The following is a 56,601-nucleotide window of genomic DNA, read 5'->3' as shown; positions in this document are numbered from 1 at the left end:
GCGCTCCAGCTGGGATGTCACCTGAACAGAAACATGCGGCGGAAACCCTGGAAGCGAGCGCGACGTCGCTGGAGGCAAGCCGCGCGGCGGCCAGCAAGGCCGTCGATGCGAATGTCCGGCGATTTGCCCAGTTCGAGGCAGCCGAGCAAGAGGTGGTGGCATCCGTGGTCAAGGCTGCCACGGGCATGTCGGAGACCGCTCCTCCACCTTTGACTGCCGAGGCGAAAGCCATGGTCGAGATTCTGAAGGCGATGCCGACCGGTCCGGAATTCGACAAGGCCTATGTGAAAGGGCAGGTCGAGGGACACCAGCGGCTTCTGCAAATTCAGGAGGTCTATCTGACCAATGGCAAGAATCAGACCCACCGCTCGATCGCGATGTTGATTCGCGGCCATATCAAGGAGCACCTGGCTCAGCTGGAACTCATGAACAAGCTGCCGGCCTAGTTTGCGCCGCGCGCGCCGAAGGTTGATTGTTAGAAGAGGATTTCGAGGCCTCATTTCGAGGCCATTGACGCCGCGCTCTTGAACGCGGCCGGCTAGAGCAATTGAACGCGTTTTTTTTCACGCGAACCGATGTTCACTTCGCTTGAAAACGCTCTAATGCTTCGCATCAGCCCGGCTGAGGTTACGCTCGTAATCTTGAATCTCGCCGCGAAGCTTTTCCAGTTCGTCGCGCTCGGCCGTATTCTCGGCAGACCCGGCGAGCTCCTGAATCCGCGTCATCGCCGTATTATAGGACATCTCAGCTTGTCCCTCAGGCGCCAGTTTAACATTCGGTTTCGAATCGGCCATCGATGCCTCCAGCGGCTGTTCATGCCATGCTGGTAACGCCGCGCTCGGCTTCACAGTTCCGCGCTGATGAGGCGGACATTCCTGGAAGATCCGCTCCGTCTCGCGACAATGACGCAACGGCGTGGCCCGTGAGCCGTTCGCGATGGCGTGAAATGCCTGGGTTGATCGAAGCTTGCGCCGCACGCGCCGCTTCGGCTTCCTATCGACCCGTCATCTGAAATCGGCAGCCAAGACCGCCCATGGCCTCGCGCGACGGCGCGAGCCTTATAGATGCCGCACCCACTCCGCCGCGGCCTCCGCCGGCGGCCGCTCGCTGTTGAAGGCGCCGATGAAGTTGCCGTCCTTGCCCATCAGATAGACCAGCGCGGTATGGTCCATGGTGTAGTCGCCATCCTTGAGCGGGACCTTCTTGGCATAGGCGCGATAGGCCTTGACCGTGGCGTCGATCGCCGCTTGGTCGCCGGTCAACCCGACGATGCGCGGATCGAAGCTGCCGAGGTAGCTCTTCAGGGTCTCCGGCGTGTCGCGCGCGGGATCGACGCTAATGAAGAGCGCGCGCAGCTTCTCGCCCTTGGCGCCGGCGGCGCGCAGCATCTCCGAGATCTCGAACAGCTTGGTCGGGCAGATGTCGGGGCAATGGGTGAAGCCGAAGAACACCAGGAAGGGCGCGCCGCGCAGCTCCTTGTCGGTCAGCGTCTTGCCGTCCGGGGTCGTCAGCGCGAACGGCCCACCGACGCTCGCCGTTCCCGTCTGATTCTGCCGCGTCGGCGAAAAGGTGATGATCGCGGCCGCGGCGAGCGCGAGCGCCCCCAGAAGAAAGACGATCAGGGGCAGGATGAGGCGGCGTTGCACGGCGGGCGATCCGGTTTCAGGGCGTTTGGATGGGGCTCAGAAGCAGGCGACGAGGGCAGCGATGAGGCCGTCGGTGAAAAGCCGGTCGCCTTCGCGCCACCACAGCAAGAGCCCGGTCAAAAGCAGGCCGAGCGCGCCGCCGGCGAGCAGCAGGATGCCCGCTCGCGACGGCGGGGCCGTATCCTGCTGTGGATCGTCCTGCGCTTGCGTCATGCGCTAACTCATACCCCCGCGCGGCCGCCGCCGGAAGCAGCCTCCGTGACGCAGGTCATCAGCGTTCGGGGAGGATTTGAGCGACGAAGCGGAGCGAAGTCGAACCCGCGCGATGGGTTGGTGGGCGGCATCGCGCAAAGAAAAATGGAGCGGGCGATCGGGATCGAACCGACGACATTCAGCTTGGGAAGCGGCACTAAGACGTTGAACGTCCTCGCCCGCGTTCATCGACGGATAGGCCTACAGGATCGCCGGGTCGCGATAAGACTCGAGATCGCAGTCTCATCTGTTGATGGACGGTCGCCGATCATCTACCCGAAGCTTAAGCGTAGCGCGATGCCATCCGAGACGCTGCGCAATGGCCCGTCAGGGCTGTTCTCGGGCTAGAGCGTTTTCGAGCGAAGTGGACACCGGTTCGCGTGAAGAAAACGCGTTCAAACAAAGGGCAGGAGCAATTGAGCGATCCAACTGGATCGGACATTGCTCTAGCAGCATTCGATGTCGATTGAGCGTTTCGACACTGTCGTCCTGGGCGCCGGTGCTGCTGGAATGATGTGCGCGATCCATGCCGCATCGCGCGGCGGGCGTGTTCTCATCGTCGATCATGCCAAAGCGCCCGGCGAAAAAATCCGCATTTCCGGCGGGGGCCGCTGCAACTTCACCAATATCGGCACGAGCGCGCGCAATTTTTTATCGAATAATCCGCATTTCGCCAAATCCGCGTTGGGCCGCTACACGCAGCATGATTTCGTGGCGTTGGTCGAAAAGCACGGCATTGCCTACCACGAGAAGACGCTCGGGCAGCTCTTCTGCGATGAGTCCGCCAAGGACATCATCGCAATGTTGATGGACGAGATGGCGCGCGCGGCCTGCGAGCTGCGCCTCAAAACCACGCTGCAAAGCCTCGAGCGGGTTGAGGGCGGCTTTGCGGTCACGCTTGGCGGCGATGGCGCTGCAAAGATTCGGTGCCGGCAGTTCGTTGTTGCGTCCGGAGGAAAATCGATCCCGAAAATGGGGGCATCCGGTCTTGGCTACCAGATCGCCGGCCAGTTTGGTTTGACGGTGACGGAGACACGCCCGGCTTTGGTGCCGCTGACATTCGGTGAAGACGTGCTTGCCGGGTTTCGCGACATGGCCGGCGTTGCCGCGGCTGCGCGCGTCTCGTGCGGCAAGGCGACATTCGACGAGGCGCTGCTGTTCACGCATCGCGGACTGTCCGGCCCCGCGATCCTGCAGATTTCGTCCTACTGGCGCGAGAAAGCACCGATCAGGATCGCGTTCCTGCCCACGCAGGACGTGTTCGCCGCGTTGCGCGCTTCCAGACAGGATAACGGCCGCAGAAGCATCGCCAATACGCTTGGTGATATCCTGCCGAAGCGATTGGCGGCTTATCTCGCCGATGCCCATGGCTGGGCGGGCCCCAGCGGCGACGCAAGCGACAAGAAGCTCGCCGCGATCGCGTCCACCATTCAGGGCTGGGACGTCATGCCCATCGGATCGGAAGGATACCGGACAGCGGAGGTGACGCTCGGTGGCGTCGATACGTCCGGTCTGAACTCACGGACGATGGAAGCAAGCACAGTCGACGGCCTGTACTTCATCGGTGAAGTGGTCGACGTCACCGGCTGGCTTGGCGGCTACAACTTCCAATGGGCGTGGTCATCAGGCTGGGCGGCAGGGACCGCCATCGCCGAACGCACCGGCTGAGATGCCCGCGCGGCGCCAGGGCAAATTCCTGAACGATTGAAAATGCAAGACGGCGTTCCCAGCCAGACCATGCCGGAGAGCACGGAACCCGCGACCGCTTCTCGCGAAGCGGCGTTCTAACATATTGCTGTCAAAAGCTTTTTTTGGAGCGGGCGATCGGGATCGAACCGACGACATTCAGCTTGGGAAGCTGACGTTCTACCACTGAACTACGCCCGCATGCCGGTTCGCGGGCATGCGCCTGCCGCCGACATCGCCCTCCATAGCGGGATCGCCGGCGCGAGTCATCTCCCAATAAGGGCCAATGCACGATCTCGATTCACGCGGCCATTGCCTGGCAAAGCGGCATCGCCGGTTCGCCAGGGAGATGACGCGGCGGCGCTTCTTTTCCGAAACCCTCGATTTTCGCCAATAGCATCAGACGCCTTCACATCACGCTGGCCGGCACGCTCGAAATGGCTGGCAGGGCATGGCGCACAGATTTCCTCATCACGATCCCGACAAGCTGAGGCTGGCTACGAAGCTTCCGGGCATCGGCTCCGGCTGCGCCCTGTCCGGAGGAGTGCAGGAGCGCCTGACATCGGCCAGGGCGCGGGCGGCATGAGCTATCCGATGATCAGCGATGCGATGACTCCCGCCGGCTTGCTCCACCGCCTCGTCGCCTTCGACACGACCTCCCGCAACTCCAATCTGGAGCTCGTGGGCTGGGCGGCGGCCTTGCTCGAAACCGCCGGTGCCAGGATCCGGCTCACGCATGACGGCGGCGGCGCCAAGGCCAATCTGCTCGCCAGCTTCGGGCCGGATGTGCCGGGTGGGATCGTGCTCTCCGCCCATACCGACACGGTGCCTGTCGACGGCCAGAGCTGGAGCAGCAACCCTTTCGAATTGACGCAGCGCGACGGCCGCTTCTACGGGCGCGGCGCGACCGACATGAAGGGCTTTGTCGCCTGCTGCCTGGCGTTCGCGCCGCAATGGGGCCAGGCGCGATTGAAACGCCCGGTCCACCTGGCCTTGAGCTATGACGAGGAGGTCGGCTGCTTCGGCGTCCCTAGGCTCGTCGCCGATCTCGTTGCGAACCTGTCCAGGCCGGCCCTCGTCGTGGTCGGCGAACCCACCGGCATGCGTATCGGCGACCGCCATCGCGGCTATCTCGGGTTCCGGACGGTTTTCCACGGCCATGCCGTGCATTCCGGCAATCCCGGCAAGGGGGTCAGCGCCATCGCAGCCGCAGCGCGGTTCGTCGGCCTCCTCGACGGGCACGGGGCGCAAGACGCCGCGGGCGTCGACCGGACGACGTTCAATGTCGGCCAGATCTCCGGCGGGACCGGCATCAACATCGTGCCGGGACGCTGCGAGGTCCTCTGGGAGATAAGGCCGGCCGCGAGCGCCGACATCGCCGCGTTGAGGACCATGACCCAGGCGTTCATCGCGCGCGCCGCGCCACCGGGCCTGCCGCCTGAAACCGAGGAAACCGTGACGATCCCGCCGCTGCGGCCGGAGCCGGGCAATCCGGCGCTCGCGATTGTGCAGGGGCTCGGCGCGAGTTTGCCGCTGATGGAGCTGCCTTTCGGAACCGAGGCCGGCTTCTTCCAGGCGGCGGGCATCCCGACCGTGGTCTGTGGCCCGGGCTCGATCGAGCAGGCGCATCAGGCGGATGAATGGATCGCGGCGGAACAGCTGGAGGAAGCGAGCCGCTTCCTCGCTCGCGCGACGCAATGGGCCGAGGCCTGAGGCAACACAAAAACAGCTTAAGGCAGCACAAAAACACAAAGGGGATCTTCATGCCGGCAGAACAGATGCAAGCAGGCCTCGGGCAGTCCGGGCCGGTATCGGCGCCCATGCGCGCCAAATCCCGTCGCGCCATCATCGCGGCGACGATCGGCAATATGCTCGAAACCTATGATTTCGCGGTCTATGGCTTCTTCGCGATCATCATCTCGCGGCTTTTCTTTCCCGCCGGCGACGAGACGGTGTCGCTGCTTCTCACGGTCGCGACCTTCGGTGTCGGCTTCTTCATGCGGCCCGTCGGCGCCATCGTGCTCGGCAGCATGGCCGATAGCAGGGGGCGCAAATTCGCGCTGTCGGTGACGATCCTGCTGATGGCGCTGGGCACCGCCATGATCGGTTTCGCGCCGACCTATGCCAGCATCGGCGCCTGGGCTCCGGCCATCATCGTACTGGCGCGTCTCATCCAGGGCTTCTCGGCCGGGGGTGAGATCGGCGCCGCGACGGCTTTCCTCGTCGAGCACGCGCCGCCCGGCCGCCGGGGCTTCTTCGCGAGCTGGCAGCAGGCCAGCCAGGCCTGCGCCCTGCTGCTCGGCTCGCTTCTCGGTGCCGCCATCACCGGCCTGCTCTCCCAGGAGGCGCTGGAGAGCTGGGGCTGGCGCATCCCCTTCCTGCTCGGCCTGCTGATCGGCCCCGTCGGCTTCTATATCCGCGCGCAGACCGAGGAAGCCGAGGAGTTCACCCAGGCTGCCGCCAAGCTGCCCGGTTCGCCGCTGCGCGAGGCGCTGCGCTTTCATAAGCGCAGCATCGCCACGGGTTTCGGCATCACGATCACCTGGACCGTCTGCACCTATTTCTTCCTGATCTACATGCCGACCTATGCGGTGCGCCAGCTTCACCTGCCGCAGAGCGTGGCCTTCCTGGCCAATGCGATCAGCCTGGGCGTGTTGCTCGTGCTGGCGCCGGTCTTCGGAGCCTTGTCGGACCGCATCGGCCGCCGCCCGCTTCTGGTCGGTCCTGCCCTGGCCATCATGGTGCTGACCTATCCCTTGCTCGCGCTTCTCAGCGCGTCACCGAGCATATGGTCGCTGCTCGCCTTCCAGATCGTTTTCGCGACCCTGATCGCGGCCTTCACCGGAACCGCGCCGGCCGCGATCGCGGAAATATGCCCGGCGGAGATCCGTTCGACAGGGACCTCGATCGCCTACAATCTCGCCGTCACGATATTCGGCGGCTTTGCGCCGTTCATCGCCACCTGGCTCATCGCCAGGACCGGTAACGGCCTGTCGCCGGCCTGGTATGTGACCGCGGCGGTAGCGTTCAGCGCCGTGATCATCCTGGCGCTGCATGGCCGCCCGCGCGGAGCATCCGAAAGCCGCGGGACGCCAGATCCGATCCTGGCTCCGGCCTCGGCCGGTCGCGAAGGCTGATTGATCAAAGGCCGGGGGGCCATCGCTCCCCGGCCCGTTCAGCTGCGGGCGGCGGTGGCGAATTGCAGCGGGGTCATGCCGTAGCAGCGCTTGAAGTGCCGGGTCAGGGCGCTCTGATCGTAGAAACCGCAATCGACGGCGACATCGGCGATGCCTGCGCCTTGGGCGAGGCGGCGGCAAGCCACGTCCAGACGAAGCTGCGTGTGGGGCGTTGACCGACAAACAACAGAATACGATTCATCGTGAGGCCAAAATTCCACGCTTTGAAATGTATAGTTTAGAAATATACCAATGAGATAGTCTTGCCGAGCAGTTTTCAACTTGCGCGCGACGACTTATGAGACAGGCCTGACGATCCAAGGGCAGGTACGCCCTTGCCGCGGGCAGGCTTGGAACGATCGATGACGCAGCAGATGTTTCACGAAGTAGCGGTCGCGCGGCGCCAGCTCCTGACGCCGGGCATGGTGCGGCTGACATTCGCAGGAGATGGCCTCGCCGCGTTTGCGTCCACCGGGATCGGGGACGAATATGTCCGCCTGTTCTTTCCCGATGAGGCGACAGGCGAAACGGTGCTCCCCATCATCGATGGCGAGGGGCGCTGGACCTATCCGGAAGGCAAGCCGCCGGTCCGCTACTCCACCTACACCGTACGCCGGTTCGATGCGGCTGCGCGCGAGCTCGACATCGATTTCGTCGTGCATGAGGGCGGTCTGGCCAGCGAATGGGCGCAAGCCGCTCCGCCCGGGCAACGCATCGTCATCAACAATCCGCGCGGCCTGTATCAGCCGCCACCGGATTTTCGCTGGCAGGTGCTGCTGGCCGACGCGACCGGTTTGCCGGCCCTGGCGCGGCTGCTCGAGGACACGCCCAACGATATCGCCAGCCGCGTCGTCATCGAGGTTGCCGACGCGGCTCACGAACAGACTCTGCCGCCGCATCCCCGGGCCCTGGTGACCTGGCTGCATGGCTCCGGCAACGGGCTGCGCGCCAGCAGGCTGGCGGAGGTTTTCCAGCGGATTCCCCTGCCGGAGGGCTGCGGCTATCTCTGGGGATCGGGCGAGCAGATCGCCATCCGCGCGATCCGCCAGCGAGCGCGCAAGATGCCCGTATTCCAGGACGGCCGCAGCAAGCTGATCGCCTACTGGATCGAGGAGGGGGCGGAGGGCCGCGGCCGTCCCGAAGCGCTCGCATCAGAGGTCAGCGCCCAGATCGGGGCTGATTGGTCCGGGCTTGTGGCGAAGGCGCCGGATCTGGTGACCATGAGCTGAGGCGACGCCGAAGCTCGCCTGCGTCGGGCTGGCAGCGCTGCTACGGCGCTGGTATGAGCGCGCGCTGAAGCGGGAGAATTGAAAACCCTGTCGTCATTGCGAGCGCAGCGAAGCAATCCAGGGCCGTCGAGCGAGACCTCCTAGATTGCTTCGTCGCTTTGCTCCTCGCAATGACGAAGCTGCGGCGCCTCGATCAGCAGGTCGATCCCGACTTCGATCGCCGTCAGGCATCGCTCGAAGAGGGCGATGCTCTCGATCCACCAACCAACACAATCATCACCTCGGTCGATCCCGGTGCGGGCCCGCGCCGGGATCGACCCTGGGCGCAGGCCTGCGGTTTGACAGCCCAGGTGCCCAGGCGCTATGGCTCATTCATAAAATAAAACGCGTTCAAAATACTGAACGATAAGGTGAGGCGACGGATGAGTGGGCGAGGCGCTGAGCGCATCCTCGAATTCATCGAATGGCTGGCGCGCCGCTACGCGCCGGCGACGCTTGCCGAGATCACGCAGGCCATGGCGGTGCCCAAGAGCAGCGCGCTGTTGCTGCTGCGCTCGCTGGTTTCGGCCGGCTATGTCCTGCGGCAGCCTGACGGGCTTTATGTGCTCATCCGCTTGCCGGGCGAGCCTTCCGCCGGGCAGCAGGGCTGGGGCACGATCCTGCGGGTCGTCGAGCCCGTCTTGCGCGAGGCCGTCAATGCGGCCCGCGAGTCGGGCTTCATCGCCATCCTGACCGAAGGCAAGGTCCGTTACCTCAACAAGCTCCTGCCCCAGCGCGAGATCCGCTACGACCGGGATATCTCGCATGCGCGCACCCTGCACGAAGTCGCCAGCGGCATCGTCCTTTTGACCGGAATGAGCCCGGGCGAGCGCGAGGCCTATCTCGCCGGGCTCGATGACGCGACGGCGGCAACCGTGAGGGCGCATGTCGAAGCCGCCAGGCGCGACGGCGCCTTCGTCAATCTCAAGGGCGTCGTCGAAGGAGCCGCCGGAATCGCGGCGCCGATCCTGTCGCAGGACGGCAGGGTCGTCGCCGCCCTCAACATCTCGGGACCGCGTGAGCGGATCGCGCAAGACCAAGAGCGCCTGAAGGCGCTGACCATCGCCGCCGCCGCGCAGGCAAGCCACGAGCTTGCGAAGCGCACGGCGTTCTTTGCGAAAAACACAGGGAGAAACGACCGTGATCAAGGGCCTTCTGACTAGTCTGTTCACCGCTGCCGCGCTGGTGGCCTCGCCGGGCATCGGCTCGGCGCAAGCGCCTGCCACGCCGAACTACTATCCCGCCGATTACGGCGCGACGATCGAGGCGTCGCGCAAGGAGAACGGGCTCGTCATCTATTCCAACATGGCGAACAACAACTGGAAGCCGGTGCTCGACGGCTTCCGCCAGAGCTATCCCTGGATCAAGGTCGAAACGCTCGATCTCGGCTCCGGCACGGTGCATTCGCGCTGGGAAGCCGAGGCCGGCAGCGGCGCGCGCACGGCCGATCTCTTGATCTCCGGCGCCAATGACCGCTGGGCCGCCTATGGCCTGGACGGGCGCATGCTCGACTACAGGAGCCCCGAGGCCGAGAAGGTGCCCGCCTTCGGCAAGCCCTATCCCGGCGTGTTCGTGGCCTCGTCCGACCCGCTGGTGCTGACCTACAACACGGCGCTTCTGAAGGAGGGCCAGCGGCCGACCGGCCTCGCCTCGCTCGCCAAGATGGCCGCAGCCGATCCCGGAACCTATAAGGGCCGGATCACCACCTATGACGCGGCGCGCAACTCCTTCGGCCTCGCGGCCTGGTGGCAGACCTTGCACGAGAAGGGCGATGCCGGCTGGACGGCCTTGCGCGCGATCGGGCCGATGATCCGCGGCGAGGTCTCGGGCGGGCCGATGAACGAGAAGATCGCGGCCGGCGAATATGTCGTCGGCATCGCGGTCTCCGGCATCACCATCTTCCCGCGCCTCGACGAGCCGGGCGGCAAGATCCTCGGCTTCGCCTTCCCCGATGACGGCACGCCGGTGATGCTGCGTGGCATGGGCATTCCCAAGCAGGCGGCCAACATCAATTCCGCCAAGCTCTTTCTCGATTTCCTGCTCAGCAACAAGGGCCAGACCCTGCTCGGCAAGGGCGGTCTCGTGCCCTATCGCGAGGACGTCGCGGAAAGCGAGGTCCGCTACACCTATCAGGGCATCGCCCAGAAGGTCGGCGAGAAAAACATGATCGTCGTCGGCTTCGACAAGGCGCTGATCGAGCAGGCCAAGCCCTTCGTCGAGAAATGGAACGCCGCCATGCAGGGCCGCTGAGGCCGTCCGCACGCCGCAGCCGCAGCCGCCCCGGCGGCTGCGGCCATTCTCCGATCACAAGGTTGCCGACCACAAGGTTGCCGATCACAAGGTTCGCCCCATCATGGATGCCGCCCTCGAGCGAACGGGCTTCGACCGTTCGCGCCTGATCTTCTGGAGCGTCGCCGCGCTGACGACGCTGCTCGTCATCGGGCCAATCGCGCCGATCGCGATGCAGGCCTTCCTGAACAAGCCGCTCTACGATCCCACGGCTGCGCTGACCGCGGCCAATTTCGGCCGCCTCGTCACTGAAGCCGGCATCGGCGAGATCGCGCTCAACACGGTGATCTTCGCGGTTCTTTCGACCATCTTCGCCCAGGTCTTCGGGGCGCTCGCCGCGGTCGTGATCGGGCGCACCAACCTGCCCGGCCGCGGCTGGCTCGGCGAGGTCCTGGTCTGGCCGCTCTTCGTCAGCCATCTCGTCATCGCCTTCGGCTGGCTCACCATGTACGGCCCTTCGGGCTACGTCACGCTGGCGGTGCGGAGTTGGACCGGCGTGACGCCGTGGGATCTCTATTCCCTCTCCGGCATGGGTGTCGTCGCCGGGCTGTCGCAGGCGCCGCTCGCCTATCTCATGTGCCTGGGCGCCGTCAGCAAGGCCGATGCGCAACTGGAGGCGGCGGCGCGTTCGGTCGGAGCCGGTCCGTTCCGGGCGCTGTGGAGCGTGACCGTGCCGATGATGCGCCCGGCCCTGATCTATTCGACCGTGCTCAACTTCGTCGTCGCGATCGAGATGCTCTCGATCCCGCTCTTGTTCGGTGCCCCCAACAAGATCGAGACCATCACCAGCTTCCTCTATGACAAGGGCATCAACGCCGCCGTCCAGCCCGATTACGGCATCGTCGGCGCCGCTGCGCTCATCCTGCTGGCGATCGTCGCCCTCCTGGTCTGGCTCCAGGGCCGCCTGATGGTCGGCAGCAACCGCTTCGTCACCGTGCGCGGCAAGGCGAGCCGGCCTGCTCTGCTCGATCTCGGCCGCTGGCGCTGGATCGTCTTCGCGGCGGTGTTCGCCTATGTCTTCTTCACCATCGTCCTCGTCTTCGCGGGCACGCTGATGCGCGCGAGCGTCAGCTTCCTGACCCCGCTCGTGCCGTTCTGGACGCTGCTGACGACGAAGAATTTCGACCTGATCTTCGAGACGCCGAACTATATGCGCTCGATCGGCAATTCGGTGCTGATCTCGCTGATCGGCGGCGTGATCGGCACCGTTCTGGTCGCGATCATCACCCTGGTCTCGCGCCGTTCCGAGTTCAAGGGCGCGCGCCCACTGGAATACATCGCGCTGTTCCCGCGCTCGCTGCCCGGCATCATCGCCGGCCTTGGATTCTTCTATGCGGTGATCTGGGTGCCGGGGCTCGATGCGATCCGCGGCACGATCTGGATCCTGATCCTCGCCTTCATGGTGCGCTACATCCCGGTGGGCTTCGGCACGATCGCGCCGGCGCTGGCCCAGATCGGCGACGAGCTCGATCGCGGCGCGCGCATCTCCGGCGCCGACTGGTGGACGACCGTGACGCGGATCATCGCGCCACTGCTCAAGCCGGCGCTGTTCTCGACCTTCGCGCTGCTCTTCATCCATTTCTTCAAGGAGTATGTGACGGCCGTCTTCCTGTTCCAGCCCGGCTCCGAGATCATCGGCACGACGATGCTGCAGCTCTGGGCCCAGGGCGATAACGGCCCCGTCTCGGCTCTCGCGACCATCCAGGTCGTCATCACCGCCCTCTTCGTGCTCGTCGCACGCCGCGTCCTGGGAGCCAAAATCTATGGCTGATCTCGTTCTCGATCGTCTCACCATCGCCTATGGCGACGTCAACGCCGTCGACGACATCTCGCTCACGGTTCCCTCGGGCGAGTTCCTGACGCTGCTCGGCCCCTCCGGCTGCGGCAAATCGACGACATTGTTTGCGATCTCGGGTCTGAATGAAGCAACCTCCGGCACGATCCGCATCGGCGACAAGGTCTTCTTCGACGGCGCCAAGGGCATCGCCGTGCCGCCGGAGAAGCGCAATATCGGCCTCGTCTTCCAGAGCTACGCGCTCTGGCCGCACAAGACGGTGGCGCAGAACCTGTCCTTCCCGCTGGAGCTGCGCAAGGTCGGGCGCGCCGAGCGCGACAGCCGCATCAAGGAGGCGCTCGATCTCGTCGAGATGGGAAAATATGCCGAGCGCTATCCTTTCGAGCTCTCCGGCGGCCAGCAGCAGCGCGTGGCGCTGGCGCGCGCTTTGGTCTACCGGCCGCGGCTGCTGTTGCTGGACGAGCCCTTGTCCAATCTCGACGCCAAATTGCGCGAGCGGGCCCGAATCTGGCTGCGTGAATTGCAGGAGCGCCTCAACGTCACGACGATCTACGTCACGCACGACCAGTCAGAGGCGCTCGCAGTGTCCGACCGCATTGCGGTGATGAGCATGGGCAAGATCCAGCAACTGGGCACGCCGACCGATATCTATGAGCGCCCGGCCAATGCCTTCGTCGCCGATTTCATCGGCTCGGCCAATTTCATCGAGGCGGAGCTTGTCGGCCGCTCCGCCGGGCAGGCGCAATTGCGCCTCGGCGACGGCACGCAGCTCGTCGCCAGCTCCTGCCCCGACGCGATCAATGGCAAGCTCGTCCTGGCCGTCCGGCCCGAGCGCATCGAACTGACCGATGCCCCCGGCGCCAATGTGCTCGGCGCGCGGATCACGCACAGCTCCTATCTCGGCTCGGTCCATGAGCACGAAATGGCCGGGCAAGGCTTCAGGCTGCGTGTCCAGACCAGCCGGGCGGTGAGCTCGCCCGAGGTGCTGGTCCGGATCCCGCCGGAGGCGATCATGATCTTCCAGAACGGCCCCGAAGCGCTTTGAACAAGGGACCCGCTTTGAACAAGGGATCATCGCCATGCTGATGCGCAGCAAGCTCTTCGTCCCCGGCTCGCGGCCGGAGCTCTTCGCCAAGGCGGCCGGCTCGGTTGCGGATTCGCTGTCCTTCGATCTGGAGGACGCCGTCGCCGAGGAGCGCAAGGACGAAGCCCGAGCCCAGCTCGCGGCGTTCCTGCGCTCTGCCGAAGCCGCGCGCGGCAAGACCGTCGTCGTGCGCGTCAATGCGCTGGGCACCCGGCATTTCCAGGCGGATATGGCGGCGGTGGTCATGCCGGGCGTGCACCTCATCAACCTGCCGATGGTCGAGGACGCCGAGACGGTGCGGGAGGCTGCCCTGCTGCTCGACACGCTCGATGCCGCATTTGGTCGTGCCCAGCCGACCGGGCTGCTGGTCAATATCGAGACGCCGAAGGCCTTGCGCCGGGCGGCCGAGCTCGCAACCGCCCATCCCCGCGTCGCCGGGCTCCAGATCGGTTATGCCGATCTGCTCGAACCGACCGGCATCGACCGGCGCGACGAGGCGGCGCTGGCACATATCCGTATCGCCGTCCGCCTCGCTGCCGCCGAAGCCGGCGTCGCGGCCTATGACGGCGCCTTCGGCGGGGTCAATGACCCCGACGGATATCGCGCCGAGTGCGCGGCGGCCCGGCGCCATGGCTTCGCCGGCAAGAGCTGCATCCATCCGAGCCAGATCGCGATCGCCAACGAGGCCTTCATGCCTACGGCCGCCGAGATCGCCCGCGCCCGGACGATCCTGGCCGCAGCCGAGGACGCGCAAGCCAGGGGTGTCGGCGCCTATCTGGTCGACGGCCAGATGATCGATGCGCCCTTTCTGACACGCGCCCGCGCCATCGTCGCCTTGGCCGATGCGGCCGAGCGCGCGCAAACCAATCCGGACATCTGAGATATGAGCGAACTCCACCGCCGCGATTACGAGCCTGCCGCGAAAGGCAGCCTCGACGGCATCCGTATCCTCGATCTGTCGCGTCTCTTCGCCGGCAATGTGCTGACTCAGGTGCTTGGCGATTTCGGCGCCGAGGTGATCAAGGTCGAGCCGCCCGAGGGCGACACGCTGCGCGCCTGGAAGACCGAAGGCATCGAGACGCATTGGAAGGTCTATGCGCGCAACAAGAAGAGCCTGTGCCTCAATCTGCGCGACCCGCGCGCCTGCGCGCTGGTCCGCGACCTCGTCCCGAGCGCCCAGATCCTGATCGAGAGCTTCCGGCCCGGCGTGCTGGAGAAGATGGGGCTCTCGCCGCAAGCGCTGCTCGCGATCAACCCCCGCCTCGTCATCATCCGCATTTCGGGCTGGGGCCAGGACGGGCCTTATGCGCAGCGCCCCGGCTTCGGCACGGTCATCGAGGGCGCCTCGGGCTTCGCCGCGATCAACGGCTTCGGCGATCGGGAGCCCGTGCTGCCGCCGATGTATCTCGCTGACGGCATCGCCGGGCTCTATGGCGTCTCGGCGGCGATGATCGCGTTGCGCGAGGTCGAGATCAATGGCGGCAAGGGCCAGGTCGTCGACCTGCCGCTGCTGGACCCGCTCTTTGCGATCCTGAGCCCGCAAGCCGCGAATTACCGCCTGACCGGCAAGGTCAAGCCGCGCACCGGCAGCCGCTCGACCAACTCCGCCCCGCGCAATGCCTATCGCTGCAGCGACGGCGCCTATGTCAGCCTGTCCGGCTCGATCCAGAAGATGACCGAACGGCTCTTCCGCGCGATCGGCCGGCCGGACTTGATCGAGGACCCGCGCTTCCGTAGCAACGCCGACAGATTGCGCCATGTCGAGGAGCTGGACGCCATCATCGGCGCCTTCATCGCGCAGCGAAGCCAGGCCGAGAACGTCGCCTTCTTCGAGAAGGCCGAGGTCACGATCGGCCCGATCTACGACACGCCGCAGATCATGGCCGATCCGCATGTGATCGCGCGCGAGCTGATTGCCGACTACCCCGACCCGGATATGGGCAGCCTGCCGATGCACCATGTCGTGCCGCGCCTGACCGACACGCCGGGCTCGATCCGCACTCCGGCGCCACGCCTGGGCGAGCACAACCGCGAGATCATGGCCGGACTCGGCCTGACCGAGGACGCGATAGTGGAGCTGGCTCAGGCCGGCGTGCTCTGCGGCAGTTGATCCCCAGCCCATCGATAGTCCCAGACCATGCAGATCCAGGAAGAACATCCTAAAATGAGCCAGACGCTGCTCCGTATCGCCGCTGTACTCCTTGCGCTGTCGCCAGTGCCGGTGCTTGCACAATACCCGGACAGGCCGATCAAGATGGTCGTGCCCTATGCGGCCGGCGGCGGCGCGGACAGCACCGCCCGCATCGTCGGCCAGCAGATGAGCCAGACGCTCGGCCAGCAGATCGTGATCGAGAACCGTCCGGGCGCCGGCGGCGTGATCGGCGCCGATTTCGTCGCCAAGGCCCCGGCCGACGGCTACACCCTGCTCTTCGATGCCTCGGCCTTCGCCGCCAATCCGACCCTGCGCAAATTGCCTTTCGACCCCAAGGCGGATTTCATCCCGGTCTCGCTCGTCGTGATCGCGCCCAACATCCTCGTCGCCAGCCCCAAGGCGCCCTACAAGACGGTCGCGGAGCTGCTCGACTACGCGCGCAAGAACCCGGAGAAGGCGAGCTACGCCTCGGCCGGCGCGGGATCGGCCTCTCATCTGGCCGGCGAGGCGCTGAACCGTGCCGCGGATCTCAACATCGTGCATGTGCCCTATCGCGGCGGAGCGCCGGCGCTCAACGATGTCATCGGCGACCGCGTCTCGCTTTATTTCGGCAATACGGCTTCCACGCTCGGCCAGGTCACCTCGGGTTCCGTGCAGGCGCTCGCCATCGGCTCCCCGAAGCGCTCGCCATTGCTGCCCGAGGTTCCCACGCTGATCGAAAGCGGCCTCAAGGATTTCGAGACGCAGGAATGGAACGGGCTCTTCGCGCCGAAGGGCACGCCGCCGGCCATCGTCGAGCGCCTCTCGCGCGAAATCGTTGCCGCGGTCGCCAATCCGGAGATCAAGGCGAAGCTCGAAAAGCTCGGGCTCGAGCCGGTCGGCAACAAACCTGACGCTTTCGCGCGCTTCCTGGACGACGAGATCGGCCGCATGGCCGCCACCGTCAAATCCCGCAACATCAAGGTCGACTGAAGCGCGTCGCATCTCGGTCACGCGAAGGAGCCGCCAATGGCGGATGATGGTCCGGTCCCCAACTCCGCAGGCATGGCGGCGCCTCGCTCCGCCGTGCCGGCCGGTGCTTGCGACGCGCATTGCCATATCCTGGATCCGCGCTTTCCGAGCCCGGATGCGGTGAAGCCGTCCGGCATGACGTTCCAGGACTACCGGCTGCTGCAGGGGCGGCTCGGCACGCAGCGGGCGGTGGTGGTGCAGTCCAAATTCCATCGCAAGGACCATGCCTGCCTGCTCGACGCATTGCGCCGCTTCGGTGAGGCCGGTCGCGGCATCGGCGTGCTCGATCCCGGCATCAGTGACGCCGAGCTGAGCGGCTCGACGCGGCCGGCGTGCGCGGTCTGCGTTTCAGCGTCTGGAATCCGGCCGACACCGTCACGACCATCGAGATGATCGAGCCCTTGGCCCGGCGCATTGCCGATCTCGGCTGGCATGCGCAGCTTCACATGATGGGCGATCAGATCGTCGCGCATGCGGCCCTGCTCAAGCGCCTGCCATGCCCGATCATCTTCGACCATATGGGCAGGCTGCCGCCGTCACTGGGACCGGAGCACGCAGCCTTCGCGGTGATCGGCGATCTGGTTGCGGCGGGCCGGGCCTGGGTCAAGCTCGCCGGCGCCTATCTCAATACGCGGGTCGGCGCGCCGGATTATCCCGACGCCGGCCGGATCGCGCGCGCCTTCGTCGGCCTCGCGCCCGAGCGGCTCGTCTGGGGCAGCGACTGGCCGCATGTCACGGAGCCCGCCGGGCACAAGCCGGACGACGCCACCCTGCTCGATCTCCTCGACGGCTGGTCCGGCGCCGAGGCGGTGCGGACGCGCATCCTCGTCGACAATCCCGCAGAGCTTTATGGTTTCGGCTGAGATTCCAGCCGTTTCGCTTCACAACCCGTTGAGACTGGGCACCCCGCTATGAGCAATGTCGGCTTCCGGATTTTCCGAAGGATCAAACGCCCCGATCCGGGCCTGGTTCGGGCGCTGGCCGTGATTCCGGTCGCCAACATCGCCGATGAGATGAACCGGCTGTTCTGTCTGGATGCCGCAATCCGGCCGTGGAACCGGGCGCTGATGGCGGGCTGTGCCTTCACGGTGCGAGCCCGGCCCGGCTGCAACCTCCTGGTCCACAAGGCGCTGGACATGGCCGCGCCCGGGGATGTCGTGATCGTCGAGGATGGCGGCGATCTGACGACGGCGCTCGCGGGCGAGAACATGGTGCTCTGGGCGCGCAAGCGCGGCCTCGCCGGCCTCGTGATCGATGGCGCGATGCGCGATGTCGACGCCATCCGCGATCTGGATTTTCCCGTCTATGCGCGCGGCGCCACCCCTCGCGGCCCGCATCGCAACGGGCCGGGCGAGATCAATGTGCCGATCTCCTGCGGTGGTGTCGTCGTCAATCCCGGCGATATCGTGCTCGGCGATGGCGACGGCGTCCTGATCGTTCCGCCGCGCGAGGCGCAAGCCATCCTCGAGCGCGCCAAGGGCAAGCTCGCCAAGGAACTCAAGACGCGCGAAAGCATCGCGGAGGGCACATGGGACCGCTCGGCCTATGCGGATGAGGCCCTGGCGCGGATGGGCTGCGACATCATCGACGCGGCGTTCGACCACGGCCGCTGATCACATGCAGATCGGGCCCTGTCTCGCGACAGGGCCCGGCGTTGCGCAGGGCTTGGAATATAGTGGGTTAGGGTGGCAACGGTGCCGGTACGCTCTCTGTCCGCGGTCCTACCCTCCGCGTCATCCCGGACAAGAGGCGCGGCCGCCCTTAGATGAGAGACGTATTCAGATTTCAGATGGGATCACTGCGTGATCTCATCTGAAATCATCCGGCTCTAGAAAAACTGCTTCGCGAGCTTCAACCCCTGGCCCTGGTAGTTCGACTTTATCGACTGTCCATAGAGCTTGTCGGGGCGCTCGATCATGTTCTCGAAGACGATCGTGCCGACCCTCTGGCCGTGGTCGAGCATGAACGGTACGTCGTGGCTCCGGATCTCGAGAACGATCTTGCTCTTGCCGGAGGAATCGGTGACCCGGCCGAAAAACGGGTCCAGGAAGCCGGCATAATGCACCCGCACTTCTCCGACCGCGGTGTCATAGGCGACCATCTCGGCCGCCTCATTCTCGTTGATGACGATGTCTTCGAGCGAGGCCATGATGTAGAATTCGTCCGGGACCAGGACGAGTTCGCGCCGGCCCGGGCGGCATCTGATCGGCTCCCAGAAATCGTTCCTGTCGTATTCTCCGACCTTTTGCAGATCGATCAGGCCGGTGGTCTTGCGGGCCCGGTAGGCGATGACCCCGTCGGCTGCGGCGCCCTCCAAGTCGATGGAGACGGAGATCGACCGGTTCGCCGGCTGCGCTGCGTCGGAGGCATGGTGGCGGAAGCGCAGCTGGCTCAGCGTGTCGCCGGCGCGCGCGATGATCGGAAACGAGCGCGGCACGACCTCCGCATAGAGCGGCCCGTCATAGCCCACCGGGATTTCGTCGAAGGACATCCCGCCATCGGCGATCAACCGGACGAAGATGTCGAGGCGGCCCGACGAGCTCTTGGGATTGGCGCGGGCGCTGGTATCCGCTCCCAGCGAGACGCGCTCCTGCAGCGGGATGATGTGGACGCAGTTGCGCTCGAGCACCTGAGGCTTGGACAGGTCGACCTCATGCGTCGCGAGATCCTTGAGCCTCTCCGAAACCGCTTTGCCCTTGCCCGGCAGGAAGCTGGTCGGAACCCTGAACGCCGTGGCGCCGAGCCGCAGATCGAGGCTCGCAGGCTGGATCAGATCCTCATGGATCGGCGAACTCGCGCGTATGGTCCCGTCCGCGATCGCCGAGCGAATTGTCTGCGAAGGCCAAATTCCGTAATTCATACTCAGATGTCCGATGAAGGGCGTGTCGCAAGCTTACAGTGAAAGCAAAGCGCATTCCGCGCCTCCGGCACAGCCATCCACAGTGCTGTTGGGCGTCTCGACGCGGCGAATCGGCGCTTGAACGCACCAGCTGGGTCCTGGATCGGCATCGCCCGGCCTGACTGCCGGTGCTGTGAACCGCTCCTCGGGCGTTCATCCGGGCTTGCGCTCGCCTGTCCGGCCGCGACAGGATTGACGCCGCCGCCGCCCGGTTCATAACAGAGGCCTCGCCCGCCGGCACGACTAGGCCGCGCGGCGCCCGCGCCATCGAGGGAGCCGTCACGATGTATCAAGCGGAGACGCATGGCGTGCGCGTGACCGCCGCGCCGAAATTCATGGAGGGGGAATCCTCGCATGAGCAGCGCCGCTATTTCTGGGCCTATTCCATCGAGATCGTGAATTTGTCGCTTCAGACCGTGCAATTGATGACCCGGCACTGGTTCATCACCGATGGCCGCGGCGAGGTTCATGAAGTGCGCGGCGACGGCGTCATCGGCCAGCAGCCGGTGCTGCGCCCGGGCGAGAGCTTCAGCTATACCTCCGGTTGCCCGTTGATGACGCCGGACGGCTCGATGAGCGGCTTTTACGCCATGCTCGGCGAGGACGGCGCGATCTTCAATGTCGTCGTGCCGCTCTTTCCGCTCGATTCGCCCTATGTGAAGAAGGTTCTGCATTGACTGCTTCCTCCCAGCCGACCGGACAGCTTTACGCGCCGCTCGATATGCTCGCCCGCCTCGTCGCCTTCGACACGGTCAGCCATAAGGCCAATCTCGATCTGATCGCCTTCGTCGAGGACTACCTCGCCGGCTGGGGCGTCACTTCCATGCGCATCCCTAATGCGACCGGGGACAAGGCGGCGCTCTTCGCCACCATCGGTCCGCAGGATCGCGGCGGCGTCCTGCTGTCGGGCCATACCGACGTCGTGCCAGTGGAGGGCCAGGCCTGGAGCCGCGATCCGTTCACGCTGCATGTCGAGGGCGGCCGGGCCTATGGCCGCGGCGCCGTCGACATGAAGGGCTTCATCGCGCTGGCGCTGGCGCTGGTGCCGGATTTCCTCGCCGCCGATCTCAAGACGCCGATCCACCTGTTCTTCTCCTATGACGAGGAGGTCACTTGCCTGGGCGTAGTCGACGGCATCGCGCGGATGGGTAAGGATCTGCCGCGGCCGCGCGCCGTCATCGTCGGCGAGCCGACCTCGCTCGACCTCGCCGATGCGCATAAGGGCATCCGCACCTTCTTCACCACGATCACCGGCGTTGCGGCGCATTCATCGAAACCGCATCTCGGCGCCAGCGCCGTCCATGCCGGCACGCGATTGGCAGCCGGGCTGGTGGCGATGGCCGATGAGCGGGAAGGCAAGCTCGACCCGAGCGGCCGCTTCGACCCGCCCTACGACACCGTCCATGTCGGAAAATTCCATGGCGGCATCGCCCGCAACATCCTGGCCGATCGCTGCGACCTGTCCTGGGAGGTGCGCACCTTGCCGGGCTCGGATCCGGAGGAGGCTCCGGCGCGCTTCAAGGCCCTCTCGGACGAGGTTCTCGTCCGGATGCGCAAGACCGCGCCCTCGGCGGCGATCGAGACGGTGATGAGCTCGGACGTGCCCGGCCTCGCGCCCGATCCGGGATCGGAAGCCGAGACGCTGGTGATGCGGCTCGCCGGCCGCAACAGCACCATCGCGGTCGCCTACGCCACCGAGGCCGGCCATTTCCAGCGCGCCGGCTTAGCCACCATCGTCTGCGGCCCGGGCTCGATCGACCAGGCCCACCAGCCCGACGAGTTCATCACGCTGGAGCAATTCGCCGCCGGCGAGGCCTTCATGCGCAGGCTGCTGGCGGAATGCCGGATCTGATGAAGGCTGCGTTTTGAACGAAGAGGCGCGGGGAACCCTTCCCGGAGGGAGCCGGACACGCGCGGTCCTCTACCCTTCTCCCACCCATCTCGGGCTTGCCCGAGATGGGCAGCCCAAAGTGTCAAAGTCGGCAACAGCCGACTTTGATGCGGGAGAAGGTGGCGCGCAGCGCCGGATGAGGGGGCGCCGTGCCCTGTCCGGTTGGCGTCGTGTTCGGCTGAGGCGGAAAGCTCACAGCGCCCCCTCATCCGTCATGGCTTCGCCATGCCACCTTCCCCCGCGAGGGGGGGAAGGATTTCCCGTCGCGGTTCCAGCGCCTTACTCCACCGCCGGCGGCCCTGCCTCGACTTCCGACGCCTCAAAAGTATAGCGCCGCGAGCAGAATTCGCAGGTCACGCCGAGCGTGCCGTCATCGGCGACCATCGCCTTGCGGTCCTCGGCTGAAAAGCCGCGCAGCATGCCGAGCACGCGCTCGCGTGAACAGCGGCAGGCCTCCTGCACCGCAACCGGCTCGAAGACGCGCGCACCGCGCTCATGGAACAGCCGGTAGAGCAGGCGCTCGCTTTCCAGCATCGGGTCGAGCAGTTCATGGTCCTCGACCGTCTCGACCAGCGAGCGCGCCTCGGCCCAGGAATCGTCGCTGATGCCGTCCGGGTCGGTGTTGCTCAGGATCTCATGGCCCTCGGGCGCATCGCCGGGATGCAGGTCGGCCGCGCGCAGCCGGTCGGGCGAATGCGGCATGAACTGCACGAGCAATCCGCCGGCGCGCCATTCCCGGCCCGCGCCGGTGACGACGCTGCCGACGCCGAGCCGGATGCGGCTGGGAATCTGCTCCGACTGGCGGAAATACTGATGCGCCGCCTCTTCCAGACTCTGCCGGTTCAGCGTGACGACGCCCTGATAGCGCGTGGTCTGCGAGCCCTGGTCGACCGTCATGGCGAGATGGCCTTCGCCGAGCAGGTCGCCGGTACTCAGATTGCCCGAAGCCACGGCCTGCTCCAGCTTGGCCTCGTCGATATGCGCGACGGCGCGATAGGTGTCGGGCGCGTTGAAATCGACGACCATCATCGAGATCGGCCCGTCGCTCTTGGTCTGGAGCTGGAAGCGGCCCTCGAATTTCAGCGCCGTTCCCAGCAATACGGTCAGCGCCGCCGCTTCGCCGAGCACGCGCGAGACCGGCTCGGGATAATCGTGCCGGCCGAGAATGGTGTCGATCGAGGGGCCGAGCCGCACGACGCGACCGCGCACGTCGAGATCGGGCACGGTGAACGGCACCACCCGGTCGTCGAGCACGGCGACGCCGGCCCCCAGATCCTCAGTCGCCATCAGGCGGAGACTCCGCCGAAGCACCAGGCCAGGATGCCCTTCTGCGCGTGCAGGCGGTTCTCGGCCTCGTCAAACACGGCCGATTGCGGCCCGTCCATCACGGAATCAGTGACCTCCTCGCCACGGCTCGCCGGCAGGCAATGCATGAAGATCGCATCCTTTTCGGCGCGGTCGAGCAGGCGGTCATCGACCTGGTAGGGCCGCAGCAGGTTGTGGCGCGTGCCTTCCTCGTCGCCCATCGAGACCCAGCAATCGGTGATGACGCAATCGGCGCCCTCGACCGCCGCTTCCGGCCGCGTCGTCAACTTCACCCTGGCGCCCTGGTCGCGAGCCCAGTCGAGCAGTGCCGGTGGCGGCGCCAATTCCTCGGGCGTGGCGATGGCGAGCTCGAAATCGAGCCGGCCGGCGGCATGGACCCAGGAGGTCAGGACATTGTTGGTGTCACCGGTCCAGGCGATGCGCTTGCCCTTGATCGGGCCCTTGCGCTCCTCGAAGGTCATGACGTCGGCCATGACCTGGCAGGGATGCTGGCGCTTGGTCAGCCCGTTAATCACCGGCACGGTGGCGTATTTCGACATCTCGACCACGGCGTCATGGTCGAGCATGCGGATCATGATCGCATCGACATAGCGCGAGAGCACGCGGGCCGTATCGGCGATGGTCTCGCGCTCGCCGAGCTCGATCTCCTGGCCGGTCACCATCATCGGCGAGCCGCCGAGTTCGCGGATGCCGACATCGAAGGAGACGCGGGTGCGCAGGGAGGGCTGCTCGAAGATCATCGCGATGACCTTGCCTTCGAGCAGGCGGTCTCCGGCCGCGTCAGGGGTGCGCCGGCGCGCCTTGATCTCTTCGCCGGCGCGCAGGATGGCGCGCAATTCCTTGGTCGAGAAATCGGAGATGTCGAGGAAATGGCGCGTCACGGGCGCTTCCTTCAGGTCTTGGGTCATGGCAGGTCTTGGGTCATGGCAGGTCTTGGGTCATGGCAGGTCTTGGGTCATGAACAGAGCGGGGCTTATTCGGCGGCGGGGCGCTTCAGCGTCGCCTCAACGCCGCGCGCGGCCTGGTCGAGCCGGGAGACCGCCTCGGAGACCTCGGCATCGCCGATGATCAAGGGCGGCAGCAGGCGCACGACATTGTCGCCGGCGGCGACGACGAGCAGGCCGGCGGCCCGGGCCTCCGCGACGAAATCCGTGTTCGGCGTAATGAGCTTCAGCCCGAGCATCAGCCCCTCCCCGCGAATCTCCTCGATCACGTCGGGATGCTGGTCCTTGAGCTGGGCCAGCGACTGGCGCAGCCGCAGGCTGGTCTGCGCGACCTTTTCGATGAAGCCATCGCCGAGAATGACATCGAGCACGGCGTTGCCGACCGCCATGGCGAGCGGGTTGCCGCCAAAAGTCGTGCCATGCGTGCCCAGCGTCATGCCCGAGGCGGCCTCTTCGGTCGCCAGGCAGGCGCCCATCGGAAAGCCGCCGCCGATGCCCTTGGCGATCGACATGATGTCGGGCGCCACGCCGACATGCTCATAGGAGAAGAACTTGCCAGTGCGGCCGACGCCGGTCTGGATCTCGTCGAAGATCAGCATCAGCCCGTGCTCGTCGCAGAGCTCGCGCAACTGCCGCAGCATGCGCGGCGGCACCGAGCGCAGGCCGCCCTCGCCCTGGATCGGCTCGATCATCAAGGCTGCGGTCTCCGGGCCGATCGCGGCCTTCAGCGCGATCTCGTCGTCGAACGGCACCTGGTCGAAGCCGTCGACCTTGGGGCCGAAACCGTCGATGTATTTCTGCTGGCCGCCGGCGGCGATGGTCGCCAGCGTCCGGCCATGGAAGGCGCCCTCGAAGGTGATGATGCGATAGCGCTCGGGATGGCCCTTCGCGGCATGGTACTTCCGCGCCATCTTGATGGCGCACTCATTCGCCTCGGCGCCTGAATTGGTGAAGAAGACGCGCTCCGCGAAGGTCGCCTCGCAGAGCCGGCGCGCCAGCTTCTCGCCATCGGGCATCGTGTAGAGGTTGGAGGTGTGCCAGATCTTGCCGGCCTGCTCGGTCAGGGCCTTGACCAGATGCGGATGGGCGTGGCCGAGCGAATTGACGGCGATGCCGGCGCCGAAATCGAGATAGCGCGTGCCGTCACTGGTGATCGCCCAGGCGCCTTCGCCGCGCTCGAAGGCGACGGGAGCGCGGGCATAGGTCGGCAACAATACGGACGGGGCAGTGGAAACAGGAACGGCGGATGACACAGTAACGGCGGATGACATGGAGACGGTCCTCGCGACGGGGCGGATGAGAACGGAAGGGCGCTGAGCTTGAACGACAATCTGGGCGCGAGCCGGCATCTTGCCAGCATCATGCGACCCGACGGCGACGTTATCGTCGCAGCCAGTTCCCGATCTCTCGTCGCGCCGTCATCCGCATCGCAGGAGGACCCTGATCCGTCAAAAACATAAGCGCCGCCCAAAAGGGCGGCTCGACAAGGCTGACTATGCAAAAGCGGTCGGGCGCTGTCAATTCCATCGCAGGTGGATTCATGCCGCAACGTCAGCGTTGCCGAATGGATTCACTTGACGAGACATTCACGAATGGCCTGGGGAAAAGCCGTTTTCCGATTCGCGGACTCTTGTCGCCGAGTCCCGCCATCTTGTATGATCTCGTCAGTCAGATACGACATCTCGTGCGGCGTCCCCTGTACCGTCAGTTCCGGGTGTAACAGCTTCCGTTGAGCAACGGACGCTGCCGGTCTTGGATTCCGTCATGAGCCACCCCAGCCTGGGCCCGCGAGGGGCTGAGCGGAGACGATAGGTGAAGCCGATGAACGAAGCCGGAGCATGGACGGAAGAACGCGTCGAGCTTCTCAAGAAGCTCTGGAGCGACGGCCTGAGCGCCAGCCAGATCGCGGGCGAGCTCGGCAGCGTCACGCGCAATGCCGTGATCGGAAAAGTCCACCGTCTCGGCCTGTCCGGCCGGGCCAAGAACCCAGCCGCGGCAAGCACGCCGCGCGCCAGCACGCCGCGCAAGGCGCCGACCCGCTCGCCGAGCCATCCGATGGGCGGCGCTCATGCCGGCATGACGCGCGGCAACAATGCTCTGGCTCCGCAATACGCCGCCGAGGCGGACGCTGAAGCCCAGCAGGAGACGGTCCTCTCCGAGGATGTGGTGGTGCCGTTCTCCGAACGCGTCACCATCATGGACCTGCGCGAATATATGTGCCGCTGGCCGATGGGCGACCCGACGACCCCGGAATTCCGCTTCTGCGGCGGCCGTTCGCAGACCGGCATGCCCTATTGCAGCTACCACTCGCGCATCGCCTACCAGCCGGCGGCGGATCGCAGGCGCGACCGCAGCAAGATGGCCGGACGGGGCTGAGGGCTCAACAGCAATTCAGGCGTTCGGCTTCTTCGGCTGAGCGCCTCTAGACCATGCCCTTCTGCTTGGAAACGCGCCGTCATCCCGGACCTGCCTGCTAACGCGGCTTGCCCGGGATGACGGCGCGTTTCCGCGTTTGCGGGCTCTATGAGCGAGCCGCCCCGGCCGACAGGCGGACAGCTTCGGAAATCTGCGAAAACTGCTTGGAGAGCGGGCTCGTCTTGCGCCAGACCATGCCGATCGTGCGCGATGGCTGGGGTGGCTTGAAGCGTGTGACGGATACCGAGGCCGAGCGCGTCTCGACCGCTACCGCCATTTCCGGCAGCAAGGTGATCCCCAGACCCGCATCGACCATCTGCACCAGTGTCGACAGCGAGCTTGCATCCAGCAGATCGCGCGATTGCACCGCGCGCGGGTTCTTGTTGCAGAACGAGAGGGCCTGCTCGCGAAAGCAGTGCCCTTCTTCCAGCAGCAGCAAGCGCATTTCGCGAAGCGCTTCGGGATTGGGAGCGGGTTTGCCCTCGTCCTCACGCGGCCGGACGAGGACGAAGCTTTCCGTGAAGAGGGTGGTTTCGGTCAATGAAGGCTCCGACACCGGCAAGGCGACGATCGCCATGTCGAGCCGACCTTCATTCAGTTCCTGAATCAGCTTCGGCGTCAGCGTCTCCCGCACATGCAGGTCAAGGCCGTCATAGAGACGGTTCAGCTCGCCTATCAGGCTCGGCAGCAGATAGGGCGCGACCGTCGGTATCACGCCGATGCGCAGCCGCGTGACCAGCCCGCCGCGAGAGCTGCGCGCATAGTCTTCCAGCTCCTCGAGCGAACGCAGGATGTCCTTGCTGCGCAGGGCGATCTCTTCGCCGAAACTCGTCAATCGAAGCTGACGCCTGTCTCTCTCGAAAAGCTCGGCGCCGAGCTCTTCCTCGAAGGCCTTGATCTGCATCGACAGGGCCGGCTGGGAAATGGCGCAGCTCTCCGCCGCGCGTCCGAAATGACCGTGGCGTGTCAGCGCCTCGAAATAGCGCAGCTGCTTCAGTGTCAGGTTCGTCATAATCTTAGCTTATCGTGACAATCAGAAAATCGGAATTAATATAATGAAACTCCTTTGCTAAGACGCTCTCAGCGGCGTTCCGCGCGTCCGACCCCACTCGTCTAACAGCCACGACATCGGATCGCATGCCTGGCATCGATCTGCCTGTCGAGAGAACCGCGCAACCGGCGTAACGTGAACTGGAGAGAAGCATGAATGCGAAGACTGAAGCGGGCGCGGGAAAATGCCCGGTCGCTCACGGCACCGGCGGCACCCAGAGCCGCGACTGGTGGCCCAGCCAGCTGCGCGTCGATCTGCTGAACCAGCACTCGTCCAAATCCGACCCGCTGGATCAGGCCTTCGACTACCGCCAGGAATTCGGCAAGCTCGACTATGAGGAGCTGAAGACCGACCTGCGCAAGCTGATGACCGACTCGCAGGATTGGTGGCCAGCAGATTTCGGCCATTACGGTCCGCTTTTCATCCGTATGGCCTGGCATAGCGCCGGCACCTATCGCCTGAGCGACGGCCGGGGCGGCGGCGGCCGCGGCCAGCAACGCTTCGCTCCGCTCAACAGCTGGCCGGACAATGTCAGCCTCGACAAGGCGCGCCGCCTGCTCTGGCCGATCAAGCAGAAATTCGGCCAGAAGGTCTCCTGGGCCGACCTGATGATCCTTGCCGGCAACGTCGCGCTTGAGACAATGGGTTTCCGCACCTTCGGCTTCGCTGCCGGCCGCGCCGACAGCTGGGAGCCCGACCAGGATGTCTACTGGGGCCGCGAGACGACCTGGCTCGGCGGCGATGTGCGTTATGCCCACGGTTCGGAGGGCGTGGAAAAGCCTGCCGACGAAAGCGTGCTGGTGTCCGACGACGATGCCGACGGCAAGGTGCATTCGCGCAACCTCGAAAACCCTCTCGCCGCAACGCAGATGGGTCTGATCTACGTCAATCCGGAAGGTCCGGACGGCAATCCCGACCCATTGCTGGCCGCCAGGGACATTCGCGACACCTTCGCTCGCATGGCGATGGACGACGAGGAGACCGTGGCGCTGATCGCGGGCGGCCACACCTTCGGCAAGACCCACGGCGCCGCCCCGTCCGACAATGTCGGCTCGGATCCGGAAGCCACGGATCTGGAAGCGCAGGGCTTGGGCTGGCACAACCGCTTTGGCTCCGGCAGAGGCGGCGACACCATCACCAGCGGCCTCGAGGTCACCTGGACGCAGACGCCAGCGCAGTGGAGCAACCACTTCTTCGAGAACCTGTTCAAGTTCGAATGGGTGCAGACGCGCAGCCCCGCCGGCGCGATCCAGTGGGAAGCCAAGGACGCCGAGGCCGTCATCCCCGACGCCCATGATCCGTCGAAGAAGCACAAGCCGACGATGCTGACGACCGATCTGTCGCTGCGCTTCGACCCGGCCTATGAGAAAATTTCGCGCCGCTTCCTGAACAATCCGCAGGCCTTCGCCGAGGCCTTCGCCCGCGCCTGGTTCAAGCTGACCCATCGCGATCTCGGCCCGCGCTCGCGCTATCTCGGGCCGGAAGTGCCGCGAGAAGAGCTGGTCTGGCAGGATCCGGTGCCTGCCGTCGATCACCCGCTGATCGACGCTGCGGATGTCGCAGGTCTCAAGGCCCAGGTCGCGGCCTCGGGCCTGACCGTGTCGGAACTCGTCGGCACGGCCTGGGCCTCGGCTTCGACCTTCCGTGGCGGCGACAAGCGTGGCGGCGCCAACGGCGCGCGCCTGCGCCTGGCTCCGCAGAAGGACTGGGAGGTCAACCAGCCCCAGCAGCTCGCCAAGGTGCTCAGGACGCTCGAGGATATCCAGATCGCCTTCAACAGGGCAGCGAGCGGCGGCAAGAGGATCTCGCTCGCCGACCTGATCGTGCTTGCCGGCAATGCCGGCGTCGAGCAGGCGGCGAAGGCCGCGGGCCACGACGTGACCGTGCCGTTTGCGCCCGGCCGCACCGACGCTTCGCAGGCGCAGACCGACATCCATTCCTTCGAGGTCATGGAGCCGCCCGCTGATGGCTTCCGCAACTACCAGAAGGCGGCACTCAGGCTGCCGGCCGAGGCGGCACTCAGGCTGCCGGCCGAGGCGGCGCTGATCGACAAGGCGCAGTTGCTGACGCTGACCGCGCCCGAACTGACCGTGCTGATCGGCGGCCTGCGCGCGATCAACATCAATGCTGACGGGACCACTCACGGCATCCTGACCGACCGGCCGGGCGCGCTGACCAACGACTTCTTCGTCAACCTGCTCGACATGGGGACGCAGTGGAAGGCGGTCTCCGAGGCCAAGGACGTGTTCGAGGGCACCGATCGCAAGAGCGGCACTGTCAAATGGACCGGGACCCGCGTCGATCTCGTCTTCGGTTCGAATTCGGTGCTGCGTGCCTTGGCCGAGGTCTATGCCAGCTCGGACGCGCAGGAGAAGTTCGTGAAGGATTTCGTCGCGGCCTGGACCAAGGTGACGAATCTCGATCGCTTCGACCTGGTCTGATCCAGGCGGAAAAAACCTTCAGCGGCCGTCCCTGGAGCATCGGCCCGAAAAGTGGGAACCGGTTTTCGGGACAAGCCGATGCAAGAGCAAAGCCCTACCGCATCAGACCGAATACGATATTCGGTCTGATGCGGTAGGGGCCGCTGAAGCCCGGTTTCCCGCGTGGACGCCAGCAAGGGCGGCCATGTGGATTATCAGCGCTGCCTCTGGCGGCCGCTGCGTTCCAGCGCCCGGCTCCAGCGCGACAGGCCGTAGCAGATCAGCCAGTAGATCCCGCCGGAGAAGAAATAGGCCTCCATGTTCATGCCGACCCAGTTCGGGTCGGCAAGCGAGGCCTGGGCGATGCCGAGCAGGTCGAGGATCGAGACCACCAGCACCAGCGTGGTGTTCTTCACCAGCGCGATGAACTCGTTCGTCATCGCCGGCAGCGAGATGCGCAGCGCCTGGGGCAGGATGATCAGCCCGGTCGCCTTCCAATAGGTCAGGCCGAGCGCGGTCGCCGCCTCGCGCTGGCCCGAGGGCAGCGCCTGCAGGCCACCGCGCACGGCTTCCGCCATATAGGCCGCGATGACGAGGCCGAGCCCGATCACGGCGCGCGCCAGCCTGTCGATGCCGACGCCGCTGGGCAGGATCAGTGGCAGCAAGAGCGAGGCGAGGAAGATCACCGCGATGATCGGCACGCCGCGCCAGAATTCGATGAACAGAATGCTGACGAGGCGGATGACCTTGAGCTCGGATTGCCGCCCGAGCGCGAACAGAATGCCGAGCGGGATCGCGATCAGGCTGGAATAGACCGAGATGAACAGGGTGAGCATCAGCCCGCCCCATTCGCGCGTCTCGACCGGCCTGAGGCCAAAACCTCCGGCCAGGAGCCAGATGCCGAGCGGCGGCAGAATGACGAGAGAGAACAGGCCCAGCCGCAATTGCAGGCGCTTCGGCGCGAAGACGATCGCCACGACGCAGAGCAGGAACAGGATGCCGGTCAAATCGACACGCCAGCGCTGGTCGGCCGGGTAGAGCCCGTACATGAACTGGCCGAAGCGGGCGCGGATGAAGACCCAGCAGGCGCCGCCGGCCGTGCAGTCGTTGCGCGACGTGCCCGACCAATTCGCATCGATCAAGGCCCAGCGCAGGAACGGCACCGCGATCCAGGCGATGCAGAACGCGATGACGAGCGTGCCGACAGCCGTCGCGGGCGTGCCGAACAGGCGCTTGCGCCAGAGCGGGAGGGTGGCTTCACTCATCGCGTCACCAGCGCGATCCGGGCGTTGTACCAGTTCATCAGGGCCGAGACGGCGAGCCCGATGACGAGATAGACCGCCAGCGTCATGGCGATGATCTCGATCGCCTGACCGGTGTTGTTCAGCGCCGAGCCCATGAACAGGCTGACCACGTCGGGATAGGCGATCGCCGCTCCGAAGGAGGAGTTCTTCAGCACATTGAGATACTGGTTCGTCATCGGCGGCATCATCACCCGCAGCGCCTGGGGAATGGTGACGAAGCGCAGGATCTGCCCGCGTCGCAGACCAAGCGCCGAGGCGGCTTCGGTCTGGCCATGCGGCACGGCCTGGATGCCGCCGCGCACGATCTCGGCGATGAAGCCTGCGGTATAGGTCACCAGAGCCGCCAGCAGCGCGACGAATTCCGGGATCACGACGAAGCCGCCGCGATAGTTGAAGCCGCGCAGGATGGGGATGTCCCAGCGTGTCGCGAGGCTGGCCCAGGTTATGGCGAGGATCGGGACCAGGATGACCAGCACGAGGCCGATGGCGAGCACGGGCGCATCTCGGCCGGTGCGCTCCTTGCGCCTGCGCGCCCAGAACGCGACCAGCCACTGCGCCAGCCAGGCCAGCAGGATCGCAGCCACAGCCCAGCGGAAATTGGCGGGCGCATCGGGCAGCGGGATCGTCAGCCCGCGATTGTTGAGGAAGGCGATACCGAAGACGCTCAGGCTGTCGAGCGGCGCCGGCAAGGCCGCGATCACGCCGAAATACCAGAACAGCACGAAGAACAGCAGCGGGATGTTGCGGACGAACTCGATATAGGCCCCAGCCAGCGTCGAGAGCAGCCAATGCGAGGACAGCCTTGCGATGCCGAGCACGAAGCCAAGCAGCGTCGCCAGCACGATCGCGATCACCGTGACCAGCATGGTGTTGGCGACGCCAGCCCAGAACAGGCTTAGGATGTTGTCGGCCTGGGTATAGCTCGTCAGCACGAAGGGGACGTCGATGCCCGAGGTGCGCCAGAGGAAATCGAAGCCCGAGGCGATGCCGGCCTTGACCATGTTCTGCGAGGCGTTGCGCACGAAATAGATGGTCAGGACGACAAGGCCGGCGACAAGCGCGAGCTGGTAAATCCAGTCGCGCACGCGCTTGTCGTTGATGAGGGCGAGGGCTTTGGTCAAGCGGATCGCAGTCTTTGGAGGTTGATTGACGAAACGCGGCGTCATCCCGGGCAAGCGAAGCGCAGACCCGGGATCCATCGAAGGGCGTCGAACTCTACGATGGATCCCGGATCTGCGCCGCTGACGCGGCTTGTCCGGGATGACGGAGCGGTTCCGGAGGCCAATTCAGCGTGAATGCCGCCCTGCTCTCACTGGAACGGCGGGGTGAAGAGCAGGCCGCCCTTGGTCCAGAGCTGGTTCTGGCCGCGCTCCAGCTTCAGCGTCGAGCCCATGCCGACGGTGCGCTCGAAGCTCTCGCCATAATTCCCGACCTGCTTGATGACCTTGTACATCCAGTCGTCGGGCAGCCCGAGCATCGCGCCGAAGCCGCCTTCCGCGCCGAGCAGGCGGCGGACTTCGGTGTTCTTGGAATTGGCCTTCATCTCGTCGACATTGGCGGAGGTGATGCCGAGCGCCTCGGCGGCGATGGTGCCGTTCAGCACCCAGCGCACGATCAACTGCCAGCGCTCGTCGCCCCAGCGCGTCACCGGCCCCTGCGGATCGTTCGAGATCGGCTGGGTCAGGATGATGTGCTCGTCGGGCACCTTGAGCTTGACGCGCTGGCCGGCGAGCGCGCCGACGCCGGCGGTATAGGCGTCGCAGCGGCCGGAATCATAGGCGGTGATGGCGTCGTCGTTCTTCTGGAAATTGGTGATGGTGACCTTGAGGTTGCGCTCGCGGAACCAGTCGGCCGCGTTCTTCTCCTCGGTCGAGCCAGCGGCGACGCAGACCGAGGCGCCGTCGAGATCGGCCGCCGTCTTGGCGTTGGCCTTCTTGCGGACGATGAAGGTCTGGCCTTCATAGAAATTGATGCCCTGGAAGTTGAGGCCGAGCGTCGCATTGCGCGAGAAGGTGATGGTCGAGTTGCGCGAGAGCAGGTCGACCTGGCCCGATTGCAGGATCGGCCAGCGCTGCTGCACCGAGGTCGGGGTGAACTTGACCTTGGTCGCGTCGCCGAGCACGGCGGCCGCCAGCGCCTTACAGTAATCGACATCGAGGCCGGTCCACTCGCCCTTGTCATTGGCGAAGGAGAAGCCGGGCAGGCCGAGATGCACGCCGCATTCGATGTTGCCACGCGCCTTGATCGCATCGAGCGTCGGGCTCGGCGCGAGTTGCTGCGCGCTCGCCAGCGAGGCGCTGGCGGCGAGGGCCGCCGCGGCCAAAATTGTCGTCTTCATGATTGTCCGTCTCCCCGAAGCCTGAACGGCTTTTCGCGCTGAAGGCGCGACTATGCAACAGCCGGAGCGAGAGTGGTAGCGGGGGTGGCGATGGCTGCTGCGGGTGGGTTGCGGACTGGCAGCTTTCAGATGCGGGTGGCTGAGGACCGGACGTCCTCTTATCGACTGCAAGCGCTTCGACAGGGATTGCTTCGCCTGAAACCTCCGATCACGATCTGAGCGCAATGGAGATCGGGAGCCGATGATGAAGAAGTTTGACTATCGGTTCGATGCGGGCCCACTTGGTTCTGCCGACGAGCTTGCAGGCGAATGGGACGAGGGCAACTGCCGCCGAGCGGTTCAACTGTATCTTTTCTCTATGAGAGGAGAATTTCTTGAGCCGGATCGTGTGTTGTGCCCTGAGATATTTAACCAAACAGGCATCTTCGTTATCGATGTAGACCAGCAGTTCGATTTCGAGCGTTTGAACAACGGCGACGTTATCTTTGCTGAACGTTTGAAAGACGGCCGCGGTGTGGAGATTAACTGCGGACGAGCTACCTTTAGCTCAAGTGATGACTACGTGATTTCGCTTCACACCGCGCTATACACGGGGCACAAGAGTCGAGAAATTTGGCATGCTACCGCCATTGAAGGATCCAGTTGCTACTGGAATACGCAAAGATTTCTGGAATTCTATCGCCCCGTCGCCGCTAAACGACTGCTTTCAGCGTTGTCGTGACACCAGCGGAGGGTCCGATATGGGTCGAGAGCGGACCCTTTAATCAGGCCGCGCCGGGCCCGCTCCTCAGGATGAGGGCTCACCTTTACAATCGGTCTCTCAGCTTCCGAACACCGTGTTCAGCTGGCTGCCGACCATGATGAAGGTGGTGCGCTTGGGCACCTCCTTGAGGTGGACCGCGCCGATATAGGTCATCACCGAGCGCACCCCGCCCATCAATTCCGACATCGTGGCTTCGACCGGCCCGCGATAGGGCACCTCGACGGTCTTGCCCTCGACGGTCTTGCCTTGGAGGCGCGGTATTTGGCGACGCCGCCTACCGCCGCTTCCCCCTCGGCCCCTTCACCTCCGGCGTCTTTGCCCTGTTCTCCAGGTCGAGCTTGCGCCAGCGTGCCAGACGCTCGGGGTCGATCGCGCCCTTGGCCACGGCCTCCTGAACCGCGCAGCCGGGTTCGTGCTCATGAGTGCAGTCGCGGAAGCGGCAGAGCGGGCTTAGTTCCGTGATCTCGGCGAACAGCGTTTCGAGACCAGACGCCGCATCGCTGACATGGAGCGTGCGCATGCCCGGCGTGTCGATTACCCAGCCGCCGCCGGCAATCGCATGCAGCGAGCGCGACGTCGTGGTGTGGCGCCCCTTGGCGTCGTGGGCGCGGATATCGCCGGTCTGCTGCGGTTCGCCCTCGATGAGGCCGGCAAGCGCGTTCACAAGCGTCGATTTGCCGACGCCGGACGAACCGACCAGCGCGAGGGTGCGGCCCTCGCCACACCAGGGCGCGAGCGCAGCCGCTGCGTCAGGGCTGCGTGGATTGACGGTTGCAACAGCCAGCCCGCGTTGCAGGGCGGCGGCCTGGTCGAGATAGGGCTGCACGTCCGGCACGAGATCGGCCTTGGTCAGCAGGATGACGGGATCGGCTCCGCTCTCATTGGCCAGCGCAAGATAGCGCTCCAGGCGCGCGACGTTGAAATCAGCATTGCAGGAGGTGACGATGAACAGCGTGTCGATATTGGCCCCGGCAAGCTGCGGCGTCATGCTGCCCTCGGTGCGCCGCGCCAATACCGTCGCGCGCTCCAGCCGGCGCCGTAGCAGATGCGTGCCGGGCTCCACCAGAACCCAGTCGCCCACCGTGAAGTCGCCCGTATTGGTATGGACCGGCAGCTTGAGCCTGATCGGCCCATCGGGTGTGATTGCGCTCATGCGGGCGCGATGCACAGTGTCGATGCGCGCTGGCTGGAGGCAGGCGTCATCCGGTTCGCATTGATCTGCAAAGAAATCCGTCCAGCCCAACGCCGCAAGTGACAATGGTGCGGAGGCAGTGTCGCCTTGCGTCACAGTATCGCCCCACCGCTCGGCGTCCTCGTCATGGGCGACGATAGAGCGGGGTTTGGGCCGGCTTGCAAGCGCCGGAAGACGGAAAGTGAGCGTAATCCGTGGCGCCGATCGAGCAGATCGCGCCCTGGCCGCACCCTCACCCCCCGAACACCGTGTTCAATTGGCTGCCTACCATGATGAAGGTGGTGCGCTTGGGCATTTCCTTCAGCCTGACCGCGCCGATATAGGTCATCGCCGAGCGCACCCCGCCCATCAATTCCGACATCGTGCCTTCGACCGGGCCGCGATAGGGCACCTCGACGGTCTTGCCTTCCGAGGCGCGATAAGTGGCGACGCCGCCGGCATAGCGCTTCATCGCCGTGTCCGAGGACATGCCGTAGAAGGTCATGCCGACGGCGACGCTCTCGCCATCGCGCTCCTCATAGCGGATCTCGCCCTCGCATTCGTCATGGCCGGCGAGCATGCCGCCCAGCATGACGAAATCGGCGCCGGCGCCATAGGCCTTGGCGAGGTCGCCCGGCACGGTGCAGCCGCCATCGCCACAGACCAGACCTTTGAGCCCATGCGCCGCATCGGCGCATTCGATGATGGCCGAAAGCTGCGGATAGCCGACGCCGGTCATCTTGCGCGTGGTGCAGACCGAGCCCGGCCCGATGCCGACCTTGACGATGTCGGCGCCGGCCAGGATCAGCGCTTCCGTCATGTCGCCGGTGACGACATTGCCGGCCATGATCGCGGCATCGGGAAAGGCGGCGCGCGTCGCCTTGACCGTATCGACGAATTTCTCGGTGTAGCCATTGGCGACATCGAGGCAGATCTTGCTGATCGGCGCCTTCGCATGGACGGCCTTGAGCTTGTCATGGTCGCTCGCGGTGGTGCCCAGCGAATAGAAGGCGTTGGCCGATTCGGGCTCCTTGAAGAAGGCGATCAGCTCGTCGGCGCCGTAATGCTTGTGCAGGGCGACCATGGCGCCATGCTTCAGCAGGGCGCGGGCCATCGCCATGGTGCCGACCACGTCCATATTCGCAGCGATCAGCGGAAAACCGCTCCATTCCGTGCCGGTATGGGCGAAACGGAAAGTTCGGTTGACGTCGACATGGGCGCGGCTGCCCAGCGTCGAGCGCTTGGGCCTGATCAGCACGTCGCGGAAGTCGAGTTTTGGATCGTTCTCGATGCGCATGGTCGGGCCTCCGATAAAAGGGCGACGGCGCACGCGGTCGTGAGGAGCGTGCCGGGATTCATAGCCGCTTGCGCGGGCACCAGGCAATGCGGCGGCCTACGCCGGAATAACCGATTGCAGATAGAGATCGGTTTGGTAGATTGCCGGCAACAAGACATGACCAGGGAGAGAAACCAGATGTCCCTCATGCTGCATTTCCACCCGCTGTCGAGCTTCTGCCAGAAGGTACTGATCGCCTTGTACGAAAGCGGGACGCCATTCACGCCGAAGCTCGTCGATCTGTCGGACGCCAACCAGCGCGCCGCCTTCCTTACGCTTTGGCCGATCGGCAAATTCCCGGTGCTGGAGGATTTGGATAAGGGCCGGGTCGTGCCGGAATCGAGCCTGATCATCGAATTTCTCGATCAGAATTATCCAGGCCGGAATTATCCCGGCGCTTCGCCCTTCATTCCGCATGAACCTGCGGCCGCATTGGAGGTGCGCCACTGGGACCGCTTCTTCGACCTCAACGTCAATGAACCCGTGCAGAAGATCGTCGGCGATCGCCTTCGGCCTGACGGCCAGCACGATCCTGCGGGCGTGGCGCATGCGCGCGGGCGCCTGAAGACGGCCTGCGGCATGCTGGAGACGGCGTTAGTGGACCGACGCTGGGCTGCCGGCGCGGCATTCTCGATGGCCGATTGTGCGGCGGCGCCTGCCCTGTTCTATGCCGACAAGGTCATGCCCTTCGGGGCGGACTACCCGGTCACATCAGCCTATGTCGAGCGCCTGCGCGCCCGGCCATCCTATGCCCGCGTGCTGGCGGAAGCGCAGCCCTATCTGGCGATGTTCCCGCAGGCCCGGGACTAAGCTTTCGAGGTCTTAGAGGATGCTCCGGGATCCATCGGAGATGCGTCATTCTCGGGCTTGCACCCCAAGAATCTCATGACCAGAGCTCTCTGCTTTACGAGATGGTCGGGCTTGACCCACTGCTGTCCGGTTGGGGGTTTGGCCCCTGAGCAGATCATGCACGACTCTCCCCTCACGGGCGAAGGTGACGCGAAGTGCCGGATGAAGGGCGCGGGGAACCCTTCTCCCGTGTGGGAGAAGGGCAGGGATGAGGGCCCGCCGCTCGTTATTGAGGCGCAACGGAGCCGCAACGCCTTCTACTGAAAGGGCACACCCTCACCCCTGCCCCTCTCCCATCCGGGAGAGGGGTTCCCCGCGCCTGTCTCATTCGTCACCGCCCGCTGGAATGCCTGCGATGAACGGAGCTTTTCGATCGGGCGCTCGCGGCGAAGCGGACAATCGGGGGTCAAGCCCGAGCATGACGTCGCGGGGGCTTATGGTTTCCGAGATCACGCCTTCGGCGTGCCCCGGAATGACGGTGTGGATGATGACTCAGGAGGTTCCCAAACCGCCTCTCAGCCTGCGGCGCGTTGCGCCTCGGTCGCCTTGCGCGCCAGGACCGCCTCATAGGCCGCCCGCAGCCGCGATCCGACGCTGATCCAGCCGGGTTGCGTGCGCGCCGGATTGATGGTGCCGAGATGGCTCTCGCGCAATTCGTCCATGAACTCCTCCCAGAGCGCCGGTCCGCCTTGCGCGAGCAATTCCGCGCGGATCGAGAGCTCCTCGCTCACCGGCAGGAATTTCAACCCCCAGCCCGACATCTGCGCCAGCACCGGCAGCAATTGGATGCCCTTTTCGGTCAGGCTGTAGGTCAGCTTCTGCTTATGCGTGACGTCGTCGGCCCGCGTCAGGATGCCTTGCTCCAGCAAGGTCTTCAATCGGTCGGCCAGGATATTGGAGGAGATGCCCTCCTCCGATTGCAGCAGCAATTCGCGGAAATGCCGGCGATTGCCGAACATCATGTCGCGCAGCACGAGCAGGCTCCAGGCGTCGCCGACCACCTCGAGCGTGAGGTTGATCGGACAGCCTGATCGCGGGGCGTCGCTCACGAGATATCTCCGGAATGAAGCGAGAGGAAACTGCTTGCAATATCGTATCGGTCACGCCGGAAGGCAACCGATAGCATTTGCAGCTGACGTTCTCGGGGGGAGGCCATGGACCAGGCGGCTCCCGCTCGCCCTCTCCGATAAGGCGACCAGGCTCACGCCACCAAGCTCACGCCACCAAGTTCTTGGCCAGCATGCAATGCACGCCCTTGGAGCCGTTGACCGTCTGGGTCACGCGCAGATCGGCGGCGAGGCTGCACAGCATATAGGCCTCCTCGCGCGCAAGTTTCGTCCGCCCGACGATCAGCGCGATCATCTCGCGCAGCGCCTTCTGGGCGCAGATGTCCAGGTCGGGATCGATGCCCATGGTGATGTGGTGGGTCGGCGTCTCCGCCCTGGGCGTCGCGAAGGACAGGTCCTCGCGCAGGATGAATTCGAAGGTGCCTTCAAGCGCGGTCTCGATCGCGGTGACGCAGACCTCGCCATCGCCCTGCGCGCCATGGCCGTCGCCGCAGGAGAACAGCCCGCCCTCGACGAAAACCGGCAGATAGAGCGTCGAGCCCGCGACCAGCTCCTTATTGTCGAGATTGCCGCCGAAGGCGCGCGGTATGAGCGAGGTCAACCGGCCCCAATGCGCTGGAGGCGCCGTGCCCATCACGCCGAAGAAGGGCGCCAGCGGCAGCTCCATGCCCCAGGGCAGATGCGCCAGATTGGTTTTCGCATCGAGCCCGATATGGATCAATTTATGCGTGTCGAACTCGTCGGGCAGCGTGCCCGCGAGCGGCTTGATCATGGTGTAGCCCCAGTCGGTACGCAGCGTCACCTCGCGGATGCGCACCTCCAGCACCTGGCCGGGCTTGGCGCCCTTCACCGCGACCGGGCCGGTCAGGATATGGCCGGGCACCGAACGGTCGGCCTTGGCATGGATTTCGTGGATCTCGGGCAGCACATGGAAGCCGGATTTCGGCTGCGCCTCGGCCGGACCGGTGACGGTGCGGATCGTGACGCTGTCGCCACTCGCAATCGTCAGCACAGGCTTGAGCGCGGCGTCGAAGAAGCCCCAATGGCAGGTCGAAAGGCCGGCCTCGAGCAGGTGATGGGTCACGGGCGGCCTTTCCAAGGGGAGGTTTCAGGTCAAGGGCCCGGGCTGGGAGCGATTACCGGCCGGGCATTCTTGCGGATGGTGTAGAGCGTTGCGCCGATGACGATGGCGGCGCCGATCCCGGTGGTCAATGCCGGGATTTCGGCGAAGAACACGAAGCCGGTGAAGCAGGACAAGATCAGCCGGGTGAAGTCGAGCGGCGCGAGCGCGGCCGCCTCGCCGACCTGATAGGCCCGCGTGAGCAGCCATTGTCCCGCAGTGCCGAACAGGCTGAGCACGACGAGCCAGAACCATTGCTCCGGGCTCGGCTGTATCCAGAACCACCAGCACGGCACAGCGAGCACCGCCATCAGCACGACGCCCTGATAGAGCAGGATGGTCTCGGTGCGCTCGGTCGCCGCCAGCATGCGCACACTGACGGTGACGCCGGCGCCGAACAGCGCGCCGGCGACAGAGGCCAAGGCATAGATGTTGAGCCCGTTCGCGGAAGGATCGAGCATGATCATCACGCCAGCGAAGCCGATGATGGTGGCGGTCCAGCGCCGCGAATCCACCTTTTCCTTCAGCACGAGCACGGCAGCGATGGTGACGAAGAAGACCTGGCTGAAGCCGATCGCGGTCGCCTGTGCCAGCGGAATATGGATGACTGCCGAGAAGCCGCACAGCATCGAGACGAGCGTGATGAGGCCGCGCGTGACCTGAAGCCCCGGGCGTGTCGTTCGCATCAGCAGCGGCAGCGCCGAGCCCGCGATCGCGACGATGACGAGGCTCATGATGATCTGGCGGATCATCAGGATCTCGATCAGCGGGATCGCGGTCCCGACATGCTTCATCGCGCCGACCATGACGGCGTAAACCAGGAGCGACGACAGCATGTAGACCGAGCCGCGCAGATTGGGGCTCGCAGTGAGCCAGCGACTGGCGACGTCATATCGCAGCCGCGCGATCCAGCCACGCGGCGCGGGCGCCGCGATTTCGGATATCGAGCTGAGGACGATGGGCGGAACGGCCTCCGGAGGCGGCGGCTCGTCGGCATGCAACGGACGGAACGAGGCGTCAACGGCGTCGTCATCGAAACCCGAACGGCCCTGCCGCCCGGTTAGTCGCTCTTCGCTCATCGCCCGAACCATCGGCCGCGCATTTTTAGCGCGCGGCTCGTTTCCATCCCCGATGCGAAACCATTGATGAAACGGGCATCTTCCGCCAGAGGCCCGGACACATGCCTGGGTTGTGTAGGGCGAGCCGACCGATGCGTGCCGGCGGCAAGGGCGGCATTCCAGCCCCGGTCTGTTGCGCCCATGCAAAGGCGTGTAGGAGGCCTCAATCTTCCGTGGGCCTGTGCCTGCATCACGCTTGCCGGAGTTCAAGTCTTGCCGGGATTCAAGTCGGACGTATGAGGGATCTGCTGTCGAGTCTGTCGGGGGGCCTTCGTGCGCTCGCGCCGGGGCGTTTCCCTTATCGGCGTTTTACGTTGGCGTTGGTCCTTGGCGGTGTCGGCGGCTGGCTCTTCGTGCAGGGGCGGTTGCCGTTGCCCTGGATGCTGGGCTCGATGGTGGTCTGCACGATCGCGGCGCTGCTGCGCCTGCCCGTCGCCGCGCCGGCGGTGATCCGCCCGCCGATGACGATGGTGATCGGCGTCATGCTCGGCGCCGGCTTCAAGCCGGAGGTGATCGGCCAGATCCCCAACTGGCTGCCGACCATCGCCGGCCTCGTCCTGTTCATGTGCGCCTGCGGTTTCGCCTGCGTCGGCTATTTCCGCAAATTCGCGGGGTTCGACCCGGTCACCGCCTTCTTCGCCGGCATGCCGGGCGGCCTGGTCGAGATGGTCACGGTCGGCGAGGAAAAGGGCGGCGATGCCCGCATCATCGCGCTGATCCATTCCGCCCGCATCCTGCTGGTGGTGATGACGCTGCCCTTCATCGTGCAGTGGATCGGCGGCGTTCCGCTCGGCGGCACGCGGGTTGCCGGGCCGTCATTCCAGCAGACGCCGCTTCTCGCCGAGGCCAGCTTGCTGGCCTGCGGGCTGGCCGGCATCGTCGTCGGGCATTGGCTGAGGCTGCCAGCGAAATTCCTGCTCGGGCCGATGCTGGTCAGCGCCGCAGTGCATCTGGCGGGGCTGAGCAACGCGGTTCCGCCTTTCGAGATCGTCAATGGCGCGCAGCTCGTGCTCGGCGTCACCATCGGCTGCCGTTTCGTCGGCACGCCGCCGCGCATCATCCTGCGCGTGCTCATGCTCTCGGTCGGCTCGACGGTGCTCCTGCTGGTGTTGACCTTGAGCTTCGCCTGGCTGGTCGCGCTGGTCTCGGTCCACGGCCATGTGCCGTTGATCCTGGCCTATTCGCCGGGCGGCCTCGCCGAGATGAGCCTGATCGCGCTGGCGCTGCACACCGAGGTCGCCTTCGTGGCGGCCCACCACATCATCCGCGTCTTCCTGGTGATGGTCTGCGCCGGCCCGCTCTTCGGCGTCATCATCGGCAAGCCAAAAACGGCTGTTGGGCGAGTGGCGAATGGCGAATAGCGAATGGAGATTAGCGAGTGGCGAATAGAGATTGGCTGCGGATACCGCGCCCGTCCCTTTACTCGCCATTCGCCACTCGCCATTCGCCATTCGCGGCGGCAAGCCCCTGCGCCAGCCCGGCGGCCAGCGCCGCGCGTTGGCCGGTCATGAAGGCGGCCCCGTCCAGGCGCTGCCGGTCGCCGGCACGGATGGTGCCAAGGCGCGCAATCAGCGCCTGCGCGAAGGCCTGAGGCGTATCGGCGATGCTGAAATTCGCCGGCATCTCCGAAAAGCCCCGGCAGGACAACGTCGTCGCCACAGCGGGCAGGCCGAGCTGCATCGCCTCGATCGTCTTCAATTGTACGCCGGTGCCGGCGCGGCTCGACAGCGCCACGATCCGGCAGGAACGCAGGAACTCGTCGGCATCGGGCACCCTACCGACAAGTGTTACCTGCGGCGGCAGGTCCGGCATCTCGCTTGACAGCCGGCCGGCGACAGCGACCGTGATGTCGGATGGCAGCAGCGGGCAGATCTCGCGCAGGAACCAGTCGAGGCCGATGAAATTCGGCGCCCAGGTCCAGGTTCCGATCAGGCCGATATCATAGGCGGGCGCGGGTTCCGCCGTCTCAGCGGCAGCGTTGCGGGCGGGGCACGAGACCAGCGGCAGCGCCGCCGACTTCGCCTGATATGCCGGGCCGAGCGCGGCGCGATCCGCCTCGGCCAGCGTCCAGACGAAGCGCGCCTCGTCCCAGAGCCGGCGCTCGATGCGCTCCAGCAGCCTTGCTTCGCGGGCGAAGAGCCGGCGCAGCAGCGGATTGGCGCTGTGCGCCGCGCTCTGCCGCGCCGAGACATGCTCGATATTATGCTCGACCAGCACGCAAGGGCCCAGGCTGAGCAATTCCGGGAAGGCGCCCGGCAGCATCACCGAATTCAGGATGAGCGCATCGAACGGTCCATGCGCCCGCACCGCTTCGATCAAGCGGCCCTCGCCGGCCAATCGCAGCTTCGCGCAAGCAACCGGCAGACCCTTCGCCAGGGCGGCCAGTATCCATTGCAGCTTGCGCCGGGCCGGTACGGCGGCGTTCTCGATATCGATGGCGTCGATCACGACCGCGCCTTCGGGAACGGCTGGAACCTCGCCCGGCCGCAGGAAGCCGATGGCCGTGACCTCGTGACCGGCAGCGCGCAGCGCGTCGAGGATCGCGGCATTGGCGATCTCGAAACCGGTGTCGGGCCGGGCGACCGGGATCAACGAGGTCAGGAAGGCGAGGCGCAAGACGGGCGGCCCTTTGGCAGTGGAGGCCGCGAGAGAGACGCAGATCCTATCGCAGGGTCAAGTCCATCCGAGCGCCAGCGTCAATGTTTTCTGGTGCTTGGCTTTCTGGCACTTGGCCCCTGTTCCGCGACGATCGCGCACACGGAACCTTAAGCGCCCTGATGCAGTCTGGCGCGCCATGGCCCCGACCGAGAATGACCCGATCTTCGATGCCGCCGCCGCAGCGCCGCTCGCGGTGACCGGCTTCGACTCGACCGAGACCTTCACGATCGTCGCACGCTCGCCGGAGGAGGCCTTGCGCGGCGTCGAAAGCGTCGTCTGCGTGCCGACCTTCAAGCGGCCCGACATGCTGGAGGCGACCTTGCGCTCGTTGGCCGCGCAGCAGGGCGGGCATGACTTCGCAATCATCATCGTCGAGAACGAAGGCGTCGAGCGTGCCGGCGCCACCCGCGCCAAGGCGCTGCTGGAAGCCGGCCTGTTCAAGGGTCTCGTCATCGTCGAGCCGCGCCAGGGCAACTGCAAGGCCTATAACGCCGCCTGGCGCTGCGCCCTGACGCGGTTTCCGGCGCTCGAGCAGCTGCTCGGCATCGATGACGACGAGCAGGCCGAGCCCGGCTGGCTCGGCGCCTTCCTGCGCGCGGCGGAGACGGCTCCGGCCGAGCTCTTCGGCGGCTCGGTCACGCCGGTTTTCGAGGATGCCTCGCGCGCCTGGCTGAAGGCGCACCCGGTGTTTCGCTCGCATTATGCCGCGACCGGCCCGATCCCGATCCTCTATTCCAGCGCCAACTACCTGATCCGGCGGCAGGTGCTGGAGCGGCTGGGTTTCCCCTTCTTCGACGAGAGCTTCGATTTCACCGGCGGCGGCGACAGCGATTTCTTCTCGCGCGCCAAGGCGGCGGGCTTCCGCTTCTGGTGGGTGCAGGAGGCGGCTCAAGTCGAGACCATGCCGGCGAGGCGCAGCGAAACCGGCTGGATCGCGGCGCGCGCTTTCCGCAATGGCGCGCTCTCGGCGCAGATCGCGCGGCGCCAGCAGCCCGGCCTGGCAGGCCGGCTCAAGGTCCTGGCGAAATCGCTGACATTGCTGGCCGTCTCGCCCTTTCGCGGGCTCGCTTTGGCCCTGCGCACGCATTCCATCCTGATCGGGCTTTATCACGCGCAGGTGGCGCTGGGCCGATTGATGTCGGAATTCGGCGTCGCCAACGAGCAGTATCGCAAGCCGGAGAAGAACTAGAGCGTTTTCGAGCGAAGTGGACACCGGTTCGCGTGAAGAAAACGCGTTAAAACAATGATCTAGAGCAATGAACGATCCAGTCGGATCGGAGATTGCTCTAGGGCGTGACCCGGTATCTCGAGGTCAATCGCAAGCCGATCACAGAGACCAGGAGCGCGAACCAGACCGGGTCGGCGCGGCGGAAGAAGAAGCTCTCCAGGCAGGCCGAATAGACGCAGAACAGCCAGATCCGGAAGAAGAGCTCGGCCAGCGCCTTGTTCTCCGGCGTGGGCAGGACGCGGTGATGGTCGCGCAGCGGCAGCAGGATCAGCACGATCAGGCCGAGCATCAGCCCGGGAACGCCGAGCCCGATGGCGAGGTCGACATAGCCACTATGGCCATGGACCATGCCCTGGGCGATGCCGGTCTCGCCTTCGCCGATATCGGCGAACATGACATAGTCGCTGCGCCAGAAGCCCTCGAAGCCATAGCCGAGGATCGGCCGGTTCCAGAGCCTGTCGAGCGCGAATTTCCAGATCTCGGTGCGGCCGGTGAAGGTCTGGCCGGGGCTGAGCGCCTGCAGGGCGGTGTCGATCGACTTGAACAGCACGGAGCCGATGGTTGCCGTGAGCAGCAAAGCGAGCGGGCCGAGCGCCAGCAGCGCGCGCAGCCACAGGCTCCTGATCCGCGCGCAGGCGAGCCCGACCAGCACGACGAAGGGCCCAAGCCCCATCGAGGTCTTGGAGCCGGTGAAGAACAGGAAGACCGTCGCGAGCCCGGCAAGCGCCCAGCCCAGGCGCGGCGATGTCGTCGTCACGAAGATGCCGATCAGCACGAAAACCACCATCATCGCGCCGGCGATGTTCTTGTGGTCGAACAGGCCGCGCCAAGCCCCGGCATGCTCGGGTTCGAGCGCATCCCCGGCCGAATGGACGGCGATATCGGGGTAGATCACGAGGCCGGCATAGCAGATCAGCACCACGATCAATGACGCCGTGCCGATGAGGCTGGCAAAATGGCGCCGGCCCTGGGGCAGCAGCATGACCGAACCGGCGATCACCAGCACCACCAGCGTAAAGCGGAAGGCGCGCATCGAGACGTCGGAATTGGCCGACTGGATGACGCCGATCGTCATCCAGGTGATCAGCAGGATCCAGCTCGGCCTGAGATAGGCCTGCGCCGCCCGGCCGCCCGACAGGGCGGCGCTGGCGATGCCGAGCACGGCGATCAGCGAGAAGCTGAGCTGGTTGATGACGTTCGCGGTGTCCTCGTTGGGAACCTCGTAGCTGCCCTTGAACGGGCCGGTCGAGATCCAGACGAGCAGGAAGGCCGCGACGAAGATGAAGCCGCGCAGATTCTGGCCAGCCTCGCTCCCGGCCGCTGCCGGCGTCGCGCGCGCCTCGATGCCGGTCGCGCTCATCAAGCCTCGTTGACGACGAAGCCGCGGATCTTGGCGGCGTTGGGGCCAAGCGCGTCATTGGCCTGCGCCAGATCGCCGGCGGCGACCTCGCCCTTGCGGATGACGAGGATGATGTCGTCGACGGCGTCCGCGAAGCCTTGCGACAGGCCGTCGCTGCCCAGCGCCGCGCCGTCGATCACGATGGGTCCGAAACGTCGCGCCGCGGCGAAGAAGCCGTCGCCGATCTGCTCCGGGGTGACGAGATCGACCCGCCCGACGCGAGGCAGGAAGAACAGGCCGGTGCCTTCGTCCTGCAAGGCCGCACGCACGAGGCCGGCCGCCCCCGTAGCGATCTCATGAAGGCCGGCTTGCGCGTCCGCCGCGAACACCTTGGTCAGGCTGTTCTCGCCGAGGCCGGCATCGACCAGCAGCGCGGGCAGACCCTCCTGCGCCGCGTCGAGCGCGAGATTGAGCGCGAGCGTCGAGGCGCCGGCATTGGAGCGCAGTCCGAGCACCAGGACGCGGCGCCTGGCGCTGGGGGCACCCTCCTTGGCCAGTGCCATCCTGGTTGTCCTGATCGCCTTGGCAAAGGCGGCGTTGGGCTTGTCGAGCACATCGACGAGATGCGCCTTGGACTGGAAGACCGAGCGCGGCTCGTCCTCGTTGCGCCGCCAGCGCCGATGCCTGACGGCAGGCAATGTGGCGAGCAAGGGAGCGGCTGCTGCCTGGACGATCTCGGGAAGGCGCTCGGCCTGCCCGCCCTGGATGGTGGTGAAGCGCCGCCAGCCCGTCTTCGCGCCAGCGGGCTGGGCGTCTGGCGCGGTCGGAGCTTTGTCCGGAACAGGAGCGGGAGCGAGATCTTCGGGCGGGCTCGCTTCGATGGCAGGCGCGTCCGGCTCTGCCTGCGCTGGCGTGCGCGTCCGGCGCCGCCAGAAGCTGAACCCGGCCGCAGGCTGCGCGGCGGGAGCCGGAAGCGGGCCGCTGGCCATCAGAGCCAGTCCGATCGCGAGCATGGCGCCCACGCCGCCACCGCCGATGCCGCCGAGCATCGCGATGGTCCGCCGCGTGATGCCGCTCTTCTCCAGCGGTGGCATGGCCTGGCTGATGATGCGGGCATTGGTGGTGTCGATGCCGGCGAGCTCGCCGGTTTCGCGCGCGCGCCGCAGAAAGGCGTCGTAGACGACGCGAGAGGATTCGACCTCGCGCTCGAGCTCGCGCAGCTCGACCGAGGCGCGGCTCGCGGCATATTGCGTCTTGGTCAGTTGGTCGACGCGCCGGGAGATCTGGCGCTCGGCTTCGACGGCGCGATCGTACTCGACCTTGGCGGCGCGGCCGATGCGGGCGAGCTCCTCTGCGATCTGCCGGCGCGCGTCGCGCACCTGCGCCTGCGCCGAGGCGAGCGCCGGGTGGCGCGCGCCCAAGGAGGCGAGCAGATCCGCCTCCTTGTTCAGCGCCGCGCCGAGCTGCGAGCGCAACGCCGTCATGGTGTTGGAGGCGACAGCCTCGGGCACCGCGCCAGCCTCGATGCTGGCGGCGCGTGTCGCCAGCGTCTGGTCGTATTTCGCCTTGGCCTCGGTCGCCCGCGTGCGCAGCGCCACAAGCTGGGCGTTGTTCAGCGCGAGCTGCTCCTCGGTCATCGATTTGCCGCCGAAGCCAACGATGTTGTTGGCTTCCTTGTATTTCTCCGCCTTGTCCTCGGCGCTGCGCAGGCGGTTGCGCAATTCCTCCAGGCGACCGGTGAGGGCGCCGGTGGCGCGCTGCGCGGCATCGGCCCTGACCGAGGCCTGGTCGTCGAGATAGGCGTTGGCCAACGCATTGGCGATGCGCGCGGCCTTCGCGGCCTCCTTGGACGTCACGGAGATGTCGATGACGAAGGTGCGCTCACCGCGCCGGACGGCAACGCTCTTGTCGAGCGCCGCCAGCGCGTAGAGCATGCCTTCATGCGCCGGCGCGCCACTGCTCGGCAGAAACTCGGACAGGATGCGCATCAGCCCGGACTTGCTGGCCTCTCCGCCGAATTCGGGATCCTTGTCGAGCCCTTCGCTCTCGACGACGCGCGATTTGATGCTGTCGGAGGCGATGACGCGCGCCTGGCTTTCGAGATAGCCGGTGATCGAGGTCGGGTCCCCGCTGACGGCGTTCGGCGAGACCTCGTTCTGGAGCACGCGCAGGTCGCGCGGGTCGATGAAGAGCTGCGCCGTCGAGATGTATTTCGGCGGCAGCAGCAGGCTCGCCAGCCCCGCGAGAACCAGGCCCAGCAGCGCCGACAGGATGATCAGCCCCTTGCGGTTCCAGAGCGTGGCGGCGAGCCAGGCTGGATCGGTCAGGCGCGCAAGCGCGTCGGGCGCAACTGCAGCCGGGGCATGTGCCTGCTTGCGGCGCTCCTGCCGCTTTTCGGCCGGCTCTTCCGCTGCCGTTTCGGTGGTGGTGAACATTATACCACGCTTCACTCTGTCGTTCCTGCCAGAGCGTCGACGGCGCTGATCGCCGCTCCGCAGGCATGCATCCGGCCAGGCATCAACCGGCACTCCGTCGATAGCGGTTGAGCACGTTCATCATCAGTTTCGGCTTGTAATCGGCGTCCAGCGGCAAGGGCCGCGCCTTCGCCGTGTCTCGCCGCGGAAAAGTCTCGTGAATCCAGGAATAGCGGTCGCATAGCCCCCAGGTCACGATCGCCTTGGGTGGACGGGCCGTGGTGACGGCGTTGAGATAGGTCGAGACCAGACTGGCGGCGGCGCGGTCGCGCGTCGCGATGTCGGCCGGCAGCTTCCAGTCGATCACGTCGAGCTCGGTGATCTCGACATCGACCGCGAGCTTACCGAGCGCCTCGACGAAGAGCTGCACGCCGTGGGTGTCGATCGGGTTCTCGGCATAGAGATGCGCCTGCATGCCGACGCCGTGGATCGGGATGTTTTTATCCTGCAGCTTGCGGACGAGATCGAGCGCCGTCTGCCGGCGCGCGGCGATCAGCGGGCTTGGTTCCTCGAAGGCGAAGTCGTTCAGCACGAGCCGCGCCTTGGGATCGACCCTGGCGGCGGTGCGGAAGGCGATCTCGACATGCTCGGGGCCGAGCAGGCGCTGCCAGATCGTGTCGCGCATCGGCTCAGGGCGTGGGTCGAAGCGGATGACCTCGTTGACCACATCCCAGGTCGCGATCCGGCCCTTATAGCGGTCGACCACCACCTCGATATGGCGGATCAGTTCGCGTTCTGCCTCAGTGCGGCTGGTCATCGCCTTGGCCCAGGGCGGCAAGGCTTCGCCCCAGAGCAGGGCATGGCCGCGCACGGCCTGGCCGTTGCGCTCGGCGAAGGCGATGAGCTCGTCGGCGCCCGAGAAGTCGAACTTCGACCGGTCGTGCCGCAGGGCCTCCCATTTCAGGTCGTTCATCGGCACGATCACGTCGCAATAGCGCTTCAGCGCCTCGCGATAGAGCGGGTCCTCGCGAAAGGTCTCGATCTGCGCCGCCGAGCCGAACGGAATTGGCGCGCGCTGCGCCGCGGCGCGCGAAGCCGTGAGCCCGGCCGCAACCAGCCCGGCGCCAGCGAGCAGCGCGTCGCGCCGCGTCAAAGGCGCGTCATATCGGGGCGGGGCGGGCTCGTTCATCGCGCGGTACAGTTCCGTTTCGTTTAGGGTCGCTCAACGCCTCTCGGCTAAGGAAGACGGGCAATTCGGCAAAGCGCAGGCACGAGCCGAGCCAGCCATCGCTGCTTCAATGGGTTCCATGTCGCCTGACCGCTCCACCATCTTGACCTACCTCACGATCCTGAGCGGCTCGGCAGGTCGGCTCGTCATCTCCCTTGTCTACTTCCTCATCGTTGCGAATACGTTGACTCTCGGCGAATTCGGTTTGTTCGCGACCGCCTCCGCCAGCGGCCTGATCCTGTCGCGCTTGCTGGCCTTCGGTTTCGTCTCGCCGGTCTATCGCGTCGCCACCGTCAAGCCGCGATTGCTCGGGGCCTATCTCGCCGGCTTCGCCGGGCTTGCCTGCCTCTCCGTCCCGGTCATCATGCTGGCTGCGGCGGGCGTCTACGCGGCCCTGTTCGCCGACCGGCTCGCGCTCCTGCCCTTCGCCCTGATCATCGGGGCCGAGATCGTCGGCTGGCGACTGGTCGAGGTCGTCGCCATCGTCAATAACGGGCTGCGGCGTTTCCGCGAGGCGGCGCTGCTCGTCATCATCGGCTCGTCGCTGCGGACGCTGGCCGCCATCCTGTTCTATCTTTACGGCCATGCCAGCCTCACCGTCTGGGCCTGGGCCTATCTCGCCGTGACGCTGGCGACGGCGCTGCTCGCGCTCGCATTCTTCCTGCCGAAACTGCGCTGGCGCCTCGCGCATCGACTTTATCCGCGCCGCATGGCCGACGCGCTCTACGCCAGTGCCGCCGACATCGTCTTCTATGTCCAGGCCGAGCTGGACAAGCTCCTGGTGCTGGCGCTCGCCGGGGAGCGCACGGCCGGGCTCTACGCCATCGCGATGCGCGTCATCGATCTGACCGCGATGCCGGTACGCAGCTTCAACCAGATGCTGGTGCAGAAGATCATGCAGGAGCGCGGCCTTGGTGGCGGGCTCGGGCAGCGGGCGCTGATCGAGTTCGGCATCGCGCTGATCTCGGTCGCGGGTCTCGCCGCCATCATCCTGCTGCTGAAGCCGTTTCCCGGGGCGCTCGGCCGTAACGTCTCGGAGGCCGCCTATCTCTTCCTGCCGATGCTGCTGGTGCCCGCCTTCCGCAATCTCGTCGAATATCACGCCGAATTGCTCTATGCCCGGGAGCGCACCGGCTCACGCATCATGCTGCTGTGCGCCGTGACGGCGCTGAAAGCCGCGCTGGTCTCCTGGGTGATGACGCGCTTTTCCGCCGGCGACGCCTGGGCGCTCTGGCTCAACGCCGTCTTCGGGCTGGTCTACATCCTGTCGGCGGCTGTGACCTACCGGCTGCTGGCTACTGCGCCTCGAACAGCGCCTTCAATCGCTCGACCGGCTGGCCGATGAAGGATTGCACGCCGACCGCAACCTGGCCCTCGTCGAGGACATCCTCGAAGGAGCGCAGGCTCGCCAGCCCGCCGGCATCGCCGCCCCAATAGACCTTGCAGAGTTCAAAGCCGTCCGGGGTGTGGCCGGCAGCCTCGAGGCCGAGCACGCGCTCCACGAAGTAGCCGTAGATCATGTATTCGGAGAATTGCCGCTGGGAGGCGATCGCGCTGACCCAGTCGCGTCCGCTGATCTGCTCGATACGCGTCAGCAGCGCCCGGACATTGTCGCGGCGCCAACTCACCAGATTATTGATGTAGTCGGGGCTGGGCATGGTCGGCCGGGGCAATCCGAGCAGCCGCGCCGCCATCTCGCACCAGGCGACATGCTCGGTCATGGCAGCGGTGATGCCGGCGGGCTTCACATAGAGCCGGACCGCCTGGTCCTCGCCGAGATACGTCACATCGAACGGCCGCAGGAACAGCATGTCGGAATCGGCGAAGAGGATCACGTCTTCGCCGCTGACCAGCGGCAGAGCGAATTTCCGCAATTGCTGGACGTGCCAGCCGCGCAAGGGTGGGATGCCGCGCCGCAATGCGCGAAAACCGGTCCAGATCCGCCGCCGGCCGAGCGCGAGCGGATCGGGCCGGGGCTTGAGCCAGGATGGCAGCAGCGCGGATTCGGCGATCACCTGCCGGCGCGGGCCCGCCAGCGGCTTGAACAGCGCGACGTCCTTGTCCTCGACCAGCAGGTAATGCATCGCATGGCCGGTGACGAAGCGGTCGATGCTGGCGCAAAGCAGGCGGCAGCGCTCAATGTCGCCAGCATAGCTCGGCGTGGCGATAGCGTAGCTCGGTTTCATCGCGTGGGTCGACGCTCGAACAACCGGGCGCGCAGCATGCGCAGGACAAAGACCGGATTGCCGAGCACGTAACGGCGCCAGAGCCGGCTGGGTTCCAGCCAGAGGCGAAAGAGCCATTCCAGCCTCAATTGACGGAACGCCTCGGGCGCGCGCGGCACCTCACCGGCCAGGAAATCGAACAGGGCACCGACACCGGCCGCGACCGAACAATGCTGCGGTCCGAGCCTCCCGGAGATCCAGCGTTCCTGCCGCGGATTGCCGAAAGCGACCAGAAGCAGATCCGGCGGCGTGGCCTCCAGTTTCGCCAGCAGCGCGCCCTCTTCCTCGGGGGCGTAATAGCCATGGCTGAGCACGCTGAAGCGATGCTCGGGAAACTGCAGCGACAGGCGCACGGAGGCGCGGGCGGCGATTCCGGGGCGCCCGCCGAGCAGGGCGACGCGCAGACGCCGTTTACCCGTCGCGAGCAAGCCGGGGATAAAGTCCGTGCCGTTGAGATTGGCCGGGAAGCCGGCGCCATGCAGCAGCCAGCCGCCGAGATCGACGCCGATCCCGTCGGCGAGGACCAGGAAGCCAGCAAGATCGCGGCGCAGCGCCTGGTCATGTGCCGCCAGGTTGACGAGATTGGCGTTGCAGAAGGCGAGCTTGAGATGCCGCTGATTGACCATCGCGTCATCGACTTCCGCGAGCGCGGCGGGGCGCGTCAGCACCGCGATCCCGATGCCGCCAATATCGCGCGTGGCGAAGCCCGGCTTGGCCGGAGCGTCCGCTTGGGTCGCAAGATTGAGGGATAGGGTGGCGACCACGGATTCACGCTTGCTCGATGGAACTGGAGCTTACGTCAGCGCCGATAGGAGCTAGGGGTCAAGTTGAACCCAACGGAAGGGTGAACGGCTTCTTCCTGCAATTGTAGCGACCGGGTTAATCGAAAAGCGCCGTAAATCGAAGGTCTGTTTCGATCCGGCACGTTGTCGCTACGCTACTCCTGCTATTACAACTTGGCGTTGAAAAACCTAACCTTTGCGAGTTGCGCGCTTCATTTTGGCACGACGGCGTGATCGCTCAGTGATTGCTGGTATGGTTACCGAAATCTTTCGGTTGGTATCCAATCTTAACGCGGCCCAGCGAACGCAGCCCAGATGGCGCGCGTTCCCAGCTGCTCCTCCAGTCCCAACCGCCGTCCGTGTCGCGACCGAACCCGTGCCTCCTGTGCGCGGACCCTTACGCTGGCACGGGTTCACAGTCGCGGCGATCTGAATCCGTCTCTCATCCAAGAGTGAGAGCAGGATCTATCAAGAGTGAGAGCAGGATCTATGCGAAAAACCGGTTCCCACTTTTTCGCATCCTGCTCTAGGTTGCGGCACCACCGAGCCAGGGACTGAGCATGAATCAAATCGATTTAAAGAACCGCGTCGCCATCGTCACCGGCGGGGCCCAGGGCATCGGCCGCGCCGTCGCCGAGCGTTTCGCCGCCAGCGGGGCCAAGGTCGCGATCTGGGATCTCGATGGCGATCTCGCGCGCAAGGCCGCGACCGAGATCGATGGCGAGGCGACAGGCCTCGCCATCGACGTGACGGATGCGGCCGCCGTGAAGGCGGCGAGCGATGCGCTCGAGGCCCGGCATGGCAGCGTCGACATCCTTGTCACCAGCGCCGGCATCGCCGGCCCCAACCTCAAGACCTGGGAATACCCGCTTGAGGAATGGGCGCGGGTCATGCGCCTCAATGTCGACGGCACGCTGCATTGCTGCCAGGCAGTGATCCCGGGAATGATCAAGCGCAATTACGGCCGCCTCGTCCTGGTCGCCTCGATCGCCGGCAAGGAGGGCAATCCCAACGCCTCGGCCTATTCAGCCTCGAAGGCGGCGGTGATTGCGCTGACGAAGTCGCTCGGCAAGGAATTGGCGACGCAGGACATCGCGGTGAACTGCATCACCCCGGCCGCCGCCCGCACCCGCATCTTCGACCAGATGAGCGAGGAGCATATCGGCTACATGCTCGCCAAGATCCCGCGCGGGCGCTTCCTGCTGCCCGATGAAGTCGCCGCCATGGTCGCCTTCCTCGCCTCAGCCGAGAACAGCTTCACCACCGGCGGCGTTTTCGACCTTTCGGGCGGCCGGGCGACTTACTAAGCTTGATGGCATGACCTAAACTTGGTGCCATGACTCAGATGCTTCCCTCCGCCGCCGTGCTTGGCGCGCGCGCCTTCGCCGCGCTTCAAGGCCTCAACCGTTTCACCGACGAGCCGGGCAAGCTGACGCGGCTTTATCTCTCGCCGGCACACAGGCAGGCGGCCGAGTGGACCAGAGGCGCCATGGAGGTGGCCGGACTGACCGCCTTCATCGACGCAGCCGGTTCCGTGCAGGGCCGGCGCGAGGGCGCGACGCCCGGCCTGCCGGCGGTGATGATCGGCTCGCATATCGACACGGTGAAGGATGGCGGGCGCTTCGACGGCAATCTCGGCGTCGTCGCCGGCATCCTGGCGGTGCAGGCCTTGCGGGACGCAGGCATCGTCCTGCCCTTCGCGCTCGAGGTCGTGGCCTTCGGCGATGAGGAGAATGTCCGCTTCCCTACCCATCTCTCGACCTCCTGCGCGCTCGCCGGCGAGCATGATCCGGCCTCGCTCGAGGCGCGCGATTCCGATGGAACACGGCTCGCCGACGCGCTCGTCGCCTTCGGCGGCGATCCCTCCGCCATCGCCAAGCTGGCTCGCAAGCCTGGCTCGGTGAAGGCCTATCTCGAGATCCATATCGAGCAGGGCCCGGTGCTGGAAGCCGAGAACGAGGCAGTCGGCATCGTCACCGCGATCAACGCGCAAAGCCGCGCGCGCATCCGCGTCACCGGCGAGGCCGGCCATGCCGGCACGGTGCCGATGAGCCTGCGCAAGGACGCGCTCGCCGCCAGCGCCGAGATGGTGCTGGCGCTGGAAGTGATCGCCGCCGGCCATGACCAGGCGGTCGGCACGGTGGGCGCACTCCGACCCGACCCGGGCGCCACCAATGTCGTGCCCGGAGCCGTCGACTTCACGGTCGATTTCCGCAGCCCCTCGAACGAGACGCTCGCCTTGGTGGACGCCGACATCCGCGCCCGCTTCGCCGAGATCGCGGCGCGCCGGGGCGTGACGATGGCGCTGACGCCCTACGCCAAGGCCGAGGCCGTACCGATGGATGAGGCCCTGCAGGAGGCTTTCGCGGCAGGCATTGCCCGCACGGGCGCGAATCTGAGCGCGCGGCGGCTGCCATCGGGGGCCGGCCACGACGCCATGACGATGGCGAAACTCTGCCCGGCGGCGATGCTGTTCGTCCGCAACGAGAAGGGCATCAGCCATTCGCCGCTGGAGACCATGACCGAGGCCGATGCCGGTATCGCGATCCGCGTGCTATTGGAGACGCTGCTGGTTCTCGCGCGCCGGGAGGCTTGAGGCGCGATCGGGGCATTTCCCCCGCGACACCGCGTGCCATTTCCCGCTTGCGCCGGTTTGCGTAGGAGGTAGGCCGTCAGGAGGCTTCCGATGGACTACGAGAACTTCTTCCGCGCGGAGCTCGACGGGCTCCACAGGGAAGGCCGCTACCGGGTCTTCGCCGATCTCGAACGCCATGCCGGCCATTTTCCGCGCGCGACCTATCACGGCGCGAAGGGCCCGCGCGACGTCACCGTCTGGTGCTCGAACGACTATCTCGGCATGGGCCAGCATCCCGATGTGCTTGCCGCGATGCATGGCGCGCTCGATGGCTGCGGCGCCGGCGCCGGCGGTACCCGCAACATCGCCGGCACCAACCACCACCATGTGCTGCTGGAGCGGGAGCTCGCCGACCTGCACGGCAAGGAATCAGCCCTGCTGTTCAACTCCGGCTATATGTCGAACTGGGCTTCGCTCTCGACGCTCGCTTCCCGCCTGCCCGGCTGCGTTGTGCTGACGGACGCGCTGAACCACGCCTCGATGATCGAGGGCATCCGCCATTCGCGCGCCGAGAAGCATGTCTTCGCCCATAACGACCCCGAGGATCTGCGCCGCAAGCTGAAGACGATCGACCCTGGTCGACCCAAGCTGATCGCCTTCGAGTCGGTCTATTCGATGGATGGCGACATCGCACCGATCGCGGCGTTCTGCGACATTGCCGACGAGTTCGGCGCCATGACCTATATCGACGAGGTCCATGCGGTCGGGCTCTACGGCCCGCGCGGCGGCGGCGTCAGCGAGCGTGAGGGCTTGAGCCATCGCCTGACCGTGATCGAGGGCACGCTTGCCAAGGGGTTCGGCATCATGGGCGGCTATATCGCCGCTTCCGCCGCAACCTGCGACTTCATCCGCAGCTTCGCCTCGGGCTTCATCTTCTCGACCTCATTGCCGCCGGCCTTGGCAGCCGGTGCGCTGGCCTCGATCCGCCACCTCAAGCGCAGCCAGACCGAGCGTCAGGGCCAGCAGGACCGCGTCGCCGCCGTCCGCGCCCGGCTCGACATTGTCGGCATCCCACATCTGCCCAATCCCAGCCATATCGTGCCGGTGATGGTGGGCGACGCCGTGCTGTGCAAGCGGATCAGCGACGAATTGCTCGAGCGCTTCGACATCTATGTCCAGCCGATCAATTATCCGACCGTGCCGCGCGGCACGGAGCGCCTGCGCATCACGCCCTCGCCGATGCATTCCGACGCCGATATCGATCATCTCATCGGCGCGCTGACGGCGATCTGGGGCCAGGTCGGGTTGAAGCGCGCGGCGTGATCTCAACGTCATTGCGAGCGTAGCGAAGCAATCCAGGAGGCGTAGAGCGCTGCCGCTTCTGGATTGCTTCGCTACGCTCGCAATGACGATATTGGCCTCAGACCGCCGCCAGCGCCGTCCTGATATCCGCGATCAGGTCGTCGGGATGCTCAAGCCCGATCGAGAGCCGGATCATCCCATCGGTCACGCCCATCGACGCCCGCACCTCGGGGGTGAAGCGCTGATGCGTCGTCGTGGCGGGATGGACGATCAGGCTCTTGGCGTCGCCGAGATTGTTGGAGATGCGGATCAGCTTCATCGCGTTGAGCAGACGGAAGGCTGCGTCCTTGCCGCCGGCGACCTCGAAGGCGATCAGAGTCGAGGGGCCGCTCATCTGCTTGGCGATGGTCGCGGCCTGGGGATGGTCCTTATGGCCGGGGAAGATGACCTTGGACAGCTTCTCCTGGCCGGCCAGCCAA

General features: G+C 65.8%; 54 protein-coding genes and 1 tRNA gene (2 of these 55 only partly in view). 29 read left to right on the top strand and 26 right to left on the bottom strand.

Going from position 1 to position 56,601, the window contains the following annotated elements; genetic code table 11:
- Positions 1–446, top strand: the 3' portion of a protein-coding gene (locus BHK69_RS05535) for a DUF4142 domain-containing protein (RefSeq protein WP_069689231.1). Its footprint begins 67 nt before the window's first position; only the last 446 of its 513 coding nucleotides appear in the window; its start codon lies off the left edge, out of view; its stop codon occupies positions 444–446.
- A 153-nt stretch (positions 447–599) separates the two neighbouring features.
- Here BHK69_RS05535 and BHK69_RS31875 read toward each other — a convergent pair whose 3' ends face one another.
- From BHK69_RS31875 to BHK69_RS32555, 3 genes are all read right to left on the bottom strand, one after another.
- On the bottom strand, positions 600–977 hold the full coding sequence (locus tag BHK69_RS31875; RefSeq protein WP_148663330.1) for a hypothetical protein: 378 nt from the start codon (positions 975–977) through the stop codon (positions 600–602).
- An 81-nt stretch (positions 978–1,058) separates the two neighbouring features.
- Positions 1,059–1,646: an SCO family protein gene (locus tag BHK69_RS05525; protein ID WP_069689229.1), complete on the bottom strand. Its 588-nt coding sequence runs from the start codon at positions 1,644–1,646 to the stop codon at positions 1,059–1,061.
- Between the two features lie 36 nt (positions 1,647–1,682).
- Positions 1,683–1,859: a hypothetical protein gene (locus BHK69_RS32555; protein WP_158516160.1), complete on the bottom strand. Its 177-nt coding sequence runs from the start codon at positions 1,857–1,859 to the stop codon at positions 1,683–1,685.
- 45 nt (positions 1,860–1,904) lie between these two features.
- On the opposite strand from BHK69_RS32555, the gene BHK69_RS31870 reads away from it, so the two are divergent.
- Complete coding sequence (locus BHK69_RS31870) at positions 1,905–2,246, top strand: hypothetical protein (RefSeq protein ID WP_148663329.1); 342 nt, start codon at positions 1,905–1,907, stop codon at positions 2,244–2,246.
- Positions 2,247–2,363: 117 nt separating this feature from the next.
- A complete protein-coding gene (locus tag BHK69_RS05520; RefSeq protein ID WP_069693399.1) occupies positions 2,364–3,566 on the top strand; it encodes a BaiN/RdsA family NAD(P)/FAD-dependent oxidoreductase in 1,203 nt (400 codons plus the stop codon).
- Positions 3,567–3,710: 144 nt separating this feature from the next.
- Here the strand turns inward: BHK69_RS05520 and BHK69_RS05515 are convergent.
- Positions 3,711–3,785, bottom strand: a tRNA-Gly gene (locus BHK69_RS05515).
- 381 nt (positions 3,786–4,166) lie between these two features.
- Here BHK69_RS05515 and argE (BHK69_RS05510) point away from each other — a divergent pair.
- Positions 4,167–5,297 (top strand): acetylornithine deacetylase, encoded by a 1,131-nt coding sequence (argE, locus tag BHK69_RS05510; RefSeq protein ID WP_069689228.1) that lies wholly within the window; start codon positions 4,167–4,169, stop codon positions 5,295–5,297.
- Positions 5,298–5,347: 50 nt separating this feature from the next.
- Positions 5,348–6,721, top strand: coding sequence for an MFS transporter (locus BHK69_RS05505; protein WP_148663325.1), 1,374 nt, complete (start codon positions 5,348–5,350; stop codon positions 6,719–6,721).
- 38 nt (positions 6,722–6,759) lie between these two features.
- Here BHK69_RS05505 and BHK69_RS33055 read toward each other — a convergent pair whose 3' ends face one another.
- Positions 6,760–6,906 carry a helix-turn-helix domain-containing protein gene (locus tag BHK69_RS33055; RefSeq protein ID WP_158516159.1) on the bottom strand — a complete coding sequence of 49 codons (147 nt, stop codon included), beginning with the start codon at positions 6,904–6,906 and terminating at the stop codon, positions 6,760–6,762.
- 216 nt (positions 6,907–7,122) lie between these two features.
- On the opposite strand from BHK69_RS33055, the gene BHK69_RS05500 reads away from it, so the two are divergent.
- The 12 genes from BHK69_RS05500 (at position 7,123) to BHK69_RS05450 (ending at position 17,972) form a co-directional block, all read left to right on the top strand.
- Entirely contained in the window at positions 7,123–7,989 is an 867-nt protein-coding gene (locus tag BHK69_RS05500; protein ID WP_069689226.1) for a siderophore-interacting protein, read from the top strand.
- A 170-nt stretch (positions 7,990–8,159) separates the two neighbouring features.
- The gene (locus tag BHK69_RS05495; RefSeq protein ID WP_069689225.1) at positions 8,160–8,372 is read left to right on the top strand and encodes a hypothetical protein; all 213 of its coding nucleotides are present in this window, start codon (positions 8,160–8,162) and stop codon (positions 8,370–8,372) included.
- A 39-nt stretch (positions 8,373–8,411) separates the two neighbouring features.
- Positions 8,412–9,191, top strand: coding sequence for an IclR family transcriptional regulator domain-containing protein (locus BHK69_RS05490; protein WP_069689224.1), 780 nt, complete (start codon positions 8,412–8,414; stop codon positions 9,189–9,191).
- Positions 9,169–10,278 (top strand): ABC transporter substrate-binding protein, encoded by a 1,110-nt coding sequence (locus BHK69_RS05485; protein ID WP_199579036.1) that lies wholly within the window; start codon positions 9,169–9,171, stop codon positions 10,276–10,278. Before BHK69_RS05490 ends, BHK69_RS05485 begins: the two co-directional genes overlap by 23 nt.
- A 103-nt stretch (positions 10,279–10,381) precedes the next feature.
- Positions 10,382–12,088 (top strand): ABC transporter permease, encoded by a 1,707-nt coding sequence (locus BHK69_RS05480; protein WP_069689223.1) that lies wholly within the window; start codon positions 10,382–10,384, stop codon positions 12,086–12,088.
- A complete protein-coding gene (locus BHK69_RS05475) occupies positions 12,081–13,157 on the top strand; it encodes an ABC transporter ATP-binding protein (RefSeq protein WP_069689222.1) in 1,077 nt (358 codons plus the stop codon). The genes BHK69_RS05480 and BHK69_RS05475 overlap by 8 nt, the downstream gene beginning before the upstream one ends.
- Positions 13,158–13,191: 34 nt before the next feature.
- Positions 13,192–14,076 carry an HpcH/HpaI aldolase/citrate lyase family protein gene (locus BHK69_RS05470; protein WP_244548410.1) on the top strand — a complete coding sequence of 295 codons (885 nt, stop codon included), beginning with the start codon at positions 13,192–13,194 and terminating at the stop codon, positions 14,074–14,076.
- Between the two features lie 3 nt (positions 14,077–14,079).
- Positions 14,080–15,306 carry a CaiB/BaiF CoA transferase family protein gene (locus tag BHK69_RS05465; RefSeq protein ID WP_069689221.1) on the top strand — a complete coding sequence of 409 codons (1,227 nt, stop codon included), beginning with the start codon at positions 14,080–14,082 and terminating at the stop codon, positions 15,304–15,306.
- 54 nt (positions 15,307–15,360) lie between these two features.
- Positions 15,361–16,320 carry a Bug family tripartite tricarboxylate transporter substrate binding protein gene (locus tag BHK69_RS05460; protein WP_083269135.1) on the top strand — a complete coding sequence of 320 codons (960 nt, stop codon included), beginning with the start codon at positions 15,361–15,363 and terminating at the stop codon, positions 16,318–16,320.
- Between the two features lie 36 nt (positions 16,321–16,356).
- Positions 16,357–16,752: an amidohydrolase family protein gene (locus BHK69_RS33050; RefSeq protein WP_244548409.1), complete on the top strand. Its 396-nt coding sequence runs from the start codon at positions 16,357–16,359 to the stop codon at positions 16,750–16,752.
- Positions 16,692–17,222 carry an amidohydrolase family protein gene (locus BHK69_RS33045; RefSeq protein ID WP_244548408.1) on the top strand — a complete coding sequence of 177 codons (531 nt, stop codon included), beginning with the start codon at positions 16,692–16,694 and terminating at the stop codon, positions 17,220–17,222. The genes BHK69_RS33050 and BHK69_RS33045 overlap by 61 nt, the downstream gene beginning before the upstream one ends.
- A gap of 48 nt (positions 17,223–17,270) precedes the next feature.
- Complete coding sequence (locus BHK69_RS05450; protein WP_069689219.1) at positions 17,271–17,972, top strand: RraA family protein; 702 nt, start codon at positions 17,271–17,273, stop codon at positions 17,970–17,972.
- A 215-nt stretch (positions 17,973–18,187) separates the two neighbouring features.
- Here BHK69_RS05450 and BHK69_RS05445 read toward each other — a convergent pair whose 3' ends face one another.
- Positions 18,188–19,219 (bottom strand): 2'-deoxycytidine 5'-triphosphate deaminase, encoded by a 1,032-nt coding sequence (locus tag BHK69_RS05445; RefSeq protein WP_069689218.1) that lies wholly within the window; start codon positions 19,217–19,219, stop codon positions 18,188–18,190.
- 323 nt (positions 19,220–19,542) lie between these two features.
- Here BHK69_RS05445 and apaG point away from each other — a divergent pair, with 323 nt between their 5' ends.
- Positions 19,543–19,935: a Co2+/Mg2+ efflux facilitator ApaG/CorD gene (apaG, locus tag BHK69_RS05440; RefSeq protein WP_069689217.1), complete on the top strand. Its 393-nt coding sequence runs from the start codon at positions 19,543–19,545 to the stop codon at positions 19,933–19,935.
- Between the two features lie 44 nt (positions 19,936–19,979).
- Positions 19,980–21,110, top strand: coding sequence for an acetylornithine deacetylase (argE, locus tag BHK69_RS05435; protein ID WP_069689216.1), 1,131 nt, complete (start codon positions 19,980–19,982; stop codon positions 21,108–21,110).
- A gap of 318 nt (positions 21,111–21,428) precedes the next feature.
- Here the strand turns inward: argE (BHK69_RS05435) and BHK69_RS05430 are convergent, their stop codons facing one another.
- The 3 genes from BHK69_RS05430 to BHK69_RS05420 form a co-directional block, all read right to left on the bottom strand.
- Positions 21,429–22,436 carry an Hsp33 family molecular chaperone gene (locus BHK69_RS05430; protein WP_069689215.1) on the bottom strand — a complete coding sequence of 336 codons (1,008 nt, stop codon included), beginning with the start codon at positions 22,434–22,436 and terminating at the stop codon, positions 21,429–21,431.
- Positions 22,436–23,383 carry an ornithine carbamoyltransferase gene (gene argF / locus BHK69_RS05425; protein WP_069689214.1) on the bottom strand — a complete coding sequence of 316 codons (948 nt, stop codon included), beginning with the start codon at positions 23,381–23,383 and terminating at the stop codon, positions 22,436–22,438. The genes BHK69_RS05430 and argF overlap by 1 nt, the downstream gene beginning before the upstream one ends.
- Positions 23,384–23,448: 65 nt before the next feature.
- Positions 23,449–24,690, bottom strand: coding sequence for an aspartate aminotransferase family protein (locus tag BHK69_RS05420; protein WP_069689213.1), 1,242 nt, complete (start codon positions 24,688–24,690; stop codon positions 23,449–23,451).
- Positions 24,691–25,240: 550 nt separating this feature from the next.
- Here BHK69_RS05420 and BHK69_RS05415 point away from each other — a divergent pair.
- Entirely contained in the window at positions 25,241–25,795 is a 555-nt protein-coding gene (locus BHK69_RS05415) for a GcrA family cell cycle regulator (protein WP_069693396.1), read from the top strand.
- 145 nt (positions 25,796–25,940) lie between these two features.
- Here the strand turns inward: BHK69_RS05415 and BHK69_RS05410 are convergent, their stop codons facing one another.
- Entirely contained in the window at positions 25,941–26,846 is a 906-nt protein-coding gene (locus BHK69_RS05410; RefSeq protein WP_069689212.1) for a hydrogen peroxide-inducible genes activator, read from the bottom strand.
- Positions 26,847–27,037: 191 nt separating this feature from the next.
- Here BHK69_RS05410 and katG point away from each other — a divergent pair, with 191 nt between their 5' ends.
- Positions 27,038–29,326 (top strand): catalase/peroxidase HPI, encoded by a 2,289-nt coding sequence (gene katG, locus BHK69_RS05405; protein WP_069689211.1) that lies wholly within the window; start codon positions 27,038–27,040, stop codon positions 29,324–29,326.
- A gap of 194 nt (positions 29,327–29,520) precedes the next feature.
- On the opposite strand, the gene BHK69_RS05400 is transcribed toward katG, so the two are convergent.
- From BHK69_RS05400 to BHK69_RS05390, 3 genes are all read right to left on the bottom strand, one after another.
- Positions 29,521–30,570, bottom strand: a complete 1,050-nt coding sequence (locus BHK69_RS05400) for an amino acid ABC transporter permease (RefSeq protein WP_069689210.1) — start codon at positions 30,568–30,570, stop codon at positions 29,521–29,523.
- On the bottom strand, positions 30,567–31,730 hold the full coding sequence (locus BHK69_RS05395; RefSeq protein WP_244548407.1) for an amino acid ABC transporter permease: 1,164 nt from the start codon (positions 31,728–31,730) through the stop codon (positions 30,567–30,569). The genes BHK69_RS05400 and BHK69_RS05395 overlap by 4 nt, the downstream gene beginning before the upstream one ends.
- A gap of 188 nt (positions 31,731–31,918) precedes the next feature.
- On the bottom strand, positions 31,919–32,947 hold the full coding sequence (locus BHK69_RS05390; RefSeq protein WP_069689209.1) for an amino acid ABC transporter substrate-binding protein: 1,029 nt from the start codon (positions 32,945–32,947) through the stop codon (positions 31,919–31,921).
- A 244-nt stretch (positions 32,948–33,191) separates the two neighbouring features.
- Here BHK69_RS05390 and BHK69_RS05385 point away from each other — a divergent pair, with 244 nt between their 5' ends.
- Positions 33,192–33,668, top strand: coding sequence for a hypothetical protein (locus BHK69_RS05385; RefSeq protein ID WP_148663324.1), 477 nt, complete (start codon positions 33,192–33,194; stop codon positions 33,666–33,668).
- Between the two features lie 99 nt (positions 33,669–33,767).
- Here BHK69_RS05385 and BHK69_RS33040 read toward each other — a convergent pair whose 3' ends face one another.
- From BHK69_RS33040 to BHK69_RS05375, 3 genes are all read right to left on the bottom strand, one after another.
- A complete protein-coding gene (locus tag BHK69_RS33040) occupies positions 33,768–33,926 on the bottom strand; it encodes an IMP dehydrogenase (RefSeq protein ID WP_244548406.1) in 159 nt (52 codons plus the stop codon).
- A gap of 58 nt (positions 33,927–33,984) precedes the next feature.
- Entirely contained in the window at positions 33,985–34,998 is a 1,014-nt protein-coding gene (gene rsgA, locus BHK69_RS05380; protein WP_069689207.1) for a ribosome small subunit-dependent GTPase A, read from the bottom strand.
- Positions 34,999–35,134: 136 nt separating this feature from the next.
- Positions 35,135–36,178, bottom strand: coding sequence for a GMP reductase (locus BHK69_RS05375; protein WP_069689206.1), 1,044 nt, complete (start codon positions 36,176–36,178; stop codon positions 35,135–35,137).
- Between the two features lie 177 nt (positions 36,179–36,355).
- On the opposite strand from BHK69_RS05375, the gene BHK69_RS05370 reads away from it, so the two are divergent.
- Positions 36,356–37,027, top strand: coding sequence for a glutathione S-transferase family protein (locus BHK69_RS05370; RefSeq protein ID WP_069689205.1), 672 nt, complete (start codon positions 36,356–36,358; stop codon positions 37,025–37,027).
- A gap of 554 nt (positions 37,028–37,581) precedes the next feature.
- On the opposite strand, the gene BHK69_RS05360 is transcribed toward BHK69_RS05370, so the two are convergent.
- The 3 genes from BHK69_RS05360 to BHK69_RS05350 all read right to left on the bottom strand — a co-directional run bounded on the left by BHK69_RS05360 (position 37,582) and on the right by BHK69_RS05350 (position 40,332).
- Entirely contained in the window at positions 37,582–38,115 is a 534-nt protein-coding gene (locus BHK69_RS05360; protein WP_069689203.1) for a winged helix-turn-helix transcriptional regulator, read from the bottom strand.
- Positions 38,116–38,281: 166 nt separating this feature from the next.
- Positions 38,282–39,217: an acetamidase/formamidase family protein gene (locus BHK69_RS05355; RefSeq protein WP_069689202.1), complete on the bottom strand. Its 936-nt coding sequence runs from the start codon at positions 39,215–39,217 to the stop codon at positions 38,282–38,284.
- Between the two features lie 29 nt (positions 39,218–39,246).
- On the bottom strand, positions 39,247–40,332 hold the full coding sequence (locus tag BHK69_RS05350) for a DMT family transporter (RefSeq protein ID WP_158516158.1): 1,086 nt from the start codon (positions 40,330–40,332) through the stop codon (positions 39,247–39,249).
- A gap of 353 nt (positions 40,333–40,685) precedes the next feature.
- Here BHK69_RS05350 and BHK69_RS05345 point away from each other — a divergent pair, with 353 nt between their 5' ends.
- Positions 40,686–41,732 (top strand): AbrB family transcriptional regulator, encoded by a 1,047-nt coding sequence (locus tag BHK69_RS05345; protein WP_244548404.1) that lies wholly within the window; start codon positions 40,686–40,688, stop codon positions 41,730–41,732.
- Positions 41,733–41,790: 58 nt separating this feature from the next.
- On the opposite strand, the gene BHK69_RS05340 is transcribed toward BHK69_RS05345, so the two are convergent.
- Positions 41,791–42,987 carry a glycosyltransferase gene (locus tag BHK69_RS05340; protein ID WP_069689200.1) on the bottom strand — a complete coding sequence of 399 codons (1,197 nt, stop codon included), beginning with the start codon at positions 42,985–42,987 and terminating at the stop codon, positions 41,791–41,793.
- 178 nt (positions 42,988–43,165) lie between these two features.
- Here BHK69_RS05340 and BHK69_RS05335 point away from each other — a divergent pair, with 178 nt between their 5' ends.
- Positions 43,166–44,218, top strand: coding sequence for a glycosyltransferase family 2 protein (locus tag BHK69_RS05335; protein ID WP_083269131.1), 1,053 nt, complete (start codon positions 43,166–43,168; stop codon positions 44,216–44,218).
- Between the two features lie 97 nt (positions 44,219–44,315).
- Here the strand turns inward: BHK69_RS05335 and BHK69_RS05330 are convergent, their stop codons facing one another.
- The 3 genes from BHK69_RS05330 to BHK69_RS05320 all read right to left on the bottom strand — a co-directional run bounded on the left by BHK69_RS05330 (position 44,316) and on the right by BHK69_RS05320 (position 49,199).
- A complete protein-coding gene (locus BHK69_RS05330; protein WP_069689199.1) occupies positions 44,316–45,617 on the bottom strand; it encodes an O-antigen ligase family protein in 1,302 nt (433 codons plus the stop codon).
- Entirely contained in the window at positions 45,617–48,046 is a 2,430-nt protein-coding gene (locus BHK69_RS05325; RefSeq protein WP_148663323.1) for an exopolysaccharide transport family protein, read from the bottom strand. Before BHK69_RS05325 ends, BHK69_RS05330 begins: the two co-directional genes overlap by 1 nt.
- Positions 48,047–48,113: 67 nt before the next feature.
- Entirely contained in the window at positions 48,114–49,199 is a 1,086-nt protein-coding gene (locus BHK69_RS05320) for an endo-1,4-beta-xylanase (protein ID WP_083269130.1), read from the bottom strand.
- 118 nt (positions 49,200–49,317) lie between these two features.
- Here BHK69_RS05320 and BHK69_RS05315 point away from each other — a divergent pair, with 118 nt between their 5' ends.
- Positions 49,318–50,583 carry a lipopolysaccharide biosynthesis protein gene (locus BHK69_RS05315; RefSeq protein WP_083269129.1) on the top strand — a complete coding sequence of 422 codons (1,266 nt, stop codon included), beginning with the start codon at positions 49,318–49,320 and terminating at the stop codon, positions 50,581–50,583.
- Here the strand turns inward: BHK69_RS05315 and BHK69_RS05310 are convergent.
- A complete protein-coding gene (locus BHK69_RS05310) occupies positions 50,534–51,424 on the bottom strand; it encodes a DUF6492 family protein (RefSeq protein ID WP_069689196.1) in 891 nt (296 codons plus the stop codon). The genes BHK69_RS05315 and BHK69_RS05310 overlap by 50 nt on opposite strands.
- Positions 51,421–52,227: a WecB/TagA/CpsF family glycosyltransferase gene (locus BHK69_RS05305; protein WP_244548403.1), complete on the bottom strand. Its 807-nt coding sequence runs from the start codon at positions 52,225–52,227 to the stop codon at positions 51,421–51,423. Before BHK69_RS05305 ends, BHK69_RS05310 begins: the two co-directional genes overlap by 4 nt.
- A gap of 578 nt (positions 52,228–52,805) precedes the next feature.
- On the opposite strand from BHK69_RS05305, the gene BHK69_RS05300 reads away from it, so the two are divergent.
- The 3 genes from BHK69_RS05300 (at position 52,806) to hemA (ending at position 56,143) form a co-directional block, all read left to right on the top strand.
- A complete protein-coding gene (locus BHK69_RS05300; protein ID WP_069689195.1) occupies positions 52,806–53,552 on the top strand; it encodes an SDR family NAD(P)-dependent oxidoreductase in 747 nt (248 codons plus the stop codon).
- Positions 53,553–53,581: 29 nt separating this feature from the next.
- Positions 53,582–54,841, top strand: a complete 1,260-nt coding sequence (locus tag BHK69_RS05295; RefSeq protein ID WP_069689194.1) for an allantoate amidohydrolase — start codon at positions 53,582–53,584, stop codon at positions 54,839–54,841.
- Positions 54,842–54,931: 90 nt separating this feature from the next.
- Positions 54,932–56,143 carry a 5-aminolevulinate synthase gene (gene hemA, locus BHK69_RS05290; protein WP_069689193.1) on the top strand — a complete coding sequence of 404 codons (1,212 nt, stop codon included), beginning with the start codon at positions 54,932–54,934 and terminating at the stop codon, positions 56,141–56,143.
- Between the two features lie 97 nt (positions 56,144–56,240).
- On the opposite strand, the gene BHK69_RS05285 is transcribed toward hemA, so the two are convergent.
- Positions 56,241–56,601, bottom strand: the end of a protein-coding gene (locus BHK69_RS05285; RefSeq protein WP_069689192.1) for an O-succinylhomoserine sulfhydrylase. Its footprint extends 833 nt past the window's final position; the window shows 361 of its 1,194 coding nt (coding positions 834–1,194); its start codon lies beyond the right edge, outside the window — the gene reads right to left on this strand; its stop codon occupies positions 56,241–56,243.

Origin of the sequence: Bosea vaviloviae (genome assembly GCF_001741865.1) — a bacterium.
Classification (GTDB): domain Bacteria; phylum Pseudomonadota; class Alphaproteobacteria; order Rhizobiales; family Beijerinckiaceae; genus Allobosea; species Allobosea vaviloviae.
This window is presented reverse-complemented; position numbering and strand designations above follow the sequence as displayed.

Coding starts and splice junctions, on each gene's coding strand:
- BHK69_RS05375 (WP_069689206.1), bottom strand. CDS start 36,178: ATGCGCATCGAGAACGATCCAAAACTCGACTTCCGCGACGTGCTGATC.
- BHK69_RS05385 (WP_148663324.1), top strand. CDS start 33,192: ATGAAGAAGTTTGACTATCGGTTCGATGCGGGCCCACTTGGTTCTGCC.
- BHK69_RS05505 (WP_148663325.1), top strand. CDS start 5,348: ATGCCGGCAGAACAGATGCAAGCAGGCCTCGGGCAGTCCGGGCCGGTA.
- BHK69_RS05445 (WP_069689218.1), bottom strand. CDS start 19,219: ATGAATTACGGAATTTGGCCTTCGCAGACAATTCGCTCGGCGATCGCG.
- BHK69_RS05300 (WP_069689195.1), top strand. CDS start 52,806: ATGAATCAAATCGATTTAAAGAACCGCGTCGCCATCGTCACCGGCGGG.
- BHK69_RS05400 (WP_069689210.1), bottom strand. CDS start 30,570: ATGAGTGAAGCCACCCTCCCGCTCTGGCGCAAGCGCCTGTTCGGCACG.
- BHK69_RS05350 (WP_158516158.1), bottom strand. CDS start 40,332: ATGAGCGAAGAGCGACTAACCGGGCGGCAGGGCCGTTCGGGTTTCGAT.
- BHK69_RS05330 (WP_069689199.1), bottom strand. CDS start 45,617: ATGAGCGCGACCGGCATCGAGGCGCGCGCGACGCCGGCAGCGGCCGGG.
- BHK69_RS05315 (WP_083269129.1), top strand. CDS start 49,318: ATGTCGCCTGACCGCTCCACCATCTTGACCTACCTCACGATCCTGAGC.
- BHK69_RS05335 (WP_083269131.1), top strand. CDS start 43,166: ATGGCCCCGACCGAGAATGACCCGATCTTCGATGCCGCCGCCGCAGCG.
- BHK69_RS05410 (WP_069689212.1), bottom strand. CDS start 26,846: ATGACGAACCTGACACTGAAGCAGCTGCGCTATTTCGAGGCGCTGACA.
- argF (WP_069689214.1), bottom strand. CDS start 23,383: ATGACCCAAGACCTGAAGGAAGCGCCCGTGACGCGCCATTTCCTCGAC.
- BHK69_RS05480 (WP_069689223.1), top strand. CDS start 10,382: ATGGATGCCGCCCTCGAGCGAACGGGCTTCGACCGTTCGCGCCTGATC.
- BHK69_RS33050 (WP_244548409.1), top strand. CDS start 16,357: ATGGCGGATGATGGTCCGGTCCCCAACTCCGCAGGCATGGCGGCGCCT.
- argE (WP_069689228.1), top strand. CDS start 4,167: ATGAGCTATCCGATGATCAGCGATGCGATGACTCCCGCCGGCTTGCTC.
- BHK69_RS05500 (WP_069689226.1), top strand. CDS start 7,123: ATGACGCAGCAGATGTTTCACGAAGTAGCGGTCGCGCGGCGCCAGCTC.
- hemA (WP_069689193.1), top strand. CDS start 54,932: ATGGACTACGAGAACTTCTTCCGCGCGGAGCTCGACGGGCTCCACAGG.
- BHK69_RS05495 (WP_069689225.1), top strand. CDS start 8,160: ATGACGAAGCTGCGGCGCCTCGATCAGCAGGTCGATCCCGACTTCGAT.
- apaG (WP_069689217.1), top strand. CDS start 19,543: ATGTATCAAGCGGAGACGCATGGCGTGCGCGTGACCGCCGCGCCGAAA.
- BHK69_RS05390 (WP_069689209.1), bottom strand. CDS start 32,947: ATGAAGACGACAATTTTGGCCGCGGCGGCCCTCGCCGCCAGCGCCTCG.
- BHK69_RS05490 (WP_069689224.1), top strand. CDS start 8,412: ATGAGTGGGCGAGGCGCTGAGCGCATCCTCGAATTCATCGAATGGCTG.
- argE (WP_069689216.1), top strand. CDS start 19,980: ATGCTCGCCCGCCTCGTCGCCTTCGACACGGTCAGCCATAAGGCCAAT.
- BHK69_RS05430 (WP_069689215.1), bottom strand. CDS start 22,436: ATGGCGACTGAGGATCTGGGGGCCGGCGTCGCCGTGCTCGACGACCGG.
- BHK69_RS05465 (WP_069689221.1), top strand. CDS start 14,080: ATGAGCGAACTCCACCGCCGCGATTACGAGCCTGCCGCGAAAGGCAGC.
- BHK69_RS05460 (WP_083269135.1), top strand. CDS start 15,361: ATGAGCCAGACGCTGCTCCGTATCGCCGCTGTACTCCTTGCGCTGTCG.
- BHK69_RS05320 (WP_083269130.1), bottom strand. CDS start 49,199: ATGAACGAGCCCGCCCCGCCCCGATATGACGCGCCTTTGACGCGGCGC.
- BHK69_RS05310 (WP_069689196.1), bottom strand. CDS start 51,424: ATGAAACCGAGCTACGCTATCGCCACGCCGAGCTATGCTGGCGACATT.
- BHK69_RS05470 (WP_244548410.1), top strand. CDS start 13,192: ATGCTGATGCGCAGCAAGCTCTTCGTCCCCGGCTCGCGGCCGGAGCTC.
- katG (WP_069689211.1), top strand. CDS start 27,038: ATGAATGCGAAGACTGAAGCGGGCGCGGGAAAATGCCCGGTCGCTCAC.
- BHK69_RS05295 (WP_069689194.1), top strand. CDS start 53,582: ATGACTCAGATGCTTCCCTCCGCCGCCGTGCTTGGCGCGCGCGCCTTC.
- BHK69_RS05420 (WP_069689213.1), bottom strand. CDS start 24,690: ATGTCATCCGCCGTTACTGTGTCATCCGCCGTTCCTGTTTCCACTGCC.
- BHK69_RS05415 (WP_069693396.1), top strand. CDS start 25,241: ATGAACGAAGCCGGAGCATGGACGGAAGAACGCGTCGAGCTTCTCAAG.
- BHK69_RS32555 (WP_158516160.1), bottom strand. CDS start 1,859: ATGACGCAAGCGCAGGACGATCCACAGCAGGATACGGCCCCGCCGTCG.
- BHK69_RS05370 (WP_069689205.1), top strand. CDS start 36,356: ATGTCCCTCATGCTGCATTTCCACCCGCTGTCGAGCTTCTGCCAGAAG.
- BHK69_RS05450 (WP_069689219.1), top strand. CDS start 17,271: ATGAGCAATGTCGGCTTCCGGATTTTCCGAAGGATCAAACGCCCCGAT.
- BHK69_RS05475 (WP_069689222.1), top strand. CDS start 12,081: ATGGCTGATCTCGTTCTCGATCGTCTCACCATCGCCTATGGCGACGTC.